The organism is Gordonia lacunae (assembly GCF_002149015.1).
Lineage (GTDB): Bacteria > Actinomycetota > Actinomycetes > Mycobacteriales > Mycobacteriaceae > Gordonia > Gordonia lacunae.
Genome location: NZ_NGFO01000017.1, coordinates 1 through 57,671, shown reverse-complemented (window position 1 = coordinate 57,671; position 57,671 = coordinate 1). Strand labels below are relative to the sequence as shown.

Annotated in this window: 51 protein-coding genes, 4 tRNA genes and 1 pseudogene (1 of these 56 running past the window's edge); 30 read left to right on the top strand and 26 right to left on the bottom strand. The window is 66.3% G+C overall.

Features of this window, described 5'->3' with window-relative positions; genetic code table 11:
• Positions 1–1,187, bottom strand: the 5' portion of a protein-coding gene (locus CA982_RS15440; RefSeq protein ID WP_086536166.1) for an aldehyde dehydrogenase. The gene continues 268 nt to the left of window position 1, outside the view; only the first 1,187 of its 1,455 coding nucleotides appear in the window; it begins with the start codon at positions 1,185–1,187; its stop codon lies beyond the left edge, outside the window.
• 113 nt (positions 1,188–1,300) lie between these two features.
• On the opposite strand from CA982_RS15440, the gene CA982_RS15435 reads away from it, so the two are divergent.
• Positions 1,301–2,386, top strand: coding sequence for an AraC family transcriptional regulator (locus CA982_RS15435; protein ID WP_086536165.1), 1,086 nt, complete (start codon positions 1,301–1,303; stop codon positions 2,384–2,386).
• Here the strand turns inward: CA982_RS15435 and glsA are convergent.
• The 4 genes from glsA to CA982_RS15415 form a co-directional block, all read right to left on the bottom strand.
• On the bottom strand, positions 2,317–3,531 hold the full coding sequence (glsA, locus tag CA982_RS15430) for a glutaminase A (RefSeq protein ID WP_086536164.1): 1,215 nt from the start codon (positions 3,529–3,531) through the stop codon (positions 2,317–2,319). The two genes, CA982_RS15435 and glsA, sit on opposite strands and share 70 nt — an antisense overlap.
• A gap of 75 nt (positions 3,532–3,606) precedes the next feature.
• Positions 3,607–3,978, bottom strand: a complete 372-nt coding sequence (locus tag CA982_RS15425; RefSeq protein ID WP_086536163.1) for a VOC family protein — start codon at positions 3,976–3,978, stop codon at positions 3,607–3,609.
• A gap of 61 nt (positions 3,979–4,039) precedes the next feature.
• Positions 4,040–4,912, bottom strand: a complete 873-nt coding sequence (locus tag CA982_RS15420; protein WP_086536162.1) for an endonuclease domain-containing protein — start codon at positions 4,910–4,912, stop codon at positions 4,040–4,042.
• A 120-nt stretch (positions 4,913–5,032) separates the two neighbouring features.
• Positions 5,033–5,914 carry an AlbA family DNA-binding domain-containing protein gene (locus tag CA982_RS15415; protein WP_086536161.1) on the bottom strand — a complete coding sequence of 294 codons (882 nt, stop codon included), beginning with the start codon at positions 5,912–5,914 and terminating at the stop codon, positions 5,033–5,035.
• A 305-nt stretch (positions 5,915–6,219) separates the two neighbouring features.
• Between CA982_RS15415 and CA982_RS15410 the strand changes: the two genes are divergently transcribed.
• On the top strand, positions 6,220–6,429 hold the full coding sequence (locus tag CA982_RS15410) for a hypothetical protein (RefSeq protein ID WP_244176301.1): 210 nt from the start codon (positions 6,220–6,222) through the stop codon (positions 6,427–6,429).
• A gap of 12 nt (positions 6,430–6,441) precedes the next feature.
• On the opposite strand, the gene CA982_RS15405 is transcribed toward CA982_RS15410, so the two are convergent.
• Positions 6,442–7,029, bottom strand: a complete 588-nt coding sequence (locus tag CA982_RS15405) for an Rv1733c family protein (RefSeq protein WP_086536160.1) — start codon at positions 7,027–7,029, stop codon at positions 6,442–6,444.
• Between the two features lie 288 nt (positions 7,030–7,317).
• Here CA982_RS15405 and CA982_RS15400 point away from each other — a divergent pair, with 288 nt between their 5' ends.
• Positions 7,318–7,995, top strand: a complete 678-nt coding sequence (locus CA982_RS15400) for a hypothetical protein (RefSeq protein ID WP_086536159.1) — start codon at positions 7,318–7,320, stop codon at positions 7,993–7,995.
• A gap of 21 nt (positions 7,996–8,016) precedes the next feature.
• Entirely contained in the window at positions 8,017–9,147 is a 1,131-nt protein-coding gene (locus CA982_RS15395; protein ID WP_086536158.1) for a DNA polymerase IV, read from the top strand.
• 78 nt (positions 9,148–9,225) lie between these two features.
• Here CA982_RS15395 and CA982_RS15390 read toward each other — a convergent pair whose 3' ends face one another.
• Positions 9,226–10,443, bottom strand: a complete 1,218-nt coding sequence (locus CA982_RS15390; RefSeq protein ID WP_167383364.1) for an alkaline phosphatase family protein — start codon at positions 10,441–10,443, stop codon at positions 9,226–9,228.
• 80 nt (positions 10,444–10,523) lie between these two features.
• Positions 10,524–11,348: a GNAT family N-acetyltransferase gene (locus CA982_RS15385; RefSeq protein WP_086536157.1), complete on the bottom strand. Its 825-nt coding sequence runs from the start codon at positions 11,346–11,348 to the stop codon at positions 10,524–10,526.
• 70 nt (positions 11,349–11,418) lie between these two features.
• Between CA982_RS15385 and CA982_RS15380 the strand changes: the two genes are divergently transcribed.
• The 4 genes from CA982_RS15380 (at position 11,419) to CA982_RS15365 (ending at position 14,226) form a co-directional block, all read left to right on the top strand.
• Positions 11,419–11,934 carry a hypothetical protein gene (locus CA982_RS15380; RefSeq protein ID WP_086536156.1) on the top strand — a complete coding sequence of 172 codons (516 nt, stop codon included), beginning with the start codon at positions 11,419–11,421 and terminating at the stop codon, positions 11,932–11,934.
• Positions 11,935–12,017: 83 nt separating this feature from the next.
• Complete coding sequence (locus CA982_RS15375) at positions 12,018–12,779, top strand: YcnI family protein (RefSeq protein ID WP_086536155.1); 762 nt, start codon at positions 12,018–12,020, stop codon at positions 12,777–12,779.
• Positions 12,772–13,320: a copper resistance CopC family protein gene (locus CA982_RS15370; protein WP_086536218.1), complete on the top strand. Its 549-nt coding sequence runs from the start codon at positions 12,772–12,774 to the stop codon at positions 13,318–13,320. The genes CA982_RS15375 and CA982_RS15370 overlap by 8 nt, the downstream gene beginning before the upstream one ends.
• 6 nt (positions 13,321–13,326) lie before the next feature.
• Positions 13,327–14,226, top strand: a complete 900-nt coding sequence (locus CA982_RS15365; RefSeq protein WP_086536154.1) for a copper resistance D family protein — start codon at positions 13,327–13,329, stop codon at positions 14,224–14,226.
• A gap of 22 nt (positions 14,227–14,248) precedes the next feature.
• On the opposite strand, the gene CA982_RS15360 is transcribed toward CA982_RS15365, so the two are convergent.
• Positions 14,249–15,172, bottom strand: coding sequence for an alpha/beta fold hydrolase (locus tag CA982_RS15360; protein WP_086536153.1), 924 nt, complete (start codon positions 15,170–15,172; stop codon positions 14,249–14,251).
• Positions 15,173–15,202: 30 nt separating this feature from the next.
• On the opposite strand from CA982_RS15360, the gene CA982_RS15355 reads away from it, so the two are divergent.
• The 5 genes from CA982_RS15355 (at position 15,203) to CA982_RS15335 (ending at position 23,513) form a co-directional block, all read left to right on the top strand.
• Complete coding sequence (locus CA982_RS15355) at positions 15,203–16,105, top strand: alpha/beta fold hydrolase (protein ID WP_208617962.1); 903 nt, start codon at positions 15,203–15,205, stop codon at positions 16,103–16,105.
• A gap of 470 nt (positions 16,106–16,575) precedes the next feature.
• Positions 16,576–18,129, top strand: a complete 1,554-nt coding sequence (locus CA982_RS15350) for a hypothetical protein (protein WP_086536151.1) — start codon at positions 16,576–16,578, stop codon at positions 18,127–18,129.
• The gene (locus CA982_RS15345; RefSeq protein WP_086536217.1) at positions 18,126–19,577 is read left to right on the top strand and encodes a glycosyltransferase family 2 protein; all 1,452 of its coding nucleotides are present in this window, start codon (positions 18,126–18,128) and stop codon (positions 19,575–19,577) included. The genes CA982_RS15350 and CA982_RS15345 overlap by 4 nt, the downstream gene beginning before the upstream one ends.
• A complete protein-coding gene (locus CA982_RS15340; RefSeq protein ID WP_086536150.1) occupies positions 19,564–21,528 on the top strand; it encodes a hypothetical protein in 1,965 nt (654 codons plus the stop codon). Before CA982_RS15345 ends, CA982_RS15340 begins: the two co-directional genes overlap by 14 nt.
• Entirely contained in the window at positions 21,525–23,513 is a 1,989-nt protein-coding gene (locus CA982_RS15335; RefSeq protein WP_086536149.1) for a glycosyltransferase family 39 protein, read from the top strand. Before CA982_RS15340 ends, CA982_RS15335 begins: the two co-directional genes overlap by 4 nt.
• 9 nt (positions 23,514–23,522) lie before the next feature.
• Here the strand turns inward: CA982_RS15335 and CA982_RS15330 are convergent, their stop codons facing one another.
• The gene (locus tag CA982_RS15330) at positions 23,523–23,792 is read right to left on the bottom strand and encodes a hypothetical protein (protein WP_086536148.1); all 270 of its coding nucleotides are present in this window, start codon (positions 23,790–23,792) and stop codon (positions 23,523–23,525) included.
• 798 nt (positions 23,793–24,590) lie between these two features.
• Here CA982_RS15330 and CA982_RS15325 point away from each other — a divergent pair.
• The 13 genes from CA982_RS15325 to CA982_RS26560 all read left to right on the top strand — a co-directional run bounded on the left by CA982_RS15325 (position 24,591) and on the right by CA982_RS26560 (position 40,484).
• The gene (locus tag CA982_RS15325; RefSeq protein WP_086536147.1) at positions 24,591–26,006 is read left to right on the top strand and encodes a sugar transferase; all 1,416 of its coding nucleotides are present in this window, start codon (positions 24,591–24,593) and stop codon (positions 26,004–26,006) included.
• Complete coding sequence (locus tag CA982_RS15320) at positions 26,006–27,307, top strand: UDP-glucose dehydrogenase family protein (protein WP_058253608.1); 1,302 nt, start codon at positions 26,006–26,008, stop codon at positions 27,305–27,307. The genes CA982_RS15325 and CA982_RS15320 overlap by 1 nt, the downstream gene beginning before the upstream one ends.
• A 96-nt stretch (positions 27,308–27,403) precedes the next feature.
• Positions 27,404–28,405: a nitroreductase family protein gene (locus CA982_RS15315; RefSeq protein WP_158097814.1), complete on the top strand. Its 1,002-nt coding sequence runs from the start codon at positions 27,404–27,406 to the stop codon at positions 28,403–28,405.
• Between the two features lie 26 nt (positions 28,406–28,431).
• Positions 28,432–28,980, top strand: a complete 549-nt coding sequence (locus CA982_RS15310; protein ID WP_244176299.1) for an acyltransferase — start codon at positions 28,432–28,434, stop codon at positions 28,978–28,980.
• A 527-nt stretch (positions 28,981–29,507) separates the two neighbouring features.
• The gene (locus CA982_RS26905) at positions 29,508–29,966 is read left to right on the top strand and encodes a glycosyltransferase (RefSeq protein WP_244176298.1); all 459 of its coding nucleotides are present in this window, start codon (positions 29,508–29,510) and stop codon (positions 29,964–29,966) included.
• The gene (locus CA982_RS15300; protein WP_086536143.1) at positions 29,963–30,967 is read left to right on the top strand and encodes a glycosyltransferase; all 1,005 of its coding nucleotides are present in this window, start codon (positions 29,963–29,965) and stop codon (positions 30,965–30,967) included. Before CA982_RS26905 ends, CA982_RS15300 begins: the two co-directional genes overlap by 4 nt.
• 53 nt (positions 30,968–31,020) lie before the next feature.
• Positions 31,021–32,343: an O-antigen ligase family protein gene (locus tag CA982_RS15295; RefSeq protein ID WP_086536142.1), complete on the top strand. Its 1,323-nt coding sequence runs from the start codon at positions 31,021–31,023 to the stop codon at positions 32,341–32,343.
• Complete coding sequence (locus CA982_RS26565) at positions 32,340–33,605, top strand: MATE family efflux transporter (protein ID WP_158097812.1); 1,266 nt, start codon at positions 32,340–32,342, stop codon at positions 33,603–33,605. The genes CA982_RS15295 and CA982_RS26565 overlap by 4 nt, the downstream gene beginning before the upstream one ends.
• Entirely contained in the window at positions 33,599–34,942 is a 1,344-nt protein-coding gene (locus tag CA982_RS15285) for a polysaccharide pyruvyl transferase family protein (protein WP_158097811.1), read from the top strand. The genes CA982_RS26565 and CA982_RS15285 overlap by 7 nt, the downstream gene beginning before the upstream one ends.
• Before the next feature lie 122 nt (positions 34,943–35,064).
• Complete coding sequence (locus CA982_RS15280; RefSeq protein WP_244176297.1) at positions 35,065–36,567, top strand: tyrosine-protein kinase domain-containing protein; 1,503 nt, start codon at positions 35,065–35,067, stop codon at positions 36,565–36,567.
• Positions 36,568–36,622: 55 nt separating this feature from the next.
• The gene (locus tag CA982_RS15275) at positions 36,623–38,722 is read left to right on the top strand and encodes an acyltransferase family protein (protein WP_144066037.1); all 2,100 of its coding nucleotides are present in this window, start codon (positions 36,623–36,625) and stop codon (positions 38,720–38,722) included.
• A gap of 111 nt (positions 38,723–38,833) precedes the next feature.
• Positions 38,834–39,898, top strand: coding sequence for a cellulase family glycosylhydrolase (locus CA982_RS15270; protein WP_341865036.1), 1,065 nt, complete (start codon positions 38,834–38,836; stop codon positions 39,896–39,898).
• Positions 39,899–40,268: 370 nt separating this feature from the next.
• A complete protein-coding gene (locus CA982_RS26560) occupies positions 40,269–40,484 on the top strand; it encodes a hypothetical protein (protein WP_086536136.1) in 216 nt (71 codons plus the stop codon).
• Positions 40,485–40,626: 142 nt separating this feature from the next.
• On the opposite strand, the gene CA982_RS15260 is transcribed toward CA982_RS26560, so the two are convergent.
• Genes CA982_RS15260 through CA982_RS15215 form a run of 10 tightly spaced genes read right to left on the bottom strand, consistent with a single transcriptional unit; the run spans position 40,627 to position 50,680 of the window.
• Positions 40,627–41,490 (bottom strand): YveK family protein, encoded by an 864-nt coding sequence (locus CA982_RS15260; protein ID WP_086536135.1) that lies wholly within the window; start codon positions 41,488–41,490, stop codon positions 40,627–40,629.
• Positions 41,487–42,791 (bottom strand): O-antigen ligase family protein, encoded by a 1,305-nt coding sequence (locus tag CA982_RS15255; RefSeq protein WP_086536216.1) that lies wholly within the window; start codon positions 42,789–42,791, stop codon positions 41,487–41,489. The genes CA982_RS15260 and CA982_RS15255 overlap by 4 nt, the downstream gene beginning before the upstream one ends.
• Complete coding sequence (locus tag CA982_RS15250) at positions 42,788–43,510, bottom strand: hypothetical protein (protein ID WP_086536134.1); 723 nt, start codon at positions 43,508–43,510, stop codon at positions 42,788–42,790. Before CA982_RS15250 ends, CA982_RS15255 begins: the two co-directional genes overlap by 4 nt.
• A complete protein-coding gene (locus CA982_RS15245; RefSeq protein WP_086536133.1) occupies positions 43,510–44,199 on the bottom strand; it encodes an LbetaH domain-containing protein in 690 nt (229 codons plus the stop codon). Before CA982_RS15245 ends, CA982_RS15250 begins: the two co-directional genes overlap by 1 nt.
• Positions 44,196–44,852: a YveK family protein gene (locus tag CA982_RS15240; RefSeq protein WP_086536132.1), complete on the bottom strand. Its 657-nt coding sequence runs from the start codon at positions 44,850–44,852 to the stop codon at positions 44,196–44,198. Before CA982_RS15240 ends, CA982_RS15245 begins: the two co-directional genes overlap by 4 nt.
• Positions 44,849–46,849 (bottom strand): GDSL-type esterase/lipase family protein, encoded by a 2,001-nt coding sequence (locus tag CA982_RS15235; RefSeq protein ID WP_086536131.1) that lies wholly within the window; start codon positions 46,847–46,849, stop codon positions 44,849–44,851. The genes CA982_RS15240 and CA982_RS15235 overlap by 4 nt, the downstream gene beginning before the upstream one ends.
• Positions 46,833–47,681 carry a glycosyltransferase gene (locus tag CA982_RS15230; RefSeq protein ID WP_086536130.1) on the bottom strand — a complete coding sequence of 283 codons (849 nt, stop codon included), beginning with the start codon at positions 47,679–47,681 and terminating at the stop codon, positions 46,833–46,835. Before CA982_RS15230 ends, CA982_RS15235 begins: the two co-directional genes overlap by 17 nt.
• Positions 47,668–48,801 carry a glycosyltransferase gene (locus tag CA982_RS15225; RefSeq protein WP_086536129.1) on the bottom strand — a complete coding sequence of 378 codons (1,134 nt, stop codon included), beginning with the start codon at positions 48,799–48,801 and terminating at the stop codon, positions 47,668–47,670. Before CA982_RS15225 ends, CA982_RS15230 begins: the two co-directional genes overlap by 14 nt.
• Positions 48,798–49,376 carry an LbetaH domain-containing protein gene (locus tag CA982_RS15220; RefSeq protein ID WP_086536128.1) on the bottom strand — a complete coding sequence of 193 codons (579 nt, stop codon included), beginning with the start codon at positions 49,374–49,376 and terminating at the stop codon, positions 48,798–48,800. The genes CA982_RS15225 and CA982_RS15220 overlap by 4 nt, the downstream gene beginning before the upstream one ends.
• Positions 49,373–50,680 (bottom strand): glycosyltransferase family 4 protein, encoded by a 1,308-nt coding sequence (locus tag CA982_RS15215; protein WP_244176295.1) that lies wholly within the window; start codon positions 50,678–50,680, stop codon positions 49,373–49,375. Before CA982_RS15215 ends, CA982_RS15220 begins: the two co-directional genes overlap by 4 nt.
• 11 nt (positions 50,681–50,691) lie before the next feature.
• Between CA982_RS15215 and CA982_RS15210 the strand changes: the two genes are divergently transcribed.
• Positions 50,692–51,183: an LbetaH domain-containing protein gene (locus tag CA982_RS15210; RefSeq protein WP_086536215.1), complete on the top strand. Its 492-nt coding sequence runs from the start codon at positions 50,692–50,694 to the stop codon at positions 51,181–51,183.
• On the opposite strand, the gene CA982_RS15205 is transcribed toward CA982_RS15210, so the two are convergent.
• From CA982_RS15205 to CA982_RS15185, 5 genes are all read right to left on the bottom strand, one after another.
• On the bottom strand, positions 51,151–52,170 hold the full coding sequence (locus CA982_RS15205) for a GDP-L-fucose synthase family protein (protein WP_086536126.1): 1,020 nt from the start codon (positions 52,168–52,170) through the stop codon (positions 51,151–51,153). The two genes, CA982_RS15210 and CA982_RS15205, sit on opposite strands and share 33 nt — an antisense overlap.
• A complete protein-coding gene (gmd, locus tag CA982_RS15200; RefSeq protein WP_086536125.1) occupies positions 52,167–53,198 on the bottom strand; it encodes a GDP-mannose 4,6-dehydratase in 1,032 nt (343 codons plus the stop codon). Before gmd ends, CA982_RS15205 begins: the two co-directional genes overlap by 4 nt.
• Before the next feature lie 62 nt (positions 53,199–53,260).
• Positions 53,261–54,781 (bottom strand): sugar transferase, encoded by a 1,521-nt coding sequence (locus CA982_RS15195; protein WP_086536124.1) that lies wholly within the window; start codon positions 54,779–54,781, stop codon positions 53,261–53,263.
• A 782-nt stretch (positions 54,782–55,563) separates the two neighbouring features.
• Positions 55,564–56,403 (bottom strand): SGNH/GDSL hydrolase family protein, encoded by an 840-nt coding sequence (locus CA982_RS15190; protein WP_086536123.1) that lies wholly within the window; start codon positions 56,401–56,403, stop codon positions 55,564–55,566.
• 162 nt (positions 56,404–56,565) lie between these two features.
• Positions 56,566–56,641 (bottom strand) — tRNA-Lys (locus CA982_RS15185).
• 183 nt (positions 56,642–56,824) lie between these two features.
• Between CA982_RS15185 and CA982_RS15180 the strand changes: the two genes are divergently transcribed.
• From CA982_RS15180 to CA982_RS15170, 3 genes are all read left to right on the top strand, one after another.
• Positions 56,825–56,897: transfer RNA gene (locus tag CA982_RS15180), tRNA-Glu, on the top strand.
• A gap of 47 nt (positions 56,898–56,944) precedes the next feature.
• Positions 56,945–57,021, top strand: a tRNA-Asp gene (locus tag CA982_RS15175).
• Positions 57,022–57,055: 34 nt separating this feature from the next.
• Positions 57,056–57,132: transfer RNA gene (locus CA982_RS15170), tRNA-Phe, on the top strand.
• Positions 57,133–57,223: 91 nt separating this feature from the next.
• On the opposite strand, the pseudogene CA982_RS15165 reads toward CA982_RS15170, so the two are convergent.
• Positions 57,224–57,671: pseudogene (locus CA982_RS15165) on the bottom strand (HNH endonuclease); the annotation flags it as partial.

Here is a 57,671-nt window from a genome sequence, read left to right as displayed (position 1 = left end):
GTCAGCACCGGGCCGAAGACCTCTTCGCGGGCGATGGAGGCCGAGTTGTCGACGCCGGCGAAGACGGTCGGCTCGACGAAGAACCCACGGTCCACACCCGACGGCGTGCCGCCACCGGTGGTGACCGTGCCGCCCTCGGTGCGGCCGCGCTCGATCAGGGACAGCACCCGATCGCGGTGCCGGCCACTGGCGAGCGGACCGACCGCGACGTTCTCGTCCATCGGGTCGCCGACCGGCAGCGACGCGCACATCGCGCTGATGGCGTCGAGGTACTCGTCATAGCGGCTGCCGGGCACCAGGATTCGGGTGGACATGTAGCAGGTCTGACCGGTGTTGAGCAGGGATGCGGTGGCGAGGCCGCCGACGGTCTGCTCGAGATCGGCGTCGTCGAGGATCAGGGCCGCGGACTTGCCGCCGAGTTCGAGGGTCACCGGGCGGATGAGTTCGCCACAGACACGGCCGATCTCGCGACCGGCCGGGGTCGAGCCGGTGAACGCGACCTTGTCGACGTGCGGGTGCGACACCAGGTGCCGGCCGATCTCGCTGCCGCCGTTGACGATGTTGAGGACGCCGGCGGGCAGGTCGGCGGCGATGGCCGCCTCGGCGAGGACGTAGGCGTCGAGGCTCGTCTCGGGGGATGGCTTGAGGACCACGGTGCAGCCGGCGGCCAGCGCGGGCGCGATCTTGAACATCGAGAGGATGGCCGGGAAGTTCCACGGTGCGATCGCCCCGACCACGCCGATGGCTTCGCGGCGCACGATCGTCGAGCCGGGCAACGGCTGGCTGGTACGCGTCTCCTCCACGGGGGTGGACTCCACGAGGTCGGCGTAGTAGCGCAGCAGCTGGACCGGGGCGGCGCCTTCGGCGAACCGCGCCAGCGCGATGGGCATGCCGTTCTCGGAGGTCACCGCCGACGCGCGATCCTCGGCGCGCTTGTCGAGCTCGTCGGCGAACCGGCGCAGATGTGCAGCGCGGTCGGCGGGGGACAGGTCGCGCCAGCCCGACGACCGGAAGGCGGTGCGGGCGGCTGCGACGGCGGCGTCGACGTCGGCGGTGGTCGCCTCGGGAACCGAGCCGAACTCCTGCTCGGTGAGAGGCGAGATGACCGGGATCGTCGCGGAGCCGGACGGCGCGCGCCAGCCGCCGTCGATGTAGAAACTCGTGCGAACGGATTCGATGGTGGTCATCTGATACTCCTTGCTGTGTCAGCCGTCGAGCGTCCGGCCGTGTGTGTCCATGATCACTCCGCATGCTGGCGAATTTCTTGACATCTCATGACGACTATTTGACAGTTGACGCCATGGCCGATCTGATCTGCGCGTCGTCACTCAGTCAGTTGCCCGAACTGATCTCCGAACACGACGGCGACGCCCACGCGATGCTGGCCCGTGTGGGCGTGGACCCGGCGGTGGTCGGTGCCTACGACCGATTCGTCCCCTTCACCGCGCTGTCCACGGTCATCGGCCTGTGCGCCGCCGAGTTCGGTGTGCCCGACTTCGGTCTACGCCTCGCCGCCCGGCAGGACCCCGACATCCTCGGCCCGGTGGCGATCGCGGCCCGCAACGCCGAGACCGTCGGCGATTCCTTCCAGCAGATCTCCGCCTTCGCTCACGTCTACAGTCCGGCCATCACCGCTCAGATGCACTATGGCGAGCGGGAGGTCGCCTACGAATTCGACACGGTGCTCCAGCGCCTGCCGTACCGGCCGCACGTCGTCGAACTGGCGATGGGCGTCACTCGCTCGACGTTCCGGATGACACTCGGACACGAGTTCCGGGCCAATCGGATCACGCTGGCGCATCCGGCGATGTCCGACCCGCGGGTCTACACCGACTACTTCGGCTGTCCGGTGGAGTTCGAGGCGCAGGCCAACCTGGTGGTGTTCCCGCGCGGGGTGATGCAGCAGACCCTGCGCCGGGTCGACGCCCTGGCCTATGACGTGGCCATCCGGTTCATGACCGGCCACGACCGGGAGACGGCCTTCGTCGATGCGGTGTCGCAGCTCATCGTGCGCGCACTGCCCGCCGGCGCCGCGACGCTCGACGCGGTGTCGAAACTGCTGATGATGCATCCCCGCGCGGTGCAGCGGAACCTGGCCGACGACGGCGCGACCTTCGAGCAACTCGTCGACGACGCCCGCCGCGACCTCGCCGTGTCGCTGCTCGCCAACCGTGGTGTCCCGCTGTCGGCGGTGGCACGTCAAATCGGGTACTCCGAGCAGAGCACGTTGACCCGCAGCTGTAAACGCTGGTTCGGGATCCCGCCGCTGGCGAAGCGGCGCGAGCTGACCGCCGCGGGTGCCGGCGACCCCGGGAGTCAGGTGTCCGGGTTCGCCGCGTCGTCGGGGTCCATCAGGTCGTTGGGATCCTCGATGCGCACGTCGTAGTCGTCGCCGAGGCGCCGGGCGACCTCGCCGATCAGCCGCCGGGCGGCGTCGTCCATCACCCGGACGTGGGTCAGGTCGAGGACCACGGCACCGGTGTCGAAGCCTTCGCAGGCGCGGCTGGCGACGATCTCCGCGCCGGCGAAGCGCACATCGCCCTGGAGTTCGAGGACGGTCGTGCCGTCGTGTTCGGTCACCGATCGCAGCGCGGGCCGGCCGGTGGGTGCCACGTGCATCATGTGCAGTTCCATGTCGCGCGACAGCCGTTCGAAGACCGCGACGCCGCGCACGCTGTTGCCCTGCGCGTCGAGCTGCGGCGACCACACCGCGAGCCCGACCTGGCCGGGCAGCACGCCCAGAATCGCGCCGCTGACACCGCTTTTCGCGGGGATTCCGACGGTCGCCATCCAACTGCCGCTGCCGTCGTACATGCCGCAGGTGGCCATGACCGACAGGACGTGCCGGGTGATCCAGCCTTCGAGGAGGCGTTCGTCATCGCCCGTGGACAGCCCGCCGTTGGCGAGAACCGACCCCATGACGGCGAGGTCGCGGCACGACACCTTGATCGAACTCTGGGCGGCGTAGCCGTCGACGACCTCATCGGGTTCGCAATCGAGTTTGCCCGCCGATCGCAGCAGGTAGGCCAGGGCCGTGTTGTGGTCGTCGGAGGCCAGTTCGGCCCGGTGGACGTCCGTGTCGACCTCGACGCGGCGGCCGGCGAGCGTGCTGACGAGATCGATGATGCGGTCGGTCCGGTCGGTCGCGTCGGTGCCGTCGATCATCCCGTGGACGGCGACCGCGCCCGCGTTGATGAGTGCGTTGCGCGGCCGTCCGGTCTCCGCTTCGAGTGAGATCTCGTTGAAGGCGTCGCCGGACGGCTCGGTGTCGACGCGTTCGAGCACCTCCTCGAGTCCCCGGTCCCGCAGGGCGAGCGCGTAGGCGGGCACCTTGCCGATGGACTGGATGGAGAACTCGTGGTCGGCGTCGCCCGCGGTGTAGACGGTGCCGTCGATGGTGGCCAGCGCGATGCCGAACGACGACGGATCCGCTTGTTCGAGTTCGCGATTGCCGGTCGCGACGTCACCGCCGTCATCGTCGCGGCAGTCACTGAGGACTCGTTCGAGGTAGTCGTCGATGGGGGAGCGCATATCTCACGGTAGCCACCGGTATCTCGCGGCGACAATGCGCGCTATGTCCGCATTGTCGCCACGGGACCGGCGGACTCAGTTCTGGCGGTACGGCATGTACTGGACGGCCCAGTGGTTGCCGTCCGGATCGTCGAAGTACACGAAGTGACCCCACGCCTGCTCGTCGACCTCGCCGGGGTCGACGCCTGCCGCGAGAAGCTGTTCGCGGGCCTCGTCGATGTCGGTGACCACGACCTGCAGGCCTTTCACCGACCCGGGTTCCGATTCGCTGAGGCCCTTGCCGAAGGCGATCGAGCAGGCCGACCCGGGCGGGGTCATCTGAACGAACCGGATCTCGTCGGAGACGACGTGATCGTGGTCGAGGTCGAAGCCGATCTTGGAGTAGAAGTCGCGCGCCCGGTCGACGTCGCTCACGGGCAGGATGACGAGTTCGAGTGTCCAGTTCACGGTTCCTCCTGGGGTTGTGGTGTGACACCACCCTGTCGAGAAATGCGGACAGATACGGTCCTTATTCGATGATGCGCCGCGGGTCATTCCGGCGTCGGATGCGGTGCCGGTCGGGACGTGTCAGTGCGCGGATCTCTTCGAGGACGTCATCCCAGCCGTACAGCACGTCGTCGTAGGTGAGGCGCATCGTCATCCACCGGTCGAGCATGGTCATCCGGTCGCGCCGGCGGTCGTTGCCGAAGGCCGCCCGGTCCGAGTGGTACGACTCGCCGTCGCACTCGATGAGCAACGAACCCGTCCGCAGATCGGCGTGCTCGCGGCCGCCGATGGACGGCTGCACCTCGACGTCGAATCCGTTCGCGATGAGTCGGAGCCGGACGATCGACTCGGTCCCGGATTGCGACCGCGCATCGCATCGATCGAACATCGCCGAGACCGACCGGGCGACGCGACCCATCTCGGCCTGGAGGTCGGGGATCGTCCACTCGGTGGTGTAGAGAATCGAGTCGACGACGGCGATCCATTCCTCCGCCGCGAGACACCGTGCGGCGCAACCGATGGCCACCGGGATCGTGTCGACGGCGGTTGTCACCGGCAGGGGTTGGCCGTATCCCTGACACCACCGGAACGGATCGCTGGGCCGCGGCGTGGACTTCCGGTATTTGCTCAGACGAACGTGGGTGTCGCCGTGTCCTGGCGGGATCCATATGTCCGGATGACCGTGGGCCTGATGAAAACGTAACGCGCTGACGCAGGACAGCGCGCCGCCTGCGGTCACCGCTGCGACTGCTTGGGAGTCGGCGCCGGCTGCGCGGACCCAACCGTGAGCGATCGGGGTCAGAGTCTCGGCGCGCCGCGCACGCTTGATGTCATCTGTCGTCCAGCCCATCGTGGTCAATTCGCTGAGCGTGTACACGCCGCAGTCGGAGGTCATACCGGCTTTGACGCAGCGCACCGACTCCCGGTTTCATCGGGCTCGACAATCTTCGTCCATCTCAGCTGCTTCCGAGGGCAGAATGCCCTTCGAGCCTGATGAGCTGGACGATATTTCCGCTCACCCCGCCGAGAACCGGACCGCGGCGCGGATCTGGGCCGCGACCGCGCGGCCGGCGCCGAGTGGCCAGCGGTGCATGACGTAGTCGGCGGCCGCGTCGACGGTGAGCTGGCGGGTGGAGTTGCCCGCGCGCACCCAGAACTCGGGCGGCGCGTTCTCGCCGGCTCTGAGGTAGACCGGCCGCGGGGACGGTGAGCATGTGAGGCGGCACACGGGTACGGCCGCCGATGCGGTGGTCCTCGCGACCGCCTCGACGGTGATGCCGACGGCCGCCGCGGTGTTCTGGCCCAGGGTCGTGGTCAGGAGATCGCGAAGCCAGAGTTCGAAGCGATCGGCGTCGGGCACCTTCAGCGTCGCGAAGTCGGGTTCGAGGCCCAGCGGGGTGCCGTCATCGGCGACCCCGATGAGCAGGGTTCCGCCGTCGGAGTTGAGGAACGCCGATACCGTCTTGACGATCACCTGCTCCATGCGCGGGTCCTTCTCCCCGGTGCGCAGGTTCACCCGGGCGGTGGACTTGAACTCGAGCCGATCGGACTCGCCGTCCGAGAGTAGTTGCGCGAGAGTGGCGTTGCGCTGCCGCTGCAGCCGCGCGGCGAGCGCCCCGTAGGCGGCGACCGCGACGACCGAGCTGATCAGTCCCAGCACGACCGTCGTCACGCTCCACACCCGGAGATGCTTGTCGACGAGGCCGGCGATGTAGAGGCCGAGGGCGGTGCCGAGAATCGACAGGACCATCGCCGTCGTCGCGTCGAGGCGGGCGCGTCTCCGCAGCAACCACCTGGCGACGACGCCGAACACCCACGCGACCACCAGCACCAGTACGAGCGCTGTCGCCGTCGCCCACACCGGTACCGCGAACTCGATTCCGCCGATCGTTCCCACACAGCTTTATAGCCCGAAGCCGCGTGTACCGCGGCTTCGGGCCATGGGCTCGGGTGGTCAGACGGCGTCGCCGCCGTCGATGCTGCCGAAGTCGCCGACCTCGACGTTGCCCTCGTCGTCGACGGCGGTGTCGAAGGTGCCGTCGCCGTCGGTGTCCGCCACGGCGATGTCGGTGTAGCCGTCGGCGTCGGTGTCGGTGTCCGCTTCGATGACGTCGATACCACGTCGACCCGCAACCCGTTCTCGCGCATCCTGTTCCGGCGCAACCCGGCCCGGCGCAACCCGTTCCGGCTCACCCGGAGAAGGTGAACGGGTTCGGTCTGGCCGGTCTGATCGTGGGCATCCTGGGCTTTCCGCTGTGCGTGGGCACCATCGTCGGCCTCGTGCTCACGATCGTGGGGATCACTCGGGCCGGCGGCCGGCGCGACGCCCTCACCACGACGGCGCTGGTCATCAACGTCCTCGGGTCCGTCGCCTGGGTGGCGTTCGTCATCTGGGCGGTCGTCAGCGGCTGAGTCCGTCGCGGTTCAGGGGTGGCTGTCGATGTCGAACTGCCGCCACTCGGCCTCCCACCGCCGGAACCGGTGCTGGTCGGCGACCATGCGGACGAGCACGGTCGAGCCCCACCAGCCGAGCACGACGAGCGTCCCGACTGCCGCGCCGGCGATCAGGCCTTCCATCACGGCGTCCGTCGTGGTGATGGGTGGGTCCACCACCGAGCCCGAGTCGTCGAGCCAGACGACCCGGACCCGGCCGACCGAGTCGAGCGGCTCGGCATCGACGGCGGCGGTGAGCCGGTGACCGTTCGGGTCCTGCCACGCCACGGTGGTGAGGCCGGTGTCCGCCCCGGCACCGGCCGCGTCGCTGCCCTGACCTGGTGTGCGAATGATCGTCGCGCTCACCGAATGTCGGGGTTCCTGCTTCTCCGCGGCAGCCTTGTGCGCCACATACGTGTCGCCGCCGATGGTCAAGGCGATCATCACCCCCGCGACGGCGGCCAGCCACAGCATCACCAGCGTTGCGGTTTCCAGACGGTCGCCGCGACGGACCAGGCCGTTCGACGACGCGTGCATGACACGCCAGCTGTGGAGCTCGCGGGCGAGGAATCGCAGCATGTGCCCTCCTGATGCCGGTCGCCCTTTACATGGTTGTTGTCGGGGGAGCGCCGGGACAGGGCCTTTGGTCCCTATGGCCGCGCCGGAACCGGTGTGTTCAGTCGTTCGACTCACATACGATCTCGACTCCGCGTATCCTCAGCGTGCGCCAGGTGGCCGACATCATGCGGGGGTGTCGGGGCGTAGGGGGTCGACTCGAGGGGCATCACATCGTGCCCTTCGTCGGTGTTCATGATCGTCACTGTTCATGGTCTATGTGGAGGGGTTCAGTTGACCAGCGCATTGTCTGTGCGTGCATCTAGACGTGGTGCACGCACGTTTCTCACGTCGTCGGCGATCGTCGAGGCGATCGGCATCGAGGAATCGATCGTCCTGCCCGGATATGCCGCGCTCGCGGAGGATTCCGCGGCGTTCGGGGTGACCACCGATCTCATGCGTGAGGTCGACGCCGCGGTACGACGCCACCGGGCGATCGTGGCGCGGCTTCGGTTGATGTACGACGAAGCCGTTGCTGCCGAACGGGTTTCATCTCCGCACGATGAAGCGCTTGCGGTTCTGGGACTTGCCGGGCCCGACCTCGACGCGGACCACGCCGCGAACACGGTCGGAGACCGCGATGGCCGGCGGCCGGCGCTGGTCGCGGTGGCCTACCTGGTCGCCGCGGCACATGCGCTCACCGATCCGACGAATTGCGGGACCGCCTCTCCGGCGCTCAATCTCATGCCGCCACCGCTGCATCGGGATCGCGCCCTCCTGGAGGAGGTGCTGACCCACACCGTGGCTGCGACCGACGCCGCCACGCGGGCGGAACTCGCCGAGCACATCGCCGCAGCCGGTGCGGTGTTCGCCGACGCCGGTCACGGCTCCGACCGACGGCTCTCCGTGCTGCGCTACAACCCGCACTCGTTGCGCACGTCGTGCCGGGCGGCGGGCCTCGGTGAACTCGAGGTCTGTATCGCCGACTGACCGGTGACTACCCTGGGCGTCGTGACCACTTCGGTTCCGCAACGCTATCGGTGGCTGTTGCACGTCGATCTCGACCAGTTCCAGGTGGCGGTCGAGCGGTTGAGGGCCCCCGAACTCGTGGGGGTGCCGGTCATCGTCGGCGGCAACGGCGACCCGACCGAGGCCCGCAAGGTAGTGACCTGCGCGTCGTATGAGGCGCGCGACGTGGGTGTGCGCGCGGGTATGCCGTTACGGGCAGCGCACCGCAAGCTGCCGGACGCGGTGTATCTGCCGCTCGACATGAGTGCCTACGACGCTGCCTCCGCCGACGTCATGGACGTCGTACGCGCCACCGGCCACCCCGTCGAGGTCTGGGGCTGGGACGAGGCGTACCTCGGGGTCAGCGCCCGCGGAGCGGAGGTCGACCCGTTCGACGACGAGGCCATCGTCGACCTCGCCGAACGGATCCGGTCCGAGATCCTCGACCGGTGCGGACTCACGAGCTGCGTCGGGATCAGCGACAACAAGCAGCGGGCGAAGATGGCCACCGGGTTCGCCAAACGGCCGCCGGGCGGTGCGGACGGTGACGCCGACGCCCCGCGGGTGTTCGTGCTGGACGATCGCAACTGGCTGGACCTGATGGGAGACAGGCCCACTCGCGACCTGTGGAGCGTCGGACCGAAGACGGCGTCGAAGCTCACCGCCGCAGGCATCACCACGGTGACCGAACTGATCGCCACCCCCCGTGACGACCTGATCGCCATGTTCGGTCCGCACCAGGGCAATTGGCTGTACGTCCTCTGTCGCGGCGGCGGCGATTCGGCCATCACCGCCGAACCCTGGCTGGCCCGTTCGCATTCCAAGTCGCGGACCTTCGCGACCGATCTGAGCGACGTGGCCGAGATGCGCACCGCCGCCGGCGAACTCCTGCGTGAGTTGCTCGATCAGGTGATGGCCGAGGACCGGATGCCGTTCCGGGTCGCGGTGACCGTCCGGACCACGACCTTCTACACCCGCACCAAGTCCCGGAAGCTCCCCGCCCCGAGCCTTGACTTCGCAGAACTCGAGTCGGTGGTCGCCGATCTGCTCGCCAGATTCGACATCGACCGCCCGGTCCGCCTCCTGGGCGTGCGCCTGGACCTCGTGACCGACGACGATCCCGCCGCTCCCTGAAGCGAGGCCGCCGCGCCCGTCGAGGCCACTTGGCGACCGGCCCCGCGATCCCAACCAGTGACTTCGACCAAACCCGCGCTACCCCGACGCCACGATCAGGGGTACGAGTTGTTCGGCAGCGGTCCAGGCGCCGTGGTGGCCGAGCATCATCGACTCCATCGTCTCGCGTTTGCTGCGGGTGAGGGTGGTGGCGCCGCGGGCCACCGCGACCACGTCGCCGATGCGTTGTGCGACAGCATCATTCACCACCGGGCCGAACCATTCCTCGTCGATGCTCTGCTCTCGGGACACGACGTGGGCGGCGTCGCCGAGGTACGACGCCCAGCCGTTCAGCACGTCATCGGCCGAACCCGGCGTCGCGTAGACGTGGCGGACCCGTGCCTCACCGGCCACTGCGTCGACGCCGTCGAGCAGCACGGGCGCGGTGTCGATGTCGATCGCCCGGTCGGCGGTGATCATCCCGTGGTCGCCGGTGACGAGAAGAGTTGTGCCATCGGTCAGTTCGGAGGCGAGGTCGGCGACCAACCGCTCCACGATACGCAGTTTCTCCAGCCACTCCGCCGATCCCGGACCGTGGATGTGGCCGGCCATGTCGAGTTCGCTGTAGTAGGCGTACACGAATCGGCGGTGTCGGCTCCGGCGGCGCAGGGTGGTCAGCACGGCCTCGCGGATGCCGTCGGGTGTCACGGCGGGCAGGAACTGGCCCGAGGCGCGGAACGCGGCCATCGTGAGGCCGGTCCCGCGAAACTCGCCGGGCATCACATAGGTGACCCGGACGCCCTCGGCGGCAAGCTCTTCCAGGCTGCCGCGTTCGGTTCGGACGAGGGCCGGGGGATAGGTCATCAACGCGGACGGGCCGGACGCGTCGTCGAGGGTCCAGCGCAGCGAGTTGAGAACGCGTCGGGACCCGCGGGTGCGGCACTCGTCGCCCGGGCGGAAGCTGTACCCGATGATCCCGTGCACCCCGCACGACGTCCCGGCGGTGAGGCTGAGGATGCTGGTGGCGGTGGTCGCCGGGAACCCTGCCCGCAGCGTCGTGGACGTCAGGGCGCGCAGCGTGGGTGCATGGTCGGCGTACTCGTCCAGCAGTGTCGCGCCCAGTCCGTCGATCAGCAACACCACGACCGAGTCGCCCGGCGGCACAGCCGGTCCCGGGGCGCCGGAGCCGACCCCGAGGGCAACCGACGCCGCCGGGAGGACGTCGGCCAGCGTGTGCGGATAGCCGTGCCAGTCGGCCGGGGCCAGTTCGAGCGGGTCCACTGCTTCGGACGCCGGGAGCGCAGCGAGCGGGTCCACTGCTTCGGACGCCGGGAGCGCAGCGAGCGGGTCCACTGCTTCGGACGCCGGGAGCGCAGCGAGCGGGTCCACTGCTTCGGTCACCGGGCCCCCGAGCCGGCCGGGCCGAACACATAGTGTCCCGACCGCAGGAACCGGACGTCCCGACGCGCCTCCCCGTCGACGAGCAGCGGCGAGAGCGCGTCCCGCAGCGCGATCCGCCACCGCGCGGCGTCGAGTGGCGCGCTGACCCGCATCGATTCGACGTCGCGCGGCACTTCGACGACGACGCCTGCGTCCGGGGTGACGCGGTCGTGGTGCGCGACGGGTCGGGACGGCTGGTCGGCGTCGATGACCGACACGGCGCCGCCGGCGAGCACCTCGTCCACCGAGGGCGACGGCCCGGACGTGGCCTCGGCGTGCAGATCCCAGGACACGAGCACCCGGTCGGAGTCGGCGTCGCCGCCCAGCTCGTCGCCGAGTTCGCCGTAGAAGTCCTCGTAGTAGTGGACGGGTGTCGCCCCGAGTTTGGCGAGGTTGAAGTACGCGTTGCGCGCGACGAGGGGATCGAAGGTCCAGGTGATCGTCGACAGGCCGCGCTCCAGTGCCCAGCGGCGCTGGTGCATCTTCAGCGCATGACCGACCTGGTGGCCGCGACCGCGGCGGGTGACCCCGGTGATGTGGCTGTGCAGGGTCTCGCCGATCGGCGCGCCGAAGAACGCGACGCTGCCACCGGCGAGGTGGTCACCGATGAACGCGCCGGCGATGTAGTTGCCGGCGTGGGTGAGTGCCCGCAGCATGTCGGTACCCACGGGCCGGTTGGTCGGGTCGGGCCGCCACACGTCGTCGAAGATCCGCTGTAGGTCTTCGAGCTCGTCGGGCGACGACAGTTCACGAACCTCCACACCGAGGCTTGCATCCGACATGAGAACGATTCTGTCATCGCCCGGCGACACCGTGGTCGGGGTTGGGTCAGTCCGATCTAGGATGGCTGCCATGTCCCACACCGTCCGACCGTCCGACGCGTTCTCGCGCGTCGCCGCGGCCGGTGTGGTTCCCGCGGTCGCGGTCGCGGCGCACGGTGCGGCGAGCGGAGCGATCCCGAGTTCGTCGGGCATCCTGCTGAGCGCCGCCATCGGTGCGGCCGCGGCGATGGTGCTCGCGCCGCGTCGGGGACGGCTCCTGGCGGCGGCGGCATCGACCACGCTGGTGCTGTCCGTCGCACAGGCGGCGAGTCACTGGGCTCTCGCGCTCGACGCGGGGCATGCCGCCCACGGCACCTCGACGCTGCCGATGCTCCTCACCCACCTGGTGGCGATCCCGCTCAGTGCGGTCCTGATCGTCGCCGGCGCGCATCTGCTCTCGTCGATCGGTACGGTCATCCGATCCATGGTGCCGCCGGTCGCCCTCGCGGCGCGCCCGGCCGCACCGGTCTTCTGGACGCCACCGTGTGTTCCGGCCGCACCGGCGTTGTGCGGCACGGGCGTTCGTGGACCACCCGGCACGGTCTGACGCGCCCGAACCCCGGATCAGCTGGTCTGGGGTCGATGCGCGCGTCCACGCGCCCGATCCCGACACATCGAAAGACACATCCCATGAAACCCAGTTCTCCGCGGGCGACGATCGCCCGCCGCCTCATCGCGCCCGCAACCGCTGCCGCCGTGGTCGGCCTCGCCTCCTTCGCGGGTGCCGGTGCCGCGTCGGCGCACGTCACCGCCAACGCCCCGACGGTCACGCAGGGCGGGTACGGCGTCGTCACGCTCGTCGTCCCCAACGAATCCGACGCCGCGGCGACGACCGCACTGCGGGTGACGCTGCCCGGCCTGTCCTCGGCACGCCCCGAGGTGATGCCCGGCTGGAAGTCCGTCGTCACCAAGAAGGACGACGAGGTCACCGAGATCACCTGGACCGCCGACCCGGGTTCGCCAGGGGTGCCGGTCGGCCAGTTCGGCCAGTTCCGGTTCTCCGGCGGACCGTTCCCCGAGCAGGAGACCGTCGAACTCCCGGCGCTGCAGACCTACGCCGACGGTGAGACCGCCGACTGGAACCAGTCCACTCCTGCCGACGGCTCCGAGCCGGAGTTGCCCGCGCCGACCCTGACGCTGGCGCCGGACACCGGTGAGGGCCACCACGGCGGCTCGCACTCCTCCTCGACCACGGACAACTCCTCGACCACGGAGAACTCGCAGGCGTCGGACACCTCCGAGTCGTCGGCCGCCACGGATTCCGCCGCTCGATGGCTGGGCGGCATCGGCCTGGTGGTCGGCACTCTGGGCGCGGTGATCGGCGTGGCCGCGTTGACCGCTCTGCGCGGCAAGGGCCGGGGACGCAACGGTGGTGGCGGCAGCGATGCCTGACCGTCCCGTCGCCATCCGACGCATCGTCCTGGTGCTCGCGGCGCTGCTGTGCCTCGGACTCGTGGGATCGTGGTCCGCGGCCCCGGCCTCGGCGCACTCGCGGCTGGTGTCCTCCGACCCCGCCGAGGGGGCGACGCTGCAGACCGGGCCGCGGACGGTGACGCTGACCTTCAACGAACCGGTCCAGTCGTCGTATGCGGTGCTCAACGTCGTCGGCCCCGACGACCACTACTGGCAGTCCGGTGATCCGTCGGTCGACGGGCCGAACGTGCGCGTCGATGTGCGCGAACTCGGCCCGGCCGGTGAGTACGTGGTCAACTACCGTGTGACCTCGGCCGATGGGCATGTCATCAGCGGACAGCGGACGTTCGAGCTCGCGGTCGCCGGCAACGGGGAACCGGGCCCGGCGATCGAGGCCGTCGACGCGTCGTCGGACGAGGGAATCCCGGTCTGGTGGTTCATCGCCGGTGCCGCCGTGGTGCTGATCGTCGGACTCGGCGTCGTGTTCTGGGTGAGCCGGCGACCGTCGGCACGGAGCTGACACCAGATGACCGTCCGCAACGGGTTCATCCTCGGGGTGACCCTTGCCGGCGGTCTGATGGTGAGCTTCGTGCTCGCCCGTCCCGACGGTCCGGATCTGGTCGCCGTGCCCACGACCCTCGCACTGGGGGTGTCCGTGGTGCTGCTCGGACTGGGCGCCCTGCCGACGGTCGACGTCGAGCCCTCGACCAGGGTGATCGGCCTGCTGGCCGGGGTCTGGGTGCTGGCGACGCTGGTCAGCGCCTGGATGAGGACAGCCGATCGCGCGGGCACCGAGGTGCTCGACGTCACGGCAGGTGACTTCGGCGAGGTCCTCTTCTCGGGTGCGCCCGAGATGGTGGCGCTGGTCGTGGGGCTGTTGATCGTCGTGTGGGTGGTCCTCGATCTGCTGACCCGGGTCGAGATCCCCGTCCTCGTGGTCGGCGCGCTCGCGGCGATCGGGGTGCTCGCCACCTCGATCGCCGGGCACGCCGGAAACGACTCGTGGGGTCCGTTCCTCATCGGTGCGCACGCGCTGGCCGCGGCCTGGTGGTGCGGACTGCTCGCGGCGATGCTGATCTCGGTGCGTGGCCGGTCGGGGTGGGCGCGCAGTCTGCCGGTGTTCTCCGGGCGCGCCCCCTGGGCGGTCGGAGTGCTCACGGTGACCGGCTTGATCTCCGGGCTGGTCGAGATCGACGGTCCGGCCAACCTGGTGAGCAGCGGCTACGGCCGCATCCTGCTCGCCAAGGCCGCGGTCCTCGTGATCCTCGTCGGTCTCGCCGCCTGGCACCGGCGGCGCTGGCTACCGGCTGTGCAACGGCATCGCAGCAGCGAGGCGGCCTCCGTCCGGGCCGCGGTCGTCGAACTGGCGATCATGGCCGTGGCGCTGGGTCTCGCCGCCGGGCTGTCGGCCACCGCGCCGTTCTGAGCTGGAGCGGAGGGTCCGAGCCTCACTCGCCCAACGGCGGCCGCGACTGGTCCCATAGTGCGAGGAGTTCGTCGATGATGTCGGTCGCCATGTGGAGCGTGCTGAGATGACTCTCGCCCGGCATCTCGTAGAGCTTCGCGTCGGGTAGCAGCGACACCATGTGTTCGCCGTGCGCGTACGGGATGATGTGGTCGTCGTCGCCGTGCCACCAGCGCACCGGGACCGTGACGTCGCCGACGCGGAAGCCCCAGTCCCGCGCGAACACCACGACGTCGGCAAACGGCGCGGCCATCCGGCGGCTGCCGCCGTGGAGCAGGTCGTCGAGGAACATGGCCCGGAACTCCGGGCGCGCCAACAGTTCTCGATCCGCCTGCGGGGACAGCCGGCCGTAGATGGTGATCGCGGGTTCGGCGATGGGCCGGGCGAAGCCGAGGGCGACGCTGAGCACCTGGCCGATCGGGGCGCCGGCAACGCTGACGAGCGGGGCCAGCAGTGTGCCGAGGCGCATGGCACCGCCCTCGATCCGGTCGGGTCCGACCGTCGGCGCGACACCGCCGAGGATTCCGGCCGCCGTCACCCGGTCGGGCATGGCGTGTGCCACCCCGAGCGCGTACGGTCCGCCACCGGAGAGCCCGATGATCGCGAAGTCGTCGATCCCCAGGGCCTCGAGGACTTCGGCGAGGTCGGGCGCGAAGTCGGCGACGTTGTCGTATCGGTGCGGGGTCGATGACCCCACGCCCGGCCGATCCAGTCCGATGAGCCGGACCTTGCGTTCGAGCGCATACGCGCGCGCCTCGACGGGGATCTGGCGCCGCGCACCGGGTGTCCCGTGTAGCCAGACGATGGCCCGTCCGGTGGCCGATCCGTACTCGGCGAATCCGATCCGACGATCGCCGTCCGCAACGGCGATCGACCCCTCGATTTTCGGACGGGCGATGTCGATCATGTGATCAGCATCTCACGTACCGTTGAGAGGGTGATCCCCGAGTTCGTTCACGGCACCGCGCGCGCCATCCGACACGTGTTCACCCCGTATCCGGCTCGGGACATCCCGGAGGGACGGATGGTCGAACTGCCCGGACGCGGGCGGGCGTTCGTCACCGACTCGGGCCCGCGCGACGCCCCGGTCGTCTTCCTCCTGCACTCGGTGCTGACAACCGGGTTGCTCTGCTGGTACCCGACGATCCCGGCGGTCAACGACCGCTACCGCGTGATCACCCTGGACGCGCGCTGGCACGGGCGCGGTATCGAATCCGAGACGTTCGACCTGCGTGACTGCGCCGACGATGTCGTCGCCCTCGCCGATGTCCTGGGTATCGACCGGTTCACGGTTGCCGGGTTCTCGATGGGCGGGGGCATCGCTCAGCTGGTGTGGCGGCGCCATCCGGAGCGGGTGGCCGGCCTCGTGCTGTGTTCGACGGGGCCGTTCTTCAGCACCCACGATCCTCGACACCGCGCGTCGTCGGAACGCATGGGACGCATTCTTCGTCCGGTGTACCGGGTTCTGCCGCGGGTGTCCGACAAGAGTCTCGACAAGGCGGCCCACACCACCATCTGGGCGCTCCGGCAGTTCTTCTCGACGCCGCTCGCGCACCTCGGTGACTTCGGAAACGGGCTGGGGGAGTTCGACTCCCGTGACTGGCTGCACGAGGTCGACGTCCCGACCGCCGTGGTCGTCTCCGTACGCGACCGCGTGGTCGAACCCGAGCGTCAGCAGTTGCTGGTCGACGGGATCCCCGGCGCGCGGCGATTCGAGGTCGACGGCGGACACGCGTGCTGCGTTCTCGGGGCACGCTTCTTCATCCCCCCGTTCGTCGACGCGGTCGACGCGGTCACCACGGCGCCGGCTGTTGCACCCGTCTCCGTGCAGGTCCACTGACAACGTATGGTTGTGAGTAGATCCGCGTGACCGGGAGTGGTCTTCGGATCGTCAACGGCCGGCTTACGATCGACAATGGCATCCTGTAATCGCAGGTGATACCCGGTTTTCCGGTCGGCGACTCGTACGACTGACCCACTTCGTCCGTCGTGACGATAGCCACAATTCTGTGCCGAGGGTTCGGCTGTGGCCGAGTTCGAACGGTTGGCCCGGGTGTTGTTCGATTCCGCTGAATATTACTGCGCCATAGGTTGATTGACGATTTGTCGCCTGTCATCGAGTTGACGTTGTGGGTCTCAGGTGCGCAGCGGGGGCGCGCCACACCGTCAGTCACCCGCTTTATCAAGAATCTCTTTAGCGTTAGTCTCTGGGTAGTTCGCGATTCGGACGTCAGGGGAGGCCCCGCGGGGTTGGCGTCGAGTCGCTCACGGCATCCGAGCTGGGAGCTCGGGCCGGCCTGGGGAGGGCTCATGACTGTTCTGGATTCCGTCGTGCCTGCGGCACCGCTGACTGCGGATGTCGACGCGGGCCGAGCCCCGTCGAACCCGAATCCCGTGCGGCGCCCCCGCCGACGGTTGTGGGCCGCGCTCTCCAGACCGCGCGAGGTGTCGATCCTCGTCCGCTACATGTCGATCGTCGGGGCCGCGATGCTGGCGTTCGCGCCGGCGATCCTCGCCAACATGACAGCGCTCGCCGACGGGTCCCCGACGGCCTATCTGCTGTTCATCCCGGTGTGGGGGCTGATGATCGCCCTCGGCCTCGACGCCACCCCTCGGGGTCGCGAGATCGTCGACGGCGAGTTCGACCGCATCCTCGTCGTGGTGGTCGGCGGGGGACTCGGTCTGACCGCCGCGCTGGTCATTCCGCGAATCCCGGCGGTCGCCGCGTTCTGGCACGCGGATCTGTTGCCGCTGCTCATCTGGGTCTTCGCCGCGTCGATCGTGATCTTCGGGATCCGGCGCGTCGTCCGCGACTACCTCGTCTGGCTGTTCCTGCTGGTCTGCTTCCCGCCGAACTTCCTGCTCCTGGGCCAGGCGTTCGGCGGGTCGACAACGGCATTCGCATCGCTGACCGTCGGGCTCGGGCTGGTCGTGACCTACATGTCGCTGCGCCGTCGCCCGCGAGTGGCGCTCGCGACCACGGGAGTGGCGGCGCTGGTCGGTGTCGTGCTGATGTGGGCCCTGGTCGAGACCCCGGCGCTGGCCTTCACCGTGCCCGCGGCCGCGGTGACCGCACTGGCGATCATCGTGCGTGTCCGCAGCGGGGGTGTCGGGACGAGTCCCGCGGCCCTGCCCAAGCAGTCGATCGCCACACTGGCGTCGGGATGGCTGGTGGCGCTGGTGATCCTGGGTCTGACCCCACATGCGCCGAACCCGCCCGAACCCGTTGCCTCACCGCCGATCGGCGAGGACTGGCTGGGTCAGATGCGGACGCTGGGAATCGGCATCACCGAACCCCAGGTGTTCGACTGGGGTCCGCGGGTCATGGGTTCCGGCGGTGATGTGCGGCGCTACCGGATCACCACGGGAATGACCGGTCCGGCGAACAGACCGCTGTCCACCGCATATCTCGACGTGTATTCGACCACCGATCTCGGACGTTTCGCCAGCTACCGTCGTGGGCTCTGGTATGAGACGGTGCCGCCGGCGACGATCGATGCGACGCCCGCGGCGGCGGATGGCCGGCACACCCGAATCGGCAGTATCGCCAACACTCTCGAGTCGGTGCGCACCTCGGACGAGGCGCTGTGGACCGGCCGGTTCTGGGGCTGGCGCGTGCCCACCGCGGCGGGCGAGCGTTACTTCGCCTTCTACCTCATGGCCGCCCGCGACCAGCCGGGATCGTCGGAGGTGTCCGAACCGAGGCCACCCAGCTACACCACCACCGTCGTCGAACCCGCCGGCTGGCTCATCCGGGGCGGCGCCGACGCCGGGGAACAGGTCACCGACGACTCGGCACTGGACGTCGCACTGACCGATCTCGCGTGGTCGATGGTCTCGGCCGTCGAACAACCGTCGCGATGAATGGCGCCGACGCACCACGGATCACCGACGGGCCGCACGTCTCCGCCCTCTCCGCACGACACCCGCTGAGCCGCCACCAGCAGATCGGCGGCCTGCTGGTGGCGCTCCTGATGGCCACCGCCTTCGTCGTCGCCTGGCGCACGTCCCTCGCGGTGCTGCTGAGCGTGTGCGCGGTCTACTTCCTGGTGTCGAGCATCGACAAGTTCGTCCTCGTCACCCGCGGTATGTCGGGACGCGGCGTGATCACCGTCTCCGATGAGCGGGCACGCGCGATCGACGACGCCGACCTGCCGGTGTACACCGTGCTGCTGCCGGTGTACGGCGAGCCGGAGATCGTGACCAACCTGGTCGCCGGGGTGGGCCGGATCGACTATCCCGCAGACAAACTCGACATCCTGCTGGTCCTGGAAGAAGACGATCAGGAGACCATCGACGCCATCAGCAGGGCCGACCTCGACGGGATCACGCCGGTGCTGGTGCCGCCGAGCGAGCCGAGAACCAAACCCAAGGCATGCAATCACGCCATGGCGCTGCCCACCGAGCGGAGCGAACTGGTCACGATCTACGACGCCGAGGACATCCCGGACCCGCTCCAGTTACGCAAGGCGGCCGCAGTGTTCGCGGCGAGCGGGCCCGAGGTCGGATCGGTGCAGGCGCGGCTCGGCTACTACAACGAGCGCGAGAATCTGCTCACCCGTTGGTTCGCCATCGAATACGACCAGTGGTTCTCGTACATGCTGCCCGCGCTGAGTGCGTCGAACTGTGTCATCCCGCTAGGCGGTACGTCGAATCACATCCGCACCGAGGTGCTGCGCCAGGTCGGCGGATGGGACGCCTACAACGTCACCGAAGACGCCGACCTCGGAATACGGTTGGCCCGCTTCGGATACCGGACCGTGGTGGTGGACTCCCTGACCGGCGAAGAGGCGAACGCCGATGTCGTCAACTGGGTTCGGCAGCGATCCCGGTGGTACAAGGGCTACCTGCAGACCTTCCTCGTCCACATGCGCAATCCGTTGTCGATGGTCCGGGAACTCGGACTCGTTCCGGCGCTGCGTATCTCGAACCTCACAGCCGGGATGCCGATCGCCAACACGCTGAACCTGCTCTTCTGGACCCTGCTGCTGGTGTGGTTCGCGGGCAAACCCGACTTCATGAACAGTGTGTTCCCCGGTCCCGTCTACTACCTCTGCCTGTTGATGTTCACCGTCGGCAACCTGGCCACCATCATGCTGGGTGTCGTCTCCGCGCGCACCCGCGACAAGCCCTACCTGCTGGGGGCGGCTCTTCTCGTCCCCGGGTACTGGTTCCTGCAGTCCATGGCGGCCATCAAGAGCATGGCCCAACTCATCTACAAGCCCTCCTATTGGGAGAAGACCGTGCACGGGCTCTCGCCCATGCCCGGGGTATCGCGACCGCCGAGAGGTTCTGACAATGTCCAGCACTAACCGTGTCCGCCTGCGCCGCCTCTGGTGCGCGACGGTGGCGGCACTGATCGTCGGCGTGGTCTCGATGACCCCCGCCGCCGCCGCCCCAGGTGATGGGCCCACGACGCTCGACTGGCGGCAACTGGGGATGGGCAACTCGGTGAYCTTCGACAGCGCCGACGTCCCGGTCGGGGTGAGCATCCCCGTGCCCGAGGGCATGTCGCCGACGCGGCTGTCCGGCGTGGTGGCGTCGGCGACGAACGTGTCCGACGCCTTCATCCAGGTCGCCCGGTCCGACGGCACGATCGTCGGCACCGTCGTCGTACCGCGATTCGGCCCGCGGCAGCTGAGCACGCCGTTCTCCGTTCCGCTCGCCGCGGTACCCGTGGGCGACAACGGCCGGGCCGATCTGCGTCTGACGCTGCGAAACGGCAACGGCGACTCCGTGTGTGGACCCATTCCGGATGTTTCTCTGACCGGACTGACCGTCGGGTACGACGGTGTCGCGTCGTCGCCCCGCACGATCCAGGACTTCTTCGGCACCGTGGTCGGCGGTGTCACCATCGTGACGCCGGAGAACCCGAGTGCCGCGGTCGCGCAAGCGACCCTGGGGGCCGTCGCCGCGATCACGAATCATTATCGTCCGCAGCGGGTGTCGATCGACGTCGTCGAGTCGTCCGTGGCGGGTGTGCCGACGCCGCGCGGTCCGCTGGAGCGCACGGTCCTGATCCGGGAAGAGGACGGTCCGGGCGGTGTCCGTCTCGACCGTGCCGGACAGCCCTCGGCCGCCCTGGTGATCGGCGGCGACGCCGACTCACTGCCCGACCAGGTGGCGCTGTTCCGCGACGGGCTGACCGACCTCGCCCAGACGAGGTCGGCCGCAGTCGAATCGGTGTCGGGCCGGCAGGTCCAGGGCTCCGATTCGGTGACCTTCGGCCAGTTCTCGGATCGGTTGTCCACGGACGTGCTCGGAAGCACCACGCTGGTACCCGGTTTCGACCCGACCATGCTGTCGCTGGGACGGCCGGGGCTCGTCAACGTGCACCTGCTCGCGCGCTACACGCCGGTTCGAGACGACGAGCGGGCCAACGTGATGGCGGTCAGCGGCGGCGAGATCCTGCACACGAGTGCGCTGAACGGCTCCGGCGCCCTCGATACGCAGTTCACCATCCCCGCAGCGCAGGTCGCCGCCAACGAGCCACTCGAGTTCCGGATCTCGTACGAGCCGGGACCGGGTGCGTGCTCGCCGCGGAGCGTGCCGCTGAGCTTCCAGATCGACCCGTCGTCGACGGCCTCGTCGAGCACGACACCGGTTCGGATGGGTGGGTTCTCGTCGGTTCCGCTGGGCTGGCAACCGACCGTTCAGGTCGCGCTCGACGACACGAACCCCGCCCAGCTCGACGCCGCTGCCGAGCTGATCGCGTCGGTGCAGCGGAGTTCGGTGACCCCGTTGGCGCCGGTTCTCGTCCCGCTCGAGCAGGCGATCGCCAGCAACACCGGCGCGCTCGTGGTCGCGTCGGCCGCAAACGCGCGTCCGCTGAATCCGCCGATCGACTCCGAGGATTCGTCCACCCTCGTCGACCTGCCGGCGCAGGTCCGGCTCGCGATCCCCGAGGGGCTGGGGACCATCCAGGCGTTCGCGCAGAACTCACGAACCGTCGTACTCGTGAGCACATCGGGCTCGTGGGATCTCGTCGATCCGCTGTTCACCTACCTCGATGAGCAGCAGGGCGATCTGGCGAATCTTCGAGGGGACGTGGTGGTGGCCGGGCGAGCGGGTCAGCCCGAGCTGATGACGATCCGGGCCGACGGCCCGCGGGCACAGGTCGACCAGGTCGGCACCAGCTGGCTGATGTGGCTGGGGATCAGCATCGCGGTGGTGGCGGTCGCGGTCCTCGTCGCGGTCGGGATCACCGTCTATCGCAGGCGTTCCGACCATCCGTCCGACGACGCCGGCTCCGACACCCCGTGACAGTCGAGGTACGTGCGCGTGCCGCGGAGACGACGACCGGTCCGGGGGTTGCCGCCCCGGGCCGTCGTCGGCTCACCCGGGTTCAGTGGTGGGGGATCTCCCTGTTCGCCGGACTGGCGTTCGCGTACCTCGCGGTCGGCGTCTATCTGTATCTGATCGTCGGTTACATCAACCCGGATGCGAGCAGTCGGGTCGGCAACGCCGGGTTCACCATCTGGAGCCGCGACCCCCATCTGGGCGCGATCGGTTTCGTGTGGAATCCGCTGCCCAGTCTGGTCGAGATACCGCTGGTCGAGTTGTCGGCGCACTGGCCGCTGAATCTCTGGCCGGAGCTGCGACGCGTCGGGTTCGCGGGCGCGGTGATGAGCGCGTTGTTCATGGCCGGCGCGGGTTGGCAGGTTCGGCGCATCGCCCTCGACTATGGCGCCGGGCGGGTGCTGCGGTGGGTCGCGGTTGCGGCGTTCGCGCTGAACCCGATGATCGTCCTGTACGCGGGGATGGGGATGAGTGAGGCGCCGTTCCTCTTCTTCTTGCTGTGGACGTGTCGTCGGATCCTGCTGTGGGTGAATCGCCACCGCGTCGTCGATCTCGTCGTCGCCGGAGTCGCTCTGGGGTTGGCCTACCTGACCCGGTATGAGGCGTTGCCGGCCGCTGCCGGAGTCGCGCTCGGTGTGTTCGTGATGTCCACGCGGCGACACCGCCCGCCGGGTTCGCAGGGGCGCGCGGCGTGGCGGGCCGGCGCACCGTTCGGTCTGCACGACGCGACGATCGTGGTGCTGCCGGCCGTGTTCGCGTTCGTGCTGTGGGCGGGCCTGGGATGGCTACTCGACGGGAACGCGTTCTCCCAGTTCTCCTCCCAGTACGGCAATGCCGCCCAGGTCGAGGCGGCGGGGATCATCTCCGCCGAGGACGTCGGCGCCGGCCCGTTGGCCGAGGTCATCGCCGGCAATCTGCTGGGTATGCAACCGCTGCTGTTCGCGGTGCTGCCGATCGTCGGGTGGGTCGCCGTGCGCCGGCGCCGCGTCGACGCCGCGGTGGTGGGAGTCGTCTTCGGTTCGGTCCTGCTGTTCCAGATGTCGGCCGTCATCTTGGGTTCGACCTTCGGCTGGTTTCGCTTCTACATGGCGGCCACACCTCTCGTCGTCGTGGCCATCCTCGTCGCGCGTGGTCCCGCGTGGCGTCCTCTTCCCGGCGCCGGTTGGTCACGGCTCCCTGAGGTGCGAGGAGCGCGGGCGTCGGGTTGGTCTCCGCTCCCTGAGGTGCGAGGAGCGCGGGCGTCGGGTTGGTCTCCGCTCCCTGAGGTGCGAGGAGCGCGGGCGTCGGGTTGGTCTCCGCTCCCTGAGGTGCGAGGAGCGCGGGCGTCGGGTTGGTCTCCGCTCCCTGAGGTGCGAGGAGCGCAAGCGACGAGCCACGAAGGGTCTCCCCGCTCCTCGAGCAGCGGCCGGAGCTTGCGGAGGTCGCGCGTCGAAAGGGCAACCCTCACCACGCTCATGGCACTGGTCCTCGCAACCTCGCTGCCGGTGACCGCGTCCTCGATGCTCACCCCGTCGCTGGGGAAAGAGGAGTACGGTCTGCGATCGGCGTTCTGGCCGGACCGCCATCCGCCGTCGGAGTTCTGGTTCTACTGGTTCGGCGATGTGTCGCGGAACGTGGCGGGCTGGTTCGACGACCAGGCGCTCCCGCCCGGATCGGTGCTCGTCGACACTTTCGGGATCTCCCGGATCTGGCTGTTCTCCGACCGACCGGAGCAGTTCGTGGTCCGCAGCGATTACGACTTCTTCGCCAAGCTCAATCAGCCGCAGCGCCAGGGTGTCCAGTACATCCTGACGCCGCGACCCACCGGCCTCGGTCGGCTCGACGCGATCAACGTCCGATATCCGACGCTGTGGGACGACGGTGCCGGGATCGCCACCCTGGAGATGACGGTCACCAGCCCCAGCGGGACACCGCAGTTCCGGATCTATCGGATCAAGGGGTCGGGCTGAGACGATCGGTCACCGTCGTCGTCCGCGCTGTCTCGACCGATACACCGTCACCGCAGCGATCACGACGGCGAGCACCGACAGGATGTCGGACTCCGTGATCCCGTGTTCGATGCTGAAGGACACGAGCACACGCCCCTCGATCGGCTGATTCCACAGCGCCCAGGCGACACCGGTGGCTGCGAGGACCGCGGCGGCGGCACAGCTCGGCCGGGCCAGACACCACGCACCGGCAACGAAGAGCAGATTCATCAGTACGAGGGCGTGGAACGGGTCTGGCATCAGGACAGTATGGGCATGTCGACGGAACCGTTGCGAGATCAAAACCCGGTATGTGGCCGCCGTCTCATCGGGCGCTCCCCCATACAACAAGCGCCTCAAACGGCGTGACGCCCGCGATGATGACAACCCGTTACCTCCGGATGATCGTTCTGAACCAACCGTAGACGCAGCTACTTCGAACAGTGCGTACGATCATTAGCCTGCAAAAGTATCCGCTGGTTTAAACGGGTCCGATTTTGCTCCCGGATCGAATTCATGGGTGTAAATCTGTGTCCACTTTTGCGGCGGACTATCAGCGATCGCATATCTCCGGTTTGAGATGGCGGTTGCGCGCGTCCGGGTGTGTGGACCTGCCCTGTGAGCCGTAATACGTTGCTGGACAGCAATATCGGATCACATTGGGAACTGTTTCGACGGGTAGACTCCAGCTCGGATGTTGCAACCGCGTTGCAGCCTGCGTGGGTCGTCAAGGTCGTTTCGCGCTGGGGTGCAAGATTCTGTTAACTTTCCGATCACATTAAATATCGCTCGGATCTGTGCAGTTATCACTCTCAGGTTGTGAGTGTGATCGGACTGAAATACTCTCGCATCGATGGTGCGACTCGCCATTATGGAGATGGCGGAAGCTCGCAGGCCGAAGATCTCGTCGTTGAGCTCTGGAAATCGAGCAGTTAGTTCTTTTGAGATTTGAGGAGGTAGGCGGTGGCCAATAGTCAGGCCTACGACACCCTGAGGCGTCCGGAGGGTGGTGGCGTTCGGCGACTCCGGTCCGCGGGGCGCGCACGCGAACGCTCCTGGATGCAGGGATACCTGACGCGATTGGCCTGGACCGATGCTGCCATCGTAGTCGCGTCGATTGCTCTCGCTCAGTTCGTTCGGTTCGGTGCAGGGAGCGCCCTCGAGCCGGTGGCTGCGACGAAGACCCCGATAATCATCGTGTCCGTTGCATTGGGTATCTGCTGGTTGCTGGCCCTTCGGGCCTTCCACACTCTCGATCGCAGAATCGCCGGGTCTGGATCGCAGGAGTACAGCCGGGTCGTTTCTGCGTGCCTATCTGTTTTCGGCGTCCTTGCGATGATCGACCTCCTCTTCCGTCTGAACATCGCGCGTGGGTTTCTCGCACTGGCCCTGCCGATCGGAACGATCGGACTTGTGCTGGCTCGGTGGGGCTGGCGTCAGAGGCTCGGAAATCAGCGACTGAAGAAGAAGAACCTGGAGAACGTGCTGATCGTCGGCAATCTCGGTTCTGCGGTGCCATTGATGGAGAGGCTGATCAAAGAGCCGACTCTGGGATACGGGGTCGTCGGAATCTGCCTGCCCACCCATTCCGGATCACGGGAGACCGTCGCTGTGGGCGATGCCCGTGTGCCCGTGTTCGGGACTTTCGACGACGTCTCCACCTCGGTCGTCAGGTCTGGTGCCACAACGGTGGCGGTGACCTCGGCGGAGGCGCTCGGGCACGCCGCGATGCAGGCGCTTTCTTGGGACCTCGAGGGACTCGATGTAGACATGGTCGTCTCGCCTGGCGTCACCGACGTGGCCGGACCCCGCGTTATGGTTCGCCCAGTCGCCGGCCTGCCTCTGCTACACATTGACAAGCCGAGGTATGACGGCGCGAACCGCTTCCGGAAGGCGGCGGTCGACCGGCTGGGCTCGGCTGCGATCCTTGCGGTCCTCGCTCCGGTCTTCGTGGCCGTGGCGGTGGCGATCAAGCTGGACTCCAAGGGGCCGGTCTTCTACCGCGCTACACGTGTCGGGATAAACAACACGCCCTTCCTGATGTGGAAGTTCCGTTCGATGGTGCAGGACGCTGACTCTCAGAAGTCCCACCTCAAAGCGCAAAACGAAGGAGCCGGGGTTCTGTTCAAGATGCGGAACGATCCACGGGTCACCCGTGTCGGGACCTTCATTCGTCGGTACAGCATTGACGAGCTGCCCCAACTCCTCAACGTGCTCGGCGGGACGATGAGCCTCGTCGGCCCTCGGCCGCCGCTGCCTGACGAGGTCGAGAAGTATGACGGGCGGGTAGCCCGCAGAATGCTGGTCAAGCCTGGGATGACCGGTCTGTGGCAGGTGTCCGGACGATCGGACCTGTCTTGGGAAGAGTCTGTGCGACTTGACCTTTCCTATGTGGAGAACTGGTCGATCATGCAAGACGCCCTGATCTTGTGGAAGACGGTCAAGGCAGTCGTAGCGAAAGATGGTGCGTACTGATGCGAATGGTTGTACTGGGACTCGGATACCTCGGCGCGACGCATGCAGCATGTATGGCCGAGCTCGGACACGAGGTGCTCGGAATCGAGGTTGTGCCCGAGAAACGCGCTCAGCTCGCCGCCGGTGAGGTGCCGTTCTACGAGCCCGGCCTGCCCGAGCTCCTGAAACGTCACATCGACTCCGGGGTTCTCACGGTCTCGGAGTCTTACGCGGAAGCGGCCGATTTCGCGGATGTCTTCTTCATCGCGGTGGGAACTCCACAGAAGAAGGGGGAGTACAGCGCCGACCTGCAATATGTCGAGTCCGCGATAGAAGAACTGGTCCCGCTTCTGACCCGCGACGCGTTGATCCTCGGGAAGTCGACCGTTCCGGTCGGCACTGCGGAGAAGTTGTCCCTGCGTGCCGACGAACTCGCCAAGGACGTGAGTGTAGAGATCGCCTGGAATCCGGAGTTCTTACGTGAAGGGTTCGCGGTGGAAGACACTCTCCACCCCGACCGTGTCGTGTTGGGAACCTTCCCCGGTGATCGTGCTGAAGCGGTGTGCCGAGAGATCTATGCTCCCATGCTCGAGGACGGCACCCCGTTCATCGTCACCGACCCTCCAACTGCCGAACTCGTGAAGACCTCTGCCAACGCATTTTTGGCGACCAAGATCTCATTCATCAACGCAATTGCCGAGGTCTGTGACGCAGCTGGCGCTGATGTCAAGGCGATCGCCGATGCAATAGGTTACGACGCCCGGATCGGGCGCAAGTTCCTCAACGCTGGGCTGGGCTTCGGCGGCGGCTGTCTCCCCAAGGACATTCGGGCCTTCATGGCGCGGGCAGGTGAACTCGGTGCCGCTGAGGCTCTGAGCTTCCTTCGGGAAGTCGATAACGTCAACATGCGGCGACGAACACGAATGGTTGAACTAACTCGTGAGGTGTGTGGAGGGTCGCTTCTGGGTAAGCGTATTGCGATCCTCGGGGCCGCGTTCAAACCGAAATCGGACGACGTGCGTGATAGCCCGGCATTGAATGTTGCCGGTCAGATCCAACTACAGGGTGCGTCCGTCGCGGTGTACGACCCCAAAGCGATGGACAATTCGCGGAAGCTCTTTCCCACCCTCGACTATGCTCTGTCGGCTGCGGACGCATGTGAGAAGGCTGACGTAGTGCTGGTGCTGACCGAGTGGCAAGAGTTTGTCACGCTGAGTCCCGGCGACCTCGAGCCGTATGTGCGGCAGCGGAAGATCATCGACGGACGCAACTGTCTCAACGCCGAGAACTGGAGCGGGGCGGGTTGGCTTTACCGCGCGTAGTGGGGGGATCCACAACAACCGACCGAGACCGGCGGCAGACCCGTTGACGGGATGCGCCGCAGTGTCTTGCGCGGCCGAGAGGCCGAGAGGATTCCATTGAATTCGACGAAGAACAGACTGAAAAGCCGAATAGCAGAGCTTCCCGGCGCACGCTCAACGCGTGACGAGTTCGAGATGCTGCGTGGATATGTCGCAGACTGGCGGCGCTACCGCCGGTTCTCCGGTCGCGCCGCGCTCGATGAGCACTCCACGTGCGCGAGGGTCGTCATGGATTCGCACCGAATCGAGAAGGGCCTCGCGCTCAGCCAACCCCGGCCGTGGTTCGGACGTGAGGTGCTCGAGCGGCTCGCTGCATCGGTTGAAGAACTGCCTGACAACCGCGACAGCCATGTAGTCCACGCGAAGAGCATGGCGCTGGGTGCAGTGGACGACTACTTCGACTATTTCGACGCTGAGCTCGGGCCTGCGCCTGAGTGGGCCGATGACGTCCGAAAGCGCTTCGCCCTTTTCCTGGGCCTGGATGCACGGGAGGGTGGCATCAAGCAACTCTCGCTTCCGGGCGGGCAACTCGCCGCGGGCTTCGACGAGTTCGTTGCATCGCGTGAGAGCGTCCGGAGCTACACCGACGACATGGTGCCTCTGGCCGAGATCGAAGCGGCGGCACTGCTCGCGTCTACGTCGCCCTCGGTGTGCAACCGCCAGGGATCCATGTGCCGGATCGTACCCAGAGGCGTTGAAGCTGACCGGATTCTCAAGCACCAGAATGGAAACAAGGGGTTCGGTAACGAGGCTAGTCACGTCTTGCTTGTGACGCACGACCTCCGGACGATGCTGAGTCCCGGGGAACGCAACCAGGCATACGTCGATGGCGGCCTGTACGCCATGACGCTGTTGTACGCACTACACGCACGTGGCATAGGCGCGTGCTGCTTGAACTGGAGCGCGACGAAGTCTCAGGACCGTGGCCTTCGGCGCGAGATCGATCTCCCCGAGCACGAATTGGTCATCATGATGATCGCTGTCGGGCACCCGGCGGAGGATGCACGTGTGACGGTGTCTCCGTTGCGTTCTGAGCGCCACAGGGTGGGGATCCGATGACGAGCGGACGAAGTCTTGGTGCGTACATGAGCAGCTGGTTGATCAACGGACCGGGCGCCTCCCACTTGGTGCCTGCGATCGTGCGAAGAGCGCTTCTTCGCTGGGCGGGCGCGCGGATCGGAAAGGCACGGATCCTCCCGGCAGGTATCTTCCGCGGTGAACTGCGCAACCTGGAGATCGGAAACGGGGTCTTCATCAACACCGGCGTATCGATCTTCCCCACCGGCGGCATCTCCGTCGGGGACGGTGTTCATTTCGGCCCGAACTGCACGGTGATGACCGGGACACACGCTGTCGGGACATCACACAAGAGGGCCGCCACTCCCACTCGATTCGAGCCCGTGGTCGTTGGGGCCGGCGCATGGCTGGGTGCCTCGGTAACGGTTTGTCCAGGGGTGACGATCGGGGAAGGGTGTGTCGTCGCTCCCGGAGCGGTGGTGGTTGACGATCTGCAGCCCAACGGTTTCTACGCGGGCGTCCCTGCTCGCCTCAAGAACTTCCTTCCCACCGACCTGCAAGACGGCGAGCTGCCGCTCGAGTCGGGGGATTCAATCGCACTCGGAGGCGCTCGATGACCCAACAGCAGGAGTCGCCGAGAAGTTCTGAGAGATCCGCTGTCGGGCGTCTTCTCTTGATCGCGTCGACCGGAGGCCACCTCGCCCAGTTGGACAGACTGGCGGAGAGTCTGGGAGCGTCGGACAGTTCGCTGTGGATCACTTTTGACACGACGCAGAGTCGCGCACTCCTGCGTGGCCGCAACGTCCTCTATGTGCCGTACATCGAGCCGAGAGATGCTCGAACAGCGTGGACCGTCTACCGTCAGCTCGCACGCGAACTCCCGCGGCACGGGCCGTTCGACCAGGCAATCAGTACAGGAGCGGCGCTTGCGCTACCCGGCCTCTTAGCTGCTCGTCGGCATGGGATTCGCGGACTGTACATCGAAAGCGTGTCCCGCACAGATGGTCCTTCGCTCACTGGTCGTATGCTGGCGGCCACACATCTGGTTGACCTGGAGACTCAACACCCAGCCTGGTCAACCGCGAGGTGGCGGCATCGCAGGACCGTGCTCGACTCGTACGAGTGCGTGCAGGACGGATCAGCTGTGCAAGCGGACACCCGCACTTCGCCGAAACTGTTTGTGACTCTGGGAACGATTCGGCCGTACAGGCTGGATCCGCTCATCGACTCCCTGCTCAGTAGTGGACTCGATCTATCTCGTACCGTGTGGCAGCTCGGCTCCAGTTTTCGGGAGGACCTCCCCGGCGAGGTACACAGAGCGCTGGGCAGCGAAGAAATGGACGAGAACATTCTCGCCGCAGACGTTGTCATCACTCACGCCGGGGTGGGCAGCATCATGCGGATCCTCGAACTCGGTAAGTACCCTGTCGTCGTCCCCCGCCGGCGCTCACGGGGGGAGCATGTCGACGACCACCAAATCCAGATCGCGAGTCTCGTCGGTCGTCTGGGTCTCGCCGAGGTCGTCGAAGCTCCGGATCTCGGAATCGAGGACATCCGGCGAGCGGTCGGAAAGAGGATTGTTTCGCAGGGGGTCAGCTCATGATCGTCAGTTGGGTGAGAACACATGGCCGTAGTAGGGCGATCGCCGAAGAGCTGAGCATCAAGGCGATCTTCCTGTCCGAAGCGACCGCGCGAAGGTCTTTCCCGACGAAGTACCTATTCGCTGCGATCGAGACTGTGCGCGAAATCCGACGGGAGCGGCCTAGTTCGGTGATTCTGATGCTTCCGCCGTTTCCGTTGCTCGTGCTCGTCCGAGTTTGCTTCCCGCGTCTCCCGGTCATCGCCGACCTTCACACCGGTGCCTTTCTCAACCCCAAATGGCGGCCGTTCTTGAAGCCGACCTTCGCGCTTCTGCGGGAGGGATCGTGCATCGTCACCAACTCCGCACTGCAGCAGCAGTGCAACCGGGCGGGTGTCGAAGCAATCGTTCTCCACGATCCGCTGCCCGAACGCATGCCTGAGCCTGGTGGTCGACCGTTCGCGCACAAACCCGCTGTCGTCCTGTGTCCACTGGGGTACGCAAACGACGAGCCCATCGACGAACTACTGTTCGCAGCAGGGCATCTCGTCGCCGACGAGATCGAGTTCCGATTCACCGGCAAGGCGCCGTTATCGATACGTCAAGCTGCGCCGACCAACGTGCTGTTCACTGGATACCTCACGGATGAGGACTACGAGGCAGAGCTCGCGAACTGCGACGTGGTGATTGCGCTGACGACGCGAGAACACACGATGCAGAGAGCGGGATATGAGGCGATGACCGCGGCCAAGCCACAGGTCACCTCCGACTTCGAAGTATTGCGTGACTTCCATGCTGACGCCGCGATCTATGTTGACCCCTCTGATCCACAAGCGATCTCGGAGGCCGTCACCCGTGCGTTGAGGGATGCCGACGCACTCGCCGGATTTGCACGGACGCGGTTCGAGGAGGTGCGAGCAGACCAGTCGGTTGCGATCGACGAATTGCGTCGGGTCGTGAAGTCCGCTGAAGCCCGGGCTCCCTTCGGCGGGCGCCGCACGCCCTCACTGCGAGGTAAGCGATGAGTGCGCCACCCTCACACACAAGCGGAGACACCGGAACAGTCGATCCTTCTCGGTTGAAAGACAATCAGCTTCAGGCGGCGGCCGAAGCGGGCGTCGTGTCGCCCTGGACTCATTGCATCGCAGTCCTGGTCGCACTGATGCCGCTGCTGTCCGGAACCGAGCGAGGGCTCGTCGTGCCCGGACTGAAGCTGTCCGAGATCGTCGCACTGCTCCTCATTCTTGGGTTCGTCGTAGCGGGTGCGAAGGTGAACTCAGCAGGTCCGCTCGCAATCGGGATCTCGGGATACATCCTTGCGTTGTTCGTGGCAACCGCCTACCACCAATTCCTCGATCCCACATTGGGGAATCTGAGTTTCGCATCCGTGTGCTTTGGACCGTTGGCGCTTCTGGCCATCTATTTCGGCGCCTTGTATGGCAGGGCATTGCCGGGCCTGCCGCGACTGGCGATACGCTACGTTCTCATCGGTTGTGCGCTGATGGGTCTGCTGGGGCTATTGCAGGCATTGCGTGTCGCGCCGGTGTTGTCGATGACGGCTGCACTCACGGGTAGCGAACGGATTCTGCAACCGCTCGACTGGAAGATCAGTCGCAGTATCGGACTCTTCAATTCATGGCACGCCTTCGCCAGCATCATGGCCCTCGCCCTTGTTCTGCTTGTCGTGGGTTGGGCGCGCGGCCAGAGCGTCTTCGACCACACGTTCACCCAGTTGTTCTGTGCCGTAGGAATTGTCGCCGGGCTGGGTTCTGCGTTGACGTTCGACATGGTCCTGGTGGCTGCCGCAGCCAGTCTCATCGCGGTGGGTATACGCCGCTCGACTCGAGTCGCGGCGTGGGCGCTTCTGGTGGCGGTCGCCGTCACCGCGTTCACGCCACTCGGTGACCTTTTCTCACGGCGGCTCGAAGAGCAGCAATCCGCGGCGTATCAGGACTCGATCCTCCCGCAGACGATAGCCTTTCGAATCGAAGTCTGGAGAGAAGACTACCTACCCCTCTTCCTGGACAACGTCCTACTCGGCCACGGACCTATACGAAGCACTGACCGCGTGTTCGCGTACGTCGAATCGCAGTACATCTCCGTTCTGGTCGCCGGCGGTCTGCTCGCCTTCGTCGGGTTTGTCGCGATGTACGCGAGCCTGATGTACCAGCTGCGATTCAGTCGGTCTCGACGTGCCGGCGCGCCAGACTCACAGTTCGACGCATCACGGCGTGCCGCTTTCGTATTCGCCGCAGTGATGGTGGTGGCGATGCTCATCCACCCGTACATGCGGGACGCCGGATCGTCACAGTTGCTGGTCGTCGTGGCAGCGCTGATCGGTTCAGGCCCGCTTGTCACGCTGCGCGGACCGAGCCAGGCTTCGGGACGGTACCCCGGATGACCTCAACGCGCGTTGCGACAGCGCTGGCGAACCAGCGCCGAGCGGGCCGTCTTACGTTCGCTATCGCCGTGCAGGTCTGTTCGAATGCGTCGAACTTCTTGCTGACCATGGCTGTCGCTCGTGCGATGACGACCGACGCGGTCGGCGTGTATGCGGTCATCATGTCGATTGCGGGGATTCTCGTCGGACTCGTACGCGCGTATACCGGTGAGCCGGTGTCGTTTGGCGAGCGCACAGTCGCGGACATGGACCCGAGCGCGAGGGCCCGTGGAGCAGTGGCCAGCTCTCTGGTCCTCGGCGCGATCGCAGCGCTCGTGGTGTTGCCGTTCCTACTGTTCCTCCTGCCTGACTATCGGACCGCGGTGCTGGTGTTCGTCGTCTTCGCTCCGCTTGCCGCCGCCCAGGACTGTCTGCGTTTTGTGCTCGTCGCAGAGCGTCGCTTGACCCGGGCATTCGCTGCGGAGGGGGCGTGGCTGCTGACTCAGTCCGCGCTCTTGGTGGTACTCATCCAAGTCGATTCGCTGTGGTCGATGATCTGCGCATGGGGATTGGGCGCGGTGGCCGCATTCATCGTCGGTCTTCGAGGCTATGGCTTCCGGCTACCGTTCGACCATGTGCGGTCCTGGGTCCGCCGGTTGCGCCGCCCCGGAAGCTTCTACATGCTCGACTACATCGTGGCGGGTGGCCTCACCCAGATCTCGATCTTGATCGTAGGTTCTGTCTCCGGGCTTGACGCTGCGGGCGAGGTTCGGGTTGCGCTATTGCTCCTCACTCCCGCCTCGGTTCTGTTCGTCGGATTGATCTTTGCGCTAGGGCCTCTGTGTGCGAGAGCTGCTGCCCGTGAAGACATCAAGCGGCTGAAGATCGTCCCGTTCGCGTTGGCGGGAGTCGTGTTCGGTGTCGTCGCCGCCTATCTGCTCATCGTGATGGCGGTACCGAGTTCATGGCTGGCAGCAATCGGTGGTTCGTCGACCGATGCCGCACTGTCCATTCTTCCTCTGGCCGCGTTGGCCCTTGCGCTCAATTCTGCGAGCGTTGGACCAGGTTTGTCGCTTCGCGCCATCGGGCAAGTTTCCAAGTCTTCCATCGTCAAACTCGTGGCGGCGCCATTCACACTATTGGCGGTCGCAGTGGGTTCATTCCTGGGCGGAGCCGGCGGATCGCAGGTAGGTCTTGCGATCGGGACCGGTGTCAGGACGTGTGCGTCATCCGTCGTTGCAACCCGCCTGATTCGGGCAGAGGAGCGTCGTCTGAAATGTTGAGGTCTGTTCTTGAGTCACTACTGTCGAGTCTGAAGTCCGGCGCCCGCGCCATATTGGAACAGCCGCTGGCCTTCCTGGCGATCCACGGTCTGAATCGCGTCGTTTTTGCGGCGGGCAGAGTGAAGCGACAGTCGGGGATCGGCCACCGAGGTGATCGGCGCCAGGGAGGCAGGGTTCTCATCGTGGCGCCGCCGGGGGGCGGCAACATCGGTGACCAAGCCTTGGTCGAATCGGCTGTGTGGAACGCGTCCGGGCCGGTGACATTGGTGGTCAGATCGGTCAACGACTTCCAGATTCCCGACTGGTTGAATCCGCTTGACGTCGATGTCGTTCCGCTCCCCGAGCTCATCTACGGTTTGGGCGCGGGTCACATGCGCGATGTCTTCGAGCTGGGGACTCACGCGCACGGCATGTCCAGGGTGATGCTGGTTGGAGCGGACATCATGGACGGCAATTACAACCTCGTCGCCTCGCTCAATCGGTGGTCGGTCACTGGGTTGTTCGGCCGCGCGTCAGTGCCAGCAGCTGTGCTGGGCTTCAGTTGGAGCGACCGCGCCCGTCCCTCGTGCGTGACGGCAGCGCGGACCGTCAACAAGCATGCGGATCTGTGGTTGCGCGACCCGGTGTCACTGTCGAGGATGGTGTCTGCCGGTGTTGCGGACGGTGCAGGCCTCTGCGCTGACATAGTGTTCGCCCATCCGGCACCAGACCTCGCCGCGTCGTATCGGACCCTTCCCGCTGAAATTCGAGACTTTGTCACCGCAGAAGTTGAGTTCGTAGTGCTGAACATGAGCGGTCTCGTCGGGAGTGATGCCGACCTGATCGGGCACTACGTTCGAGTTGTGGAACGGCTCAGGTCAGCCGGAATTTCGATTATTCTGCTCCCACACGTCGTGCGCGCGACAAAGAGTGACAATGTCTATCTCCGTGATCTCGCCGCGCGGTTTGACGATCCCGGCATTATTCTCGTTAATGACTTGCTCACGCCGTCGCAGGTGTACGAGGTGTGTCGTGGAGGTTTGATGGTTTTGACTGGACGTATGCACCTGGCCGTCTTGGCGTCACTGTCGGGGACGCCGTCATCGACCCTCTCGACCCAGGGCAAGGTTGCCGGCCTCTACGAGCATTTGCGCAGCCCAGACGGCGCGATCGAAGTCGACTCTGACGTCAGCAGAATATTCTTCGAACGTCTCGAGAAGGTTGTTGACCAGACCGGAGGTGTCAGCCCAGAACTGCGCCGCCACCTCAAGGAGTTGGCTTTGAAGGCGTTTATTCTGCCACCGTTTCGTTCGGACACCTCAGAGCCCGTACATTCTGTGCATGAGCGCGCTTCATAGTTCGCTGAGGGAGTGACACGCAGCATCGCCGGAGCCGACGAGCGATTCTGCGTCATCGATGGTCCATATCGATTGCATGTGCAGACGAACTATGAACAAAGTCGAATAGTTGGAGGAAGACCTTGACGAGTAGCAATATCGCCCCGGACGGCGCGCCGACGGCGCGCTCGTTCTCGATGGACCATCTGCGGTTTCTTGTCAGGCGAAACTGGTGGATTGTTGCGCTGTCCGGAGCGGTGATCGGCTGCCTCGGGTTGGGTTATTGCTTGTTGCAGACCCCGTTGTATGTGTCATCAGCGAAGCTCTACGTGACATCTGGAACCGAGGCAGACGCGCAGAGTGCGTATCAGGGCTCGCTGGCATCGCAACAGCGCGTCGCTTCGTATGCGGAACTTGTCGACTCGGACGTGATAATTCGAGAGGCTCTCGACGACTCCGGCCTCCAGATGAGCGTCGACGATGCTCGCGAATCGCTCTCTGCGACCAGCAATCCGGACACCGTGCTGCTCAGTATCTCGGCGGAGAACAGTGATCCCGCGTTGGCGACCCAACTCGCCAACGGTGTCGCCGAGGCGATGACCTCGTACGTGACGACGCTCGAGCAGCCGAATGAAGCAAGTCAGCCGCTCGCGAAGTTGACAGTCGTGTCGCCGGCAGTTCAGCCGGACGAGCCCTTCTCGCCGCGCACGGCACGCAACACGGTGCTGGCAGTCCTGGTGGGACTGGTGCTGGGCCTTCTCATCGCGGTGTTGCGGGAGCGGTTCGACACCCGGCTCCGCAACGGCGACGAAGTGCAACGGAGTGTGTCGTCCGCGGTTCTCGCCGAGGTCCCCTCGGAGAACAATCTGGACGGGAACCCGGTGATCGACTTCTCGGTTGGTTCGTCCCGGGCGGCTGAGGGCTACCGGCGTCTGCGGACCAACCTGGCTTTCGTGCGGGTGGACGAACCGCCGAGGTGCATCCTGGTCACCAGTCCCGGGCCGGGCGAGGGTAAGACGACCACGTCGATGAATCTCGCGGCGGCACTGGCGGAGGACGGCAACCGCGTGGTGCTGGTCGACGCGGACTTGCGACGCCCTTCTATCGCTCGCCGTCTGGGTCTCACCGGAGCCGTGGGCCTGACCAGCTTCCTTCGGGGAGACGGCGTGATCTCCGACTTCGTCCAGGCAGGTCCGGTACATGGATTGGACGTCCTGGTCGCCGGCGCTCTGCCGCCCAACCCTGCGGAGCTACTCGGATCTCAGAGGGCAAAGGACGGTATCGAGGCCCTGCAGTCGAGCTACGACTTCGTCATCGTGGACACACCGCCGGTACTCCCGGTTGCCGACGCAGCGATCCTGTCGCAGTACACAGACGGAGCATTGGTGGTTGTTCGTGCCGGACGAACGCGATCTCAGGACCTGACAACCGCCTTTTCTTCGCTCCGTACCGCACAGGCGTCGATCTTGGGCATAGTTCTCAACGACGTCTCGGCTCATGACTCCAGGTATGTCTACTACTCCTATGAGCAGCAGGTTGTCGGGAGGGAGCGAGCAACGGGAAAGCACGTGGCTCCTGCCCGTGATCAGGCGAGTGTCGAAGGCGACGTTCCTCGCGTGGGCACTGCTACCGGATCCACGACCTAGGCGTCACCGAAGTTGTCGGGTGGGGTTCGAGGGTAACGCCGGGGAGTGAGTCACTGTGACAGTTGAATCACCTGTGCAGGAGCGATCGGCAGCATCGCACGCCCATCGCTCGCATGTCCGCCTGGACCTCCAGGGCATGCGTGCGGTCGCGGTTCTGGCGGTCGTGGCTGACCACTTGTTCGGTTGGCCGCGAGGTGGATTCGTCGGCGTCGACGTGTTCTTCGTGTTGTCGGGCTTCTTCATCACAGGCGTTCTGATAAGGGAGCGCTCGCGAACCGGCAAGCTGTCGTTCCGCAAGTTCTATGTGCATCGTGCTCGTCGGATCATCCCGTCCGCGATGCTGGTCATCGCCGCAACGGTGATCGCCAGCTATGTCTTACTGACCGAGACGAGAGCGAAGGGCGCGTTCATCGACGGGCTCTGGGCGACCATCTTCCTGTCGAATTGGCGGTTCGAAAGGACCGGGACGGACTACTTCGCGCAAGGGCAGCCCCCGTCACCGCTGCAGCACTACTGGTCACTGTCGATCGAGGAGCAGTTCTACTTCGTCTGGCCCGTTCTGTTGGTCGCGCTCTTCGCGGCCACAAGGACGTTCTCGAGGCGAGGACGGCGTTACCCCCCGAAAAGACAGGCGTGGATCGCAACGACGATGGGCGCGATCTGCCTGGCATCGTTCGGATGGGCTTGTTGGCAATCGTTCGCGTCGCCCACCGCCGCGTACTTTTCGACCTTCACGCGAATCTGGGAACTCGGGGTGGGTGCACTGCTCGCGATCTGTACCCCTGTGCTTGCTCGTATCCCTTCGAAGATCAGGCCGTACCTTTCTTACGTTGGTCTGGCCGGGGTATTTGCCTCGCTCTTCCTGATCAGTGCGGACAGCTCTTTTCCCGGGCCGAGCGCAGCGCTACCCGTGCTGTCGACTGCGCTGGTGATCGTTGCATTCATCGGGGTCAAGGAACGCGCTGTTCCACATCTGACCAATCGGGCGTCGGTGTACGTGGGCGAAGTGAGCTACACGTTGTACTTGTGGCACTGGCCGGTGATCGTGTTGCTCGCGGCAGTGATACCCGAGGGAGGTCCGTACTATCTGACCGCGCTCGTCACAACAGCGGTTCTCACCGTCGTGACGTTCCACCTCTACGAGAATCCGATTCGTCGGTCGTCGTGGCTCGAGTCCGATTCGCGCAGCCGCGGCAGATGGCCGTGGCGCGCGACAACCGGATGGGTGACCGCCGGTGCATTCCTGGGAGTCGCCGCCCTGATGGGTGCCCTGGTCGTCGAATCAGCTGATCAGCGAAGTGCCCAATCGCAGGCCAATCAGGAGCTTGTGGTCGCCGATGTTGCCCCGCGGGAGGACGATGCACCTTCATGTCTAGGTGCCGCGGCCCTGGAAGTTCCCGGATGCCCGCTACGGGATCCGTCCAAACCACTCCTGCCGGGAATCGACTCGTTCGCGGACGATACTCAGGGCGCTTACCGCTGTTATCGGGAACAAGGCCGTGAGCTGCGCAACTGTGTCTACGGCTACGACGGTCCAGATGCGAGACGAATCGCGGTGGTCGGCGATTCCCATGCCGCCATGCTTCTCCCGGCGCTATCGCCGTATCTGCGTGAAAACCGATGGAGCATGACCACGTTCGTTGGCAACGGATGCCAGTGGGTCATCCGATCGGGTGGTGACTGCGACAAGACAGTTCTGCCGCAAATGCAGGATAAGTTGCTCAGCGAGCGGTACGACCTCGTGATCACCTCGGCGAGCAGGGAGTTCGGAGACGTCGATCAGTATCTCGCCGCTTGGAGGCCGGTGGCATCACGAGGCACGAAGGTTCTCGTCGTTGCCGACAACCCTGCTGTGCCAGAGGAGACCCTGAACTGTCTCACGCGCGTTTCTCTGGGCGGCAGCGACAACACGGCGAACTGCTCGACACCTCGTGAGGTCGCGCTGGCGACCCCTGATCCACTCATAGGTGCCGCGCGGCAGCTTCCCGGTGCAAGACTGCTCGATATGACCGCATCGTTCTGTGATCAGGCTGCCTGTCCCGCGGTCATCGGCGACGTCATCGTCTATCGCGACACCAACGGACATGTATCTGCCACCTACGCTAAAACTCTGTCACCGCAGCTCGTTTCATCGATAAAGAAGGCGCTTGCCTGACCGATGGGGCAGACGCGAGACAGGAGCGCGCGCTCGCCGAGCTGACGGTCGAGGTCGAGGCGGAGCCGTTAAAGTCGAAAACTTCAGCACACGCGTGCCGATGCAGAGACAATGAGTGGGACTCGGCTTGGAGGGCTCATGCGTCGCTTCATATTCACACTCGTCGTTGTCGTGGTCGTAGCCGCGACGACAGTGATCTCTAGATCTCCAGTGCACGCAGCAGTTCGTGTCGTCGTCGGCGTGGCCTCGATCTCGACCCAATACGCTGGCGCCGATTTCGCCGGAGAGGCCGAACAGATCAGGGCGACCGGAGCGACGGCAATCCGGATCCCGGCGAAATGGAATCTGCTTCAACCCTCCAGCCCGAGTTCGTTCACCTGGACGCGACTGGATTCCGCGGTCAGTGCAGCCAGGTCGAAGGGGCTGTCGATTCTGATGAATCTCGAGGGGCCCGCGCCGGTTTGGGCACAAAAGTCCGGTGCGAATCCACTTGCCAACGGGAACGCGCCCGCTGACCCGGCCACTTTCGGTGAGTTCGCGAGACAGGTTGCGGTGCGGTACTCATCGCGAGTTGCCGCCTGGGAAGTGTGGAACGAGCCGAATCTGGCGCACTACCTCATCCCGCCGACGGCGGGTGAGTATGTGCCGCTGCTCAAGTCGGCGTTCGGAGGGATCCGAGCGGGAGGCGGCAATCAGCCGGTGATCACCGGCGGTTTGTCGAGCCTCCGAACCGAGACCCGGGACGTCACCTTCATCTCGGACATGTACACACTCGGCGCGAAGCCGTACTTCAATGGGATCGGCGTCCATCCCTATACGCTGCCTTACCCGATCACCGCGGACCCCCGGGCAGGGGACGGCGGTGGCGCCGCGGTTCTGCCCGAGGGGCGCGCAATCATGGTGGCGAACGGTGACTCCACCAAGTCCATGTGGGTGACGGAATTCGGGCAACCGACCGGGAATACGCCCGCTTCGACAACCGAAGCCGTTCAGTCCAGCATCATCACCGACGCGGTGAATCGCGCCAACGGACTGTCATGGATCGCGGCCATCTTCCTGTTCACCTCCCGCGACCTGTCCACCAACAAGGCGGATGACAACTCGAACTTCGGTCTGTACCGTTTCGACGGCTCACCCAAGCCGGTCGTCGGTGGGCTGCGTGGCGTCCTGGGCTGAGAGCTTCGGACGCTGCCGACAATCGAGGACGTGTCTAGTGCGAACGGCCTACCGCTGCCTGTTGTGGACGATCTTGCGACACGCCACTGCTGGCGTCATATTTCATGCGAAGGGCTCGGGGTGTTAACCCTGCTCGTAGGCGTATGGCTGATGATCGCGAGCGTTGTCATCGCCGGCACGCTGTGATCGTGCAGGGTGGAGCCAGCTCCTGCGGACATCCGCTTTTTCCAGCCAATGTGTTTCACGCGATCGAACCGTGCCGCCAGATCATGCATGACCGAGCGGTTCTGATGCGGTCGATGTTCGTCCCTGCCGCGTTGGCATTCTCCGGGAGTTTCGTTGTGCTGAACTTGTCCTCTGTTCGGAGGGAATGACGCAATTCGGACAGCGTTGGCCGGGGGTTCGTGGTCTGATGTCCGCCATGCTGGGTAGGAAACTCTTGGATCTGACGCTCGAGTATCAGGCGTCGATCGACTCCCGTCGTGACGACTACAACTCGCTCCCGCCTGGGGCGCAATCCGTAGGGCGCGATCCGGAAGACATCGCCTCGGAGTACGAGACCACCATCCGCGCCCTTCTTTCTTGACCGCTGCCCCGACGTCGCTGTGGCGCGACCTCGAGTGATGTGCGAAGTCCAGCGCTCGGATGATCGGCAGGGGATTTCGTCACGGGCAACCCTCGCGGATCGGGCCCACGTTCGGAGGTCTTCGCGGCGTGGCCAAGCCTGCTTAGGCTCGCCCGAATCCGCTGCCGCCCCTGGCCGCATGCCGGCTGACGGTGTGGCGAGCGGCGTAAGTCGCGGGACGGTCGATGGTTTCGACACGGTCCCTCGCTTCGCTCGTCACCTGCTCGACCAGCGGGGGGCGATTGGTCCCGGCCGTCGACTGTTCGACGGGCACATGCTGGCTTCTCATCGCGCTGGACGGGCGGTTGATGGTGACCTCGATGTCGCCGGTCGTCGGTCCGTCCGGGATGCGGTCGGAGTGCTTCGCATCAGAGATGCCGCCGCGGCGGCGATGGAGCAGCAGTGCGATCAGGGAGCCGGCGAGCGCACCGCCGACCGCGCCGATGCCGAGGAGCACCGGGTCGATGAGTTGTTGTCGCACGGCGCCTTGGGTATTCGGGTCGACGACCACCAGTCGAAGGGCCCCGGGGCCCCCGCTGGTCGGCTCCTGCAGTGCTGTGACCGTGCCGACGAGTTCCTGCGCGAGTGCGGTGGAGAGTCGTTCCGCGTCGGCCGATGTCGAGTTCTGGACGGAGACATCGAGGATGACGGTTTGCGGCGGGACGCTGACCGAGATCTCGGAGATGAACTGTGGCAGAGGGATGTCGACTCCCGATCTGGCGATCGCCCGCTGCGCGACGGTCGGGTCGGTGGCCAGCACTGCGAATGTCTGGATGCTTGCCCGGGCGGCTTGGTTTCCCTGGTAGGCCTCCAGCATGTCGGAGGTGCCGGTGGCGATGTAGGTCCGAACGGTCGCCACGTAGGTCTGGGGTTGTAGCAGCGAGTACCCGATGGCGGCGATGAGACCGATCAGGGTGAATGCCACGACGAGCATCCATTTCGCGGCAATGACGTTGAGGACTTTCATCGGGACTCCATCTGCGACTCGGTGGGCACCTCGTGACCGGGCACGGGTGAACAGGATTGGGATGAACGGTGAGCGGGCGAACGGTGGGGATACAGGAAGTAGGGGAGCAGCGCCGCGAATGGTGCGATGCCGAGGAAGTAGGGCACGTACACCGCCTCCAGCGAACTGAGGGCGAGGATCGTGCTGAAGTAGGCGAGCAGATAGGCCCGCGCCGTCCCGTCGGTGGTCTGGACCACTTTGACGACGGCGGCCACGACGATCAGCAAGACCCCCCAGACCCCCACCGACAACAGGATTTCGAGCCATCCGTTGTGCGGGGAATAGTTGGCCTTGAACAACAACGACGCGCCGGACTCCACCCAGAACGCCGGGTTGTGGCCGAAGAACCACTGGTCGGGGATCTCCCGCAGCGCCTGGTTCCAGAGGTATCCCCGTAAGCTGTAGTCGGCGTTGGTGTATCCGATGTAGAGCGGGAACAGCGAGTAGACCGCGCTGGCCACGAGTGCGAGACCCAGCATCAGGTTGCGCACGCGGGGCGTGATCGCGGGGACGGCCAGCAGTACGCCGAGCAAGCCCGCCACCGCGATTCCGCCGAAGGCGGTTCGGCTGCCGGCGAGGAGGCCGATCAACGCAACCCCGGCGACCGCGGCGAGCACACGCCACATGGCCACGCGGTAGACCGCGAAGGGCAACAGGGCGGTGATGGTGATTCCCGCGAGGTTGCCGTTGCCGGCGAACGGCGACGTGAGCACCGCGCCGAGGTCGGTGCACTTGTCGATCCGACATGCCCCGACGACGCGAGACGAGTTGCACAGCACCGAGACCAGCAGGAATCCGGTCGTCACGACGAGCGCGATGCGGGCAGATCTGGCCACGTCGTCGAGCCCGAAGGTCCGGTAGCGGAACACGAATCCCACCAGGAGCGCCATCGACATCACGAGATTGACGATCCTGCCCGAACCGTCGACGAACATCGCTGCGCAGGCGTACAACATCAACAGCGCGAGGACCGCCGCCGAGCCGTCGATGCGGAGATCGCTGGTGGCCACCGCACGAAGGGCGGCTGCCACGCTGATACCCGCTGCAGGCCCGTACAACAGGACCGCAAAGATCGGCCCGGCGGCATCGGCCGTCGACCACAAGGCCGGTGCCACAGCATAGATGACGATGACCGGCCACGCCGTCAACGCGATCAGCCAGCTGCACAGGAACCGATCGACATGCTGGGTCCACTGTCTTTCGTGGGCGACTGCGACGAACAAGCCCAGTGCGACCAGCAAGGTCGCGCAGATCATGGTCATGACGCCCACAACTCCCGGAAGGACGCGGGACTCGTGCCCGGGGCATCCTCGTAGAGCTCCCAGGACGCCCAGCTCCCGCCGAACTCGGCGATGCGGTTGTCGGTGAACACGATCGACGTGGCGTCGGGCAGGTAGACCTTCGCCCGATCCCCGTCGAGTTCGATCTCGAATCGAGCGGCGTCGCGGTCGAACGCGGTCCGATAGGTGCCCTGGCCCAGGATCGTCTGTCCGGCGTCGCCCGCTTGCCAGATCGCATACGACCATCCCGTCCGCGTCGCGACGAAATGCACCGCGGCATCGGGCGCCGCATCGGACTCGTTCGCCGGCACCGGTTTCGCGCTGACGAGCAGCGCGATCGCCCCGGAATCGTCTCCGGTGAAGCTCGCGGTCGCGCCGATTCGCGTGACTCGGGCGGGCGAGAGATCGGTCGAGATGTACGACGCCGCATCAGATGCCGAGGACGTACCGTGCAGCAGACGCCCGTCCGTGACTCGGAGCGGGTGCAGACTGCGGCCTCGCTCGACGGTGACGAATCCGGGCGGCACGGCAGCCGCCGTCGCGTAATCGACGTGCACGGTGGCGCCCTGTGCCGATGCGACTCGATCGTCAGACCGTTCGGCCTCAGCCGTCGTGGTGCACGCCGAACCCAGGACGACGACAGCGACGGCCAGAAGCGCAAGGGTCATCGTCGACAGCCGGGACGAGGAGGTCGGAATCATCAGAATCCCTCGACCTCCCGCACCGGGGTCATATACGACGACCGGTACCACCACTTGCATTCGGGGAGATCGCGCCGCCACCGTGCCGGTGCCCCGGCGTACAACCCGGCGTCGCCGACCGCGGATTCGGTCGCCGCGGTCACCACCGATCCGGCGGCGACGAGTGAATATGCCGGGATGGCAGCGTTCTTGAGAATGAGACATGCGGTCGCGGTCAGGCTCCGCTCACCGATGGTGATGGTGCCGATGGTGGTCCGGTCCTCGACGATGTCGATCTCGTGGGACTGCAGGAGACTCCGCGTACCGCCCACTGCGCTGTACGGCTCCATCTCGATCCGGCCCGAGCAATCGAAGTAGTGGCGGTTCGTGACGGCGGCCTGCTCGGCCATCGACAGCACCCCGGCGCGGTCGCTGAATCTCTGGTACGACGGCGCGGCCGTGAACTGGTTCAGCCGCCCGATGAAGTTGTCCTTCTCGAGTTCGACTTGCGCCATCTGCCGAAAGATGTTGAACGGCGCGATCACTCCGCGGTCTCCGATGCGGAACGGTCCGCATCCGAGGACGAGGTTCGGTCCGAGGCTGACGTCGTGACCGATGGTGTTGCCGAGGATGCGCAGCACCGCGTTCTTCGCCGTTGACGCGGGGAGCAGCCAGACGATCAGGCTGAGCCACTTGTTGGGTCGCTTCATGGTGTCCTCCAGACATCTGCGGTCGGTGTGGGTTGGGGGAGTGGATGTCGGGCCAGGCGTCGGGTGAACATCACGGCGAGAGCCAGCGCGGTCAGTCCCGCCAGGGACGCCAGCAGTGCGGTGCGCACCAGCGCATCGGGAAATGTCCGATCGGCGCCCACCGGTCCCAGGACGACTGATTCGATCGGTGCCGGAGACTCGAGCTCGGCCAGGGCCGCGGTGAACTCGCGCCCGACGCCCATCGCGGCAGCTTCGACGGTGCGCGCGTCGTCGCCCCGGACGGTGAAGTCCATGATCGTCGTCTCCGGCGGAGCAGTGATCGAGACCGCGCGCCGGAGTTCGGCGGGGCTCATCGCTATCTGGTGGGTGTCGATCACGCGACGGAGGAAGTTCTCGCTGGTGACCAACGACGAGTAGGACTCGATACTCCGCGTCAGGAGCATGGTGGGTGCGGGGTCGAAGTCCTGCGGCAGTTGCATCGCATCGCGTTCATAGGTGAGGACGACGCGCGAAGTCGCCTGGACCATCGCGTGTTGCGTCGAAAAGGTGGTCACCGCCATCCCGACGATCAGCCCGAGACATGCGGTGACCCCCAGCGCGGTCGCAACACGAATGACCCGTGGGCGGATGTGGGTGACTCGTACCGGGTTCATTCGCAGCTGCCTTTGCGCGCCAGACCTTCCAGGACCGGCGTCATGTGGTCGGCGATGATGGCATGCCCCTCGTCGGTCGGATGACGCAGATCAGCACCGACGATCGAGTGGTCGCGTGGGGCGGCGTACCAACCACTTCTGATCGGATCGACGAAGGACGCCCCGTGGCGCTTCGCGGCGTCGGCGAGCAACCTGTTGGCGCGCAGATACTCCGGCGCAACCGGAGCATCGTGAATCCAGGAGAGTCCGACGATGACGACGGGCAGTTCGGGCCGGGCCTTGCGCACCGCGCGGATGGTGTCGTTGACCGCGGCGCGGTACTGCTTCGACGGGTGCGAGAGGTCATTGCCGCTGCCGACGAGCACGATCGCCGAGACGTCGGGAGTGAGCAGTCGCTGTGCCTCCGAAGCGAAGGTGGTGTGCCGGATGCCGGTGGTGAGGTAGCCGGCACCGCCCCGGCCGGACACCCGTAGCAGCACCGGGCATGCGTTCAGGTGGACCGCCGACAGCCGGCCCTGTGCGATGCGGGTCCAGTTCGAACTGCCTTTACCGCCGTAGGTTGTTCCCTCGGTGAAGCTGTCGCCGACGACGAGGATCTTGACCGCTCCGCCGTCCGCCGACCGCGACGTCGACGCTGCGGAGGTGACCTCGACACCGGCTCGCTGCGCAGCGTCCTGGGGTTCACGCGCGCCGGCGAAGGCGACTCCGGCGGTCAGGGTGAGAACCACGACGGTGACCGTCAGAAGCGCTTTCTCCCAGTGAGTTCGGATGAGTCGGGTCATTCTCCCACCTTCGTGGACGTCGGAGAGCAGGGCGGCGAGTACGAGTAGCTGACCGGCGACGGGTGCGAGCCAGATGGCGTCGAGGCGGTCGAGTGCGCCGGTGAGGAGGAGCAGGGCCAGCGTCACCGCGCCACCCAGAACGATCGCTGTGGTCACGGTGCCGGGACGACCCGCGGCGATGTGTTTGGAGCTGATCGCCTGCGAGAGCGACGAGATGCCGGCCGCGATGATCATGCCGAACACGAGGGTCTGGGCCGGTTCGTATTTCGCGCCGACGATCTGCACGATGGCCCAGGCGGCCGGCCACGCCGCGATGACGACGACAATGCAATAGGCGATGACGACGTTTCGGTAGCGGCGGTAGATCCGGTCGAAGGTCGCCGCGTCGTCGATGGAGCGGGCGAGTTCGGGGACCGCAACTGTCGACAGCGCGGCGGACAGCAGTGTGAGCGGCCCGGTGACCCTCGTGGCCATCGCGAAGTAGCCGACGGTCAGCGGCGGCGCGGCGACGGCGAGAGCCGAGACCTGCAGCTGCGCCAGGGTTCCCGACATCGCGAGCGCCCAGTAACGGGCGGTGTCCGAATTCGGCCCGCGAAGTTCACCGGCGGCGGCCCGAAGCTCCCGGACTCCGATCAACACCGCGGGGACCACCAGCGCGGTCACGGCCGTGCACGCGAAGATCAGCACGAGTGCGGAGGCCTCGAGACCATGGCCGGACAGCGCCAGCCCGCCCCACGCCAGAAGGGGTACGGCGCGCTGCACGACGACGAGGCCGCTGGCGGCGGTGTGCGCATGAATGCCCGACAGGAAGTTCTGCGCGAAGTTCTGCACGGTGTCGGAGAAGGCGAACAGCACGCCCGCGACCACGATGAGTGGTATCCCGCACAAGACGAAACCGGCACCGGCGACGACGAAGACGGTGGACACGGCGATGGTGTGCGCGACATACAGATCTGCGGCCGTGCGGTCGTCTCTACCCGACGCGCTGACGCGCATCACCCGGATGGGTGCGCCGAAGCCCACGGCCAGGCCGGTCACCACGCCGAGGGTGTAGGCGAGGACGAACTGGCCGAATTCCTCGACCGGGAGTGCTCTGGCCAGAAGCAACAAGAAGACACCGAGCATCGCGGAACTGGCCACCCGGGCCAGAATCCGCACGGCGGCATCGGTGCGAATCCGGGTGCCGGTGTGGCTCTGGTCAATCGCGGAGGACACCGCGCACCCTTCGATAGGCCGGAGTCAGCCGGATGCGGAACACGAGAAACGAGGCGAGTTGTTCGACGGTGCCCACGAGGCCCAGCAGGCGATCCTTGGGGGACATCGCAAAACGCTGCCTCAGACGGAACGACTCGGCCAGGAAGGTGCGCCACAGGTTGGCTGATTTCGAGGCATCGTGGAAACGCAACGCGCCGATCGGTACCGGTATCGAATGCTGCACCGGCGCGGTCTCGGCGATACGGAACTGCAGCGAGTAGTCCATCGTGCAGTGCAGATCCGTGTCGAACCCGCCGAGTGACTCCAGATAGTCCCGGCGCATGACCACCGAACCGGAGAACGACGCGCATGTCGATCGTCGCAACAGGGTTCGCGTCTCGATGGGCCTGCCCCGGTACGTCCCGACCACCTCGCCGCCCGCCCGGAGCAACTGGTGATCTCCCGTCAGGACCGTCGCACCGGATGAATCATCAACCGCCGCGCGGACAGCGGCGAGTGCACCCTCGACGAGAACGTCGTCGGCGTTGAGCCAGAGGACCCAGTGCCCGTCGGAACGAGCCAGTGCCCGGTTGAGAGCGTCCGACTGACCGTCGTCCGCCTCGATCACGGCTTTCACCCGCGGATCCGATTCGGCGAAGGCGGCGATGAGGTCCTGGGTTCCGTCGGTCGAACCGGCGTCCTGGATGAGGATCTCGTCGTGCGGGCCCATCTGGTCGAGTGCCGAACGGATCGCCGGTTCGAAGTGAGCACCCGGATTGAAGGACGGAACGAGGATCGAGACGCGGACAGCCCCCGTGCTGTTCGTCGTGTCGGCGAGGTCAGCCGGCCGCATCGTAGTGCTCCTCCAGTTGTCGGGCGATCGACGTGATGCCCCAGTGCTGTTCGACGGCGTGCCGCCCCCGCAGTCCCTGCGCACGTGCCCGCGCGGGGTCGGTGAGTAGTCCGATCAGAGCCGCCGACAGCGCGCCCATCGAGTCGTCGACGACGAGGCCGGCGTCGGCGTCGGCGACCAGACCGGCGAACCCGCAGGTGTCGGTGACGACCACCGGCAGACCGGCGGCCATTGCCTCGAGGACCGACATCGGCAGCGGCTCATGAATCGACGGGAGTACGTAGATCGCCGCTTGTGCGAGACGCTCGGTCACCCTGCCTCCGGGAATCGGCGCCTCGCGACGGATGCGGTCGGCGACCTCCGCGTCCTGGCTCGCCCGGAAGTCCCGCAGCACCTCGTCGACGGCGGGCCCGTCGCCTTCGTCGGGGCCGATGATCGTGAAACGGGCCGGGAATCGTGGCGCGAGCTCGGTCGCGACGCGGGCGAAGGTGACTGCTCGTTTCCGCGGATGCAAGCGCGCGAGAAAGAGGACTTCGGGCAGGCCATCGGGCCGGGCCGGCCGGACCGCATCGGGCAGCGGGACGCCATTGCCCAGGTACGAGTAGCGGGGCGAGCCACCGATCGCCGCCCGGAGCTTGCGCAACTCGACGTCGTTGAGGTAGAAGGCCGTTCGCGCATGGCGCACCGCCGGGATCGTGAGGGCCCGGTCGATCACCTGATAGGGCAGCGACGGCCGAGGGTTGATCATCCCGTGTGTCTGCACGTGCGTCGGGACGTTGCCCCACGACAATAGGCGGGCAGCGGGCAGGGTCACGAAGTCGCGGCCGAGATGGACGTGGGCGACGTCGAAATCGCCGGCGTGCGTCCGAATCCAGCGCAGCATCGACGGCGCGACGATGCGGGCGAAGCCCCGCCCGCGGCCGACGGCTCGCGTCGGGAACGTGAGGACACGGACACCCGGCACGTCGGGGGCCGACCCGGGCTCGTCGAAGGAACCGGCGATGAGCGTGACCGCGTGCCCCCGCTGGGCCAGCGCACGGCTCTGATTGACCGCAACGGTTGCGGGACCACCGAACTCACCGGCCGGCGACAGAAGCGTGAGAACCTGCAGAATTCTCATGATCGACCGCCCGGTGTCGTACGACGCGACATCGCCGAGATCGCCGGGATGACCACCGCTCCGGCCGGTACCCGCGTACCGGGCTGCAGCACAACGCCCTTCAGCACTGTCACACCGTTGCCGAGGTGGCAGCGATCGCTGATGACGACCGACTCGCTGGTGCGGGTGAAAGTGGGCGAACGGTGGTCGTGCCCGCCCGAGCAGATGACCGTCCGCCGTCCGAGCAGACATTCGGCGCCGATGGACACCGGCTCCGGGTTGATGATCCACACATCGGGGTCGATACGGACCCCCTCGTCGACGGCCAGCTTCCACGGGAAGTGGACCCGGAAGCTGCGATGGATGTCGCACCCGGCGCCCACCCGTGCGCCGAAGGCACGCAACAGGCGGGCACGCAGCGCGGTGCCGCCGACCCCGCTTCGCATGACGGCGCCGACGCCCAGCCAGGTGACCATCCAGAGTCGATTCCGTCCGCGATCGGACTTGTCGACGATGTAGTCGCGCAGGCGCCTGGGTTCGAGCTCGGAGAGCACCTCCGAGCGCGCGGTTGTCGTGGTCGGTGTCGTCACGGTCATGCCCGCACCGAGGCATGGTGCGACAGCTTGCGCAGCCACGTCTCGAACCTCTCCACGGCGGCGTCGGCGCCGAGAACCTCTCGCGAATACCGCTCGCCGGCGTCGCCCATCGCCTGTGCGCCGATGGTGTCGACGGCGACCTGCGCGATCGCGGCGAGCAGGGCGGCCGGGTCGCCAGCCGGCACGACGACGCCCGCGCGCGAATGCCGGACCTCGGCCGCGGTGATCCCTTCATCGGAAACTGCTGCCACCACCGGTATTCCATAACTGAAATAGGTGGTCAGCTTGCTCGGCAGCGACATCTCGACGACGCCGGGCTTCTCGTTGACCACCAGGACGTCGGCGGCCGAGAGCATGAGGTGGAACTGATCGTCGGGAAGGGAGTCGACGAACGTGACGTCCGTGCAGCCGTGTGCGCGGTCCTCGAGATGCCGGCGCTGATTGCCGTCTCCGACCAGGAAGAGGCGCACCTTGCGCGCTGCGTCCGATGAGTCGGCGACGAGTCGGGCGGCATCGACCAGGTTCTCCAGGCCCTGTTTCTGGCCCATGTTGCCGGCGTGCACCGCGACGATCGCGTCGGTGGGAATGCCGAACCGGGCTCGAGCGACATCCCGGGGTGCCCGTGGTTCGTGGCGCACCTGGGTCCAATTGCGGACGTGGGTGACCACCGTGGGGTCGACGCCGAGACGATCGACGATGATCTCGCCGAAACGCGGATGCACGACCGCCACCTCGTCGGCGGAGCGGAGGGCGAACTTCTCGAGTCTGCTCACGAGGGTGCGGCTGAGGGACCCGCCCGCGGCGGCTTCGCTGACTGCCTGGCTGTACAGGTCGTGGACCCAGACCCCCATCGGCGACAGCGTGCGGTGCCCGACCTTGCGACGCATCATCACCAGCGCCGACGCGATGAGCGGCGGGCTGGCCATGACGGTGACGGCGTCCGGTCGCAGGTGGGCGACGATGGCGCGCAGTCCGAACTCGAGTTCCATGCGCGAGCGGGACACCAGCGCGGTGCCCTCCGGAATGCTGTGCGGTACTCGCACCACGATGACGCCCTGATCGACAACCGTGGACGTGTAGTCGGACATGTCCCCGTCGAGCCGCCACTGCGGGTAGTGCGGGTAACCGGTGATGACTCGTACGCTCCATCCGCGTGCGGCGAGGCGTCGGGTGATGTCGGTGACGTAGGGCGCGATCCCGGTGACCTCGGGGGCGTAGTTGATCGCGATGAAGTCGACACACTTGCGGCCCGCGGGCCGATTCGTCGGTTCGACGACGTCGTTCACCGGGCCCGGACGGCGCACGGTTCGATACGATGGCGATCGTGTTAGCTCAGTTGTCATCGCTGGCTTGGCCTTTCGTGATGCGCGCGATCGGGTTGGTCTTCGTTCCCAATTCCGTTCGGCTGGCGGCGCTTCGGATGTTCGGTGCACAGATCGGTCGCGGTGTGCTGATGCGGCCGCGCGTGCGGGTGACGAGTCCGGCGCGGCTCGCGATCGGCGAGGACTCCTGGATCGGCGAGGCGGTGACTCTCGACAGCGCAGGCTCGATCCGGATCGGCGCGAACGTCGTGGTGTCCCAAGCGGCCGCGCTGCTGTCCCCGGCCGGTGCGCACGGTGAGCTCGTGGTCGAGAGCGGTGCGTGGATAGCGCTGCGTGCGCGGGTGACCGGCCCGGTGACCATCGGACGACGCGCGGTGGTGGGAGCCGCCGCGGTGGTCTCCCGGGACGTCGCGCCCGGGACGGTGGTGGTGGCGTCGGTGATCACCGACGACTCAGATCCGGACATCGCCGGCCCCGATCTCTGAGAAGGCGTCCATCTCGGGGTGGTGTGCAGCCCGATACCACTCGACCACCTCGGCGACACCCCGTTCGAGACTGATCGTCGGCCGCCATCCCAGGTTGTGAATGGTGCTGACGTCGAGCAGCTTCCGTGGCGTTCCGTCGGGTTTGGTGGTGTCCCAGTCGACGGTGCCGTCGTAGCCCACGGCGACGGCCACGATCTCGGCGATCTCGGCGATCGAATGGTCCACGCCGGTGCCGATGTTGACCTGGCGCGGGTCGTCGTGGTTTTCGAGCAGGTACAGGCAGGCCTCGGCCATGTCGTCGACGTGGAGTAGCTCGCGGCGCGGGGTACCGCTTCCCCAGTTGGTCACGCTCGGCGCGGCCTCCCGGCGCGCCGATTCGTAGCGTCGGATCATCGCCGGCAGCAAGTGGCTTGTCTCGCCGGCGAAGTTGTCGTTCGGTCCGTACAGGTTGGTGGGCATCGCGGAGATCCAGGGCAGCCCGTACTGGCGTCGTGTCGCCTGCACCTGAGTGATTCCCGCGATCTTGGCGACCGCGTAGGCATCATTGGTCGGTTCCAGGGCGCCGGTGAGCAGTGCATCCTCGCGGATCGGCTGCGGTGCGAACTTGGGGTAGATGCACGATGAGCCGAGGAACAGCACGCGCTCGACGCCGTGTGCCGCCGCCGCGTCGAGGACGTTGACCTGGATGCGCAGGTTCTCGGAGAGGAAGTCGACGGGCCAGGTGTTGTTCGCGGCGATCCCACCCACCCGGGCCGCGGCCAGGATCACGACGTCAGGTGTGTTGTGTGCGAAGAACTCGAAGACGCTGTGCCGGTCGCGGAGGTCGAGCTCGCGGCTGGTGCGCCCGAGTATGTCGGTGATTCCCCGTCGCCGTAGCGCCCGCACGAGCGCCGATCCGGCGAGGCCGCGATGGCCTGCGACGTACACAGCGGCCGACGGGTCGATCGGTCCCGGTGACCAGCGCGACCGCGGAGTGGCCGTGGTCATGACGCGCGACTCCAGGCGAGCAGCTGGGGCTTGTCGATCCATTCCGTGCCTTCGCATTTCAGGGCTGCGATGTCGGCGTCGACCATGATCCGGGCGAGCTCCGGTGCACGGACCGCGGCCCGCCAGCCGAGATCCAGCTCGGCCTTCGACGCGTCGCCGATCAGCGAGTCGACCTCGGTGGGACGCAGGTAGCGTTCGTCGAAGACGACATGGTCGCGCCAGTCGAGACCGGCGTGATCGAAGGCGTGCTGGAGGAAGTCGCGGACGGTGAAGGGCACACCGGTCGCGAGCACGTAGTCGGAGGGCTCGTCGGCCTGCAGCATGCGCCACATGCCCTCGACGTATTCCGGCGCGTAACCCCAGTCGCGCACGGCGTCGAGATTGCCCATGTAGAGGTCCTTCTGCACGCCGGCCTTGATACGGGCGACCGCGCGGGTGATCTTGCGTGTCACGAAAGTCTCACCACGGCGGGGAGATTCATGGTTGAAAAGGATGCCGTTCACGGCGAACAGGCCGTAGGCCTCGCGGTAGTTACGAGTGACCCAGTACGAGTAGACCTTTGCCGCCCCATACGGAGAACGCGGGTAGAACAGGGTGTCCTCGTTCTGCGGCGGGGGAGACGCGCCGAACATCTCCGAGCTGGACGCCTGGTAGTACCGGCAACGAATGCCGGCCTGGCGCACCGCTTCCAACAGTCGGACCGAGCCGATGCCGGTGGTGTCGCCGGTGTGCTCGGGCTCGTCGAAGCTGACGCGGACGTGCGACTGCGCGGCCAGGTTGTAGACCTCGTCCGGGTCGATGGACCCGAGCAGCGTGACCAGCCGAGCGCCGTCGCTGAGATCGCCGTAGTGCAGGAACAGGCGGGCGAACGGGTCGTGCGGATCCTGGTAGAGGTGGTCGATCCGGGCGGTGTTGAACGACGACGAGCGTCGGATCAGTCCGTGTACCTCATAGCCTTTGGACAGGAGCAGTTCGGCGAGGTAGGAACCGTCCTGACCGGTGATCCCGGTGATCAGGGCCTTCTTCATGATGTTTCCTTCGAGTGGTGTCGATCCGTGGTGGTGGTGCGGATGGTGGGCGGACGCGGCGGTCAATAGGCGCCCCGGCGAGACAGAACGGCGCTCGCGGTCCGCCACAGGATGACGAGATCGGTGGTCAGTGACCAGTTCTCGACGTAGGAGAGATCGAGTCGCACGGAGTCCTCCCAGGAGAGGTCGCTGCGGCCGGAGATCTGCCACAGGCCCGTCATCCCAGGGCGGACCAGCATGCGTCGCCGGACGACCGGGTCATAGGACTCGACCTCCTCACGCAAGGGCGGACGCGGACCGACGAGGCTCATCGTCCCGCCCAGCACGTTGAACAACTGCGGCAGTTCGTCGAGGCTGTAGCGCCGGATGATTCGACCGACACGGGTGACGCGCGGATCGGCGTGGAGTTTGAAGAGCACACCGTTCCCGTCGTCGCGGACGGCGAGACCGGCGCGCATGGTGTCCGCGTCGACGACCATCGAGCGGAACTTCCACATGGCGAACGGGGTGTTGTCGGTGCCGATGCGTTCGGCGCGGTAGAACACCGGGCCTCTGCTGTCGACCTTCACCGCGAGTGCGCACAGGACCAGCAGGGGTGAAAGAACCACCAGCGCAACCACTGTCAAAACCTTGTCGAAGGTCTGCTTCAGGAAACGGTTGGCCCCCTTGTACCGCGGCCGATCGATGTGGAGCAGGGGGAGGCCGGCCTCGGGACGCATGGTGATCCGCGGGCCGGCGACGTCGATCAGTCCCGGGGCCACGAGCATCTCGACGTCGCAGTTCTCGAGCTCCCACGACAGTTCACGCATCGCTCGATGGCCGAGTGCGTCGGCGGAGGTCACGGCAACGGTGTTGGCCCCGCACGTGCGGACCAGTTCGGAAGCCCGGTCGTAGCCGGCGAAGACCGGGACTTCGGCGACCACGCCCTGGGTCGCGTGTCCGGCGAATCTCGGGGTCGGAGCGGCGCCGAGGGGGTCGGTCAGGCACACCCCGACGACGCGGTAACCGAGGGCGGGGTTGGTGTTCAGCCGATCGATGAGCGCACGAGCGGATGATCTCGAGCCCACGACCAGTACCGATCGCAGGAATCGTCCGCTCTCGCGGCCCACCAGCAGGTGTCGGCGCCAGGCCCATCGGCCGGCGATGAGCATCAGCGTCCCGGCCGGGAGAGCGATCGCGATGAACCCCCGGGCGATACCCAGAGCGAATGCGAGGTCGATGATCGCCCAGGCTCCGAAACAGACGAAACAGGCGCTCAGGACACGGTGATACTCAACAGGTCCGGTGCCCAGGATGCGGGGATCGCCGGCCTGTCCGATGCGCAACGCCGTCTGCCATCCGACGATGAGTGTCACGGTGACCAGGAGCGCGGGGATTCCATCGCGGCCGATAGGTCGGAAGGGGTCGGCGCCGAACCGGAGGAACTGCCCGGTCAGGACGGCGATCGAGATGAGCGACAGATCGGTCCACGCGACGTGCCGCGCGTACTGGACGAGCCAACTCTGCGACGTGGTCGGCGTCGCGCCCGGTGCACGGTCGGTGCCGATGAAGGCACGCGTGAACCGGTCAACTGGAACGCTCATGTACTCCCCCTGAGTGAAGCCGAGGCGAACGGTCGGTGTATTCGATCGGCTCGCTGCCTTGGCAATTCGGAACCCTACAACGCATTCCGGAGCTTTTACACAGATCGCTTTCGGTGTTGGTCCAAACGAACCACAGCCCTTTAATCGAAATCCGGCGCAACCTGGACAAGCGACTCAATCGCGGTGTCTGAGCGCGATTGTCGGAGATTGTCGGATCAGCTCGGAGGGGGCTTGGAAACGTTTGTCAGGTGATTCTTGTCGAGTGTTCCGACCGCCGAGAACGGCGTCGATACGACAACGCAGATTGTCTCATGGGCTTGGTCTCAGGGGGTTTGAGCTGAGGTTATTCCCTGACGGGGGCAGGGTGGGGTGCGCGGCGGTGTCTGAATCGGTGAGGGTGGATGCTCGCTTGTGCCTTGCGAGTTGACAATCCAAGGTTGATGAATCCCGGTTGACTATTGACCGCTTGTGTTTGTGAATCGTTTTTCGTGTTAGTCGCCGACGCGATCGCAACGATCGGGAATGGGGGAAGAAAGGGGCCGATTGTTGCGAGACGTTCGGCTGAAAGCGTCTCGCTGTCGGTTGATACGGGTGCTGCGGATGTGCCGCGGAGTTGGCACAATTTTGTACCGAGTCGGCGTGTCTCGGAGTTGTCGGTCGTGTCGGAGCCCGGGCCGGCGAGGCGGCCGGTGGTCACCGGGGCGGCTCCCGGTGAAACAGGCGCGATGAGAACGTTTTTCGGCAGCCTGGGGCGTGCTCGTCAGGTCTCGGTGGAACCTCGGTCAGAGGGCGTTCACGATCAGACCCGCGATCGCCCTGCTTCCGAGTGGCGTCGGGTGGCGAGGTGGTGTCTGCGATCGCGAGACATTCCCCTCGAACCATCGCGCAGTGCCGGCGCATGCGTCATGGCCGACGGCAGGGGTGGCGACATCCACGAACGTCATCGACCGGGTGACGGCAGCAGTGCGCAGGATCGCGTCGAACCGGTCGAAGAACGTCCGTAGGTACGCGGCGTCTGCGGTGCTGATGTTCGCCTCGTCGGGGCAGCCGGTTCGGCCGTAGTAGCCCCCATGGCCGACGAGGACGACGCGGGCGCTGGGCGCTCGCGAGGCGATCTTGTCCAGCGTCGTCGCGATCCTCGGCGCTACTGCCGTCAGGCCGGCGTCGATTCGTCGCGCCATCGTGCGGTCGTGCCGGCACCTGGCGTCCTGACCGAACCTGCGCGTGAAGCAGGACGAGACGAGCGACCACCATCCCAGATCGTTACCGCCGATCGACAGTGTCACGAGTCGCGTCGAGCTGGACAGCGCATTGATCTGGACGGGCCGGGGGCCGAACATCGTCAGCTGCGGGTTGGACGTGACGTCCGCGGTGTGGGCGTTGACGCAGGCTACCGACTTGTAGGTCACCCCCAGTTGTGAGGCGACGTGCGCCGGGTAGCCGTCGAGTGTGCGCCCACACCCATCTGGTTGACGGGCGGACGTACGGGTGGGCGCCGCGGCGCGCGAATCGCCCAAGGCGACGTACTCAGGTGCGCCCGGAGCTGCGGGCGCCGGCGGCGCGATCGCCCAGCAGAGCGCGATGGTGAGAGCTGCGACGAGAGCAAGGCGAATCCGGACCACGGCCAGAGTATCCGCGTACAGCGGCCGAACTTCACTGCGCTATCTGTGATTTCATCCGTTCGGGTGAGTGGTCGCGCCGAGCCGGAAGTGCCCCCCGGCGGGCACGGACGCACCGGGAATGACGAAAGCGACCCGCCGTGTGAGCGAATCGCCTGGTCATGATGGTGCCCCCACCAGGGCTCGAACCTGGGACCTGCGGATTAAAAGTCCGTAGCTCTACCAACTGAGCTATAGGGGCGCGTGCCTCGGTGACCCGGGGCGTCGATGAGTTTACAACGTGCCGGGGCGCGCTGAACGCGAGCCTCGGTGTGCGTGTCGGCGAGCTGCGCAGGATGGCCCGTTTGTGGCCTTGAGCAGGCGATTTGTGGTTTGCGCGGCACCTGTCATAAGCTATCGAAGCTCCCAACGGAGAACACGACCGGCCCCCTTCGTCTAGCGGCCTAGGACGCCGCCCTTTCAAGGCGGTAGCGCGGGTTCGAATCCCGTAGGGGGTACGCCTGCGCGGCACTCGGTAACGAGTATCGCGCAGATAATTTAACAAGGCCCTGTGGCGCAGTTGGTTAGCGCGCCGCCCTGTCACGGCGGAGGTCGCGGGTTCGAGTCCCGTCAGGGTCGCCAAAGGTTTCGGTTTCAATGACAACCGGTGCCTTCCGGCCAGGTAGCTCAGTTGGTACGAGCGTCCGCCTGAAAAGCGGAAGGTCGTCGGTTCGATCCCGACTCTGGCCACCACAACAATCCCCAGCAGTTCACCCTGCTGGGGATTCTTGCGTCCGGACCCCTTATGCGATCAGGCCCCAAAGTGCGACCGCTGCAACCGGTTTCAGAACGGCGGAGGGTTGTCGAGGAAGTCCTGTCGATCGGCCTCCAACTCGGCCTCGCGTTGCCTCTTGTTGCGGGCGCGTTCGTTTCGCCGGCGGGCCAGTTTGGCGTCGAGTCGGCTGCGGGTGCGTTCGGGGTTGTCGGCCGGGGTTATGACCCGTGGTGTGGGTGGTGCTTGGGCAGGCTGTTCGAACCGGATCCGCCGCAGGTTGGGGAAGGTGTCTTCGAGCGTTTCGGCGTCCCCGTACAGGGTGAGGCCTTCGGGGGTTAGGTATTCGGTGACCAGACGACCCTCGCGGTCGCGGTACTGCACATCAACCCAGTCGCCGAAGGTTTTCAACAGATGCGCACCCCGGCATTTGCTGTTGAGGTTCTCACTCGACGTCGCCCCGCCCCGGGCGGGGTGGGTGTGGTCGTATTCGACGACGTGGTCGAGGTCGCAGTCGCAG

What these genes read in the sequence shown, in the direction of transcription:
- CA982_RS15435 (WP_086536165.1), top strand. Translation starts at nt 1,301, where the DNA reads ATGGCCGATCTGATCTGCGCGTCGTCACTCAGTCAGTTGCCCGAACTG.
- glsA (WP_086536164.1), bottom strand. Translation starts at nt 3,531, where the DNA reads ATGCGCTCCCCCATCGACGACTACCTCGAACGAGTCCTCAGTGACTGC.
- CA982_RS15420 (WP_086536162.1), bottom strand. Translation starts at nt 4,912, where the DNA reads ATGACCTCCGACTGCGGCGTGTACACGCTCAGCGAATTGACCACGATG.
- CA982_RS15405 (WP_086536160.1), bottom strand. Translation starts at nt 7,029, where the DNA reads ATGCTGCGATTCCTCGCCCGCGAGCTCCACAGCTGGCGTGTCATGCAC.
- CA982_RS15385 (WP_086536157.1), bottom strand. Translation starts at nt 11,348, where the DNA reads ATGTCGGATGCAAGCCTCGGTGTGGAGGTTCGTGAACTGTCGTCGCCC.
- CA982_RS15380 (WP_086536156.1), top strand. Translation starts at nt 11,419, where the DNA reads ATGTCCCACACCGTCCGACCGTCCGACGCGTTCTCGCGCGTCGCCGCG.
- CA982_RS15375 (WP_086536155.1), top strand. Translation starts at nt 12,018, where the DNA reads ATGAAACCCAGTTCTCCGCGGGCGACGATCGCCCGCCGCCTCATCGCG.
- CA982_RS15370 (WP_086536218.1), top strand. Translation starts at nt 12,772, where the DNA reads ATGCCTGACCGTCCCGTCGCCATCCGACGCATCGTCCTGGTGCTCGCG.
- CA982_RS15365 (WP_086536154.1), top strand. Translation starts at nt 13,327, where the DNA reads ATGACCGTCCGCAACGGGTTCATCCTCGGGGTGACCCTTGCCGGCGGT.
- CA982_RS15360 (WP_086536153.1), bottom strand. Translation starts at nt 15,172, where the DNA reads ATGATCGACATCGCCCGTCCGAAAATCGAGGGGTCGATCGCCGTTGCG.
- CA982_RS15350 (WP_086536151.1), top strand. Translation starts at nt 16,576, where the DNA reads ATGACTGTTCTGGATTCCGTCGTGCCTGCGGCACCGCTGACTGCGGAT.
- CA982_RS15345 (WP_086536217.1), top strand. Translation starts at nt 18,126, where the DNA reads ATGAATGGCGCCGACGCACCACGGATCACCGACGGGCCGCACGTCTCC.
- CA982_RS15330 (WP_086536148.1), bottom strand. Translation starts at nt 23,792, where the DNA reads ATGCCAGACCCGTTCCACGCCCTCGTACTGATGAATCTGCTCTTCGTT.
- CA982_RS15325 (WP_086536147.1), top strand. Translation starts at nt 24,591, where the DNA reads ATGCAGGGATACCTGACGCGATTGGCCTGGACCGATGCTGCCATCGTA.
- CA982_RS15320 (WP_058253608.1), top strand. Translation starts at nt 26,006, where the DNA reads ATGCGAATGGTTGTACTGGGACTCGGATACCTCGGCGCGACGCATGCA.
- CA982_RS15310 (WP_244176299.1), top strand. Translation starts at nt 28,432, where the DNA reads ATGAGCAGCTGGTTGATCAACGGACCGGGCGCCTCCCACTTGGTGCCT.
- CA982_RS15300 (WP_086536143.1), top strand. Translation starts at nt 29,963, where the DNA reads ATGATCGTCAGTTGGGTGAGAACACATGGCCGTAGTAGGGCGATCGCC.
- CA982_RS26565 (WP_158097812.1), top strand. Translation starts at nt 32,340, where the DNA reads ATGACCTCAACGCGCGTTGCGACAGCGCTGGCGAACCAGCGCCGAGCG.
- CA982_RS15285 (WP_158097811.1), top strand. Translation starts at nt 33,599, where the DNA reads ATGTTGAGGTCTGTTCTTGAGTCACTACTGTCGAGTCTGAAGTCCGGC.
- CA982_RS15270 (WP_341865036.1), top strand. Translation starts at nt 38,834, where the DNA reads ATGAGTGGGACTCGGCTTGGAGGGCTCATGCGTCGCTTCATATTCACA.
- CA982_RS26560 (WP_086536136.1), top strand. Translation starts at nt 40,269, where the DNA reads ATGACGCAATTCGGACAGCGTTGGCCGGGGGTTCGTGGTCTGATGTCC.
- CA982_RS15260 (WP_086536135.1), bottom strand. Translation starts at nt 41,490, where the DNA reads ATGAAAGTCCTCAACGTCATTGCCGCGAAATGGATGCTCGTCGTGGCA.
- CA982_RS15255 (WP_086536216.1), bottom strand. Translation starts at nt 42,791, where the DNA reads ATGACCATGATCTGCGCGACCTTGCTGGTCGCACTGGGCTTGTTCGTC.
- CA982_RS15250 (WP_086536134.1), bottom strand. Translation starts at nt 43,510, where the DNA reads ATGATTCCGACCTCCTCGTCCCGGCTGTCGACGATGACCCTTGCGCTT.
- CA982_RS15245 (WP_086536133.1), bottom strand. Translation starts at nt 44,199, where the DNA reads ATGAAGCGACCCAACAAGTGGCTCAGCCTGATCGTCTGGCTGCTCCCC.
- CA982_RS15240 (WP_086536132.1), bottom strand. Translation starts at nt 44,852, where the DNA reads ATGAACCCGGTACGAGTCACCCACATCCGCCCACGGGTCATTCGTGTT.
- CA982_RS15230 (WP_086536130.1), bottom strand. Translation starts at nt 47,681, where the DNA reads ATGCGGCCGGCTGACCTCGCCGACACGACGAACAGCACGGGGGCTGTC.
- CA982_RS15225 (WP_086536129.1), bottom strand. Translation starts at nt 48,801, where the DNA reads ATGAGAATTCTGCAGGTTCTCACGCTTCTGTCGCCGGCCGGTGAGTTC.
- CA982_RS15220 (WP_086536128.1), bottom strand. Translation starts at nt 49,376, where the DNA reads ATGACCGTGACGACACCGACCACGACAACCGCGCGCTCGGAGGTGCTC.
- CA982_RS15210 (WP_086536215.1), top strand. Translation starts at nt 50,692, where the DNA reads ATGGCGATCGTGTTAGCTCAGTTGTCATCGCTGGCTTGGCCTTTCGTG.
- CA982_RS15205 (WP_086536126.1), bottom strand. Translation starts at nt 52,170, where the DNA reads ATGACCACGGCCACTCCGCGGTCGCGCTGGTCACCGGGACCGATCGAC.
- gmd (WP_086536125.1), bottom strand. Translation starts at nt 53,198, where the DNA reads ATGAAGAAGGCCCTGATCACCGGGATCACCGGTCAGGACGGTTCCTAC.
- CA982_RS15195 (WP_086536124.1), bottom strand. Translation starts at nt 54,781, where the DNA reads ATGAGCGTTCCAGTTGACCGGTTCACGCGTGCCTTCATCGGCACCGAC.